The organism is Pseudomonas sp. MWU13-2100, assembly GCF_023242365.1.
GTDB lineage: Bacteria > Pseudomonadota > Gammaproteobacteria > Pseudomonadales > Pseudomonadaceae > Aquipseudomonas.
On the sequence record NZ_JALLIX010000003.1, the window covers coordinates 57543 to 113462 of the forward strand.

Below are 55920 nucleotides of genomic sequence, written 5' to 3' on the forward strand. Positions count from 1 at the left end.
AGAGCGCGCCCTGCTCGCCCTGCAAGGCCCGGCCGCGGTCAGCGTCCTGGCGCGCCTGGCCCCTGAAGTGACGAAAATGACCTTCATGCAGTTCGCCAGCGTGCGCCTGCTGGGGGTGGACTGCTATGTCAGTCGCTCCGGCTACACCGGCGAAGACGGTTTCGAGATTTCCGTACCGGCGACCAGCGCCGAAGCCCTGGCCCGCAGCCTGCTGGCCGAAACCGAGGTCGAGGCCATCGGCCTCGGTGCCCGTGACTCCCTGCGCCTGGAAGCCGGCCTGTGCCTGTACGGGCACGATATGAACGGCGACACCAGCCCGGTGGCCGCCAGCCTGCTCTGGGCGATCTCCAAGGTCCGCCGCGCCGACGGTGCACGGGCCGGTGGTTTCCCCGGCGCCGAGAAGATCTTTGCCCAACAGCAAGAGGGCGTGTCACGTAAACGTGTAGGCCTGTTACCGCAGGAACGCACACCCGTGCGCGAAGGCGCGGAAATCGTTGACCAGAACGGTCAGGTGATCGGCAACGTCTGCAGCGGCGGCTTCGGTCCGACCCTCGGCGCACCTCTGGCCATGGGCTATGTAGACAGCTCGCAGGCCGCTCTGGACAACGAAATCTGGGCCATCGTGCGGGGCAAGCGCGTACCGCTCAAGGTGAGCAAAATGCCATTTGTGCCACAGCGTTACTACAGGGGCTGATACAGGGTTATCAACAGGGGGGCGACACCCCTGTTGATACTTACAGTAACAACTAAGCTGATGTTGAAACAGTGCACTACCTTGTCACGCAACCGCCACAAAACAGTGCATATATGCCCCGATGAACTTACTTTATAACTGCCGAAAACAAGCCCTCCCATCCGGCTCGACGGCGTCGCTCCGCAGGGCCATGCAAACACCTGTAAACAGGCATAAACCTGGGGGTTTCGCAGGGCTTGTTTTTTCTCCCGGAGTTGGCGTAGAGTTTCTCTACTGTGTTTGCATGGGTCGCTTGGAATCGTGACCTGGGCAGTAGCCTGAAGTTTGCTACAACCCGTTCGACGTCTCTTACTTTCCTGCAACCCAGCCCAGTACTCTTTCATATGAAAGGGGCTGTCATTAATTTTAGCGTCAAGGAAATAAGAAAATGTCCCAACGTCAGAGCGGTACCGTCAAGTGGTTTAACGACGAGAAAGGTTTTGGTTTTATCACTCCCGAAAGCGGTCCGGATCTGTTCGTCCATTTCCGCGCTATTCAGGGCAACGGCTTCAAGAGCCTGAAAGAAGGCCAGAAAGTGACCTTCGTCGCCGTGCAAGGCCAGAAAGGCATGCAGGCTGATGAAGTGCAAGCGGAAGCCTGATTCCCCCCGGGAACACGTTTTCTTGCAATGAAAAGCCCCTGATATTGATATCAGGGGCTTTTTTATGGGCGCAATTTCGTAAACTGGCTTTTTTTCAGCCCCCACAAAGAGAGCCGCCATGTCGAAACACGCGCTGAGCCCCCAGGGTGATTTTCCCGCTGCCGGCCTGGGCCGTCGCCTGGCCGCGATGTTCTATGACTTCCTGCTGTGCACCGCATTACTGATCGTCACCGGGTTCGTCTACAAGCTGGTACAGATGTCGATCGTCGGCGAGCAGCAACTGCGCAAGCTCTCCGATGCCGGGGCACTGGACGGCGACCCGCTGCTGTCGACGATCCTGCTGTTCGTGCTATTCGGCTTTTTCGCCAAGTTCTGGACCTACAAGGGTCAGACCCTGGGCATGCAGGTCTGGGGGATTCGCGTACAGAACGCCGACGGTACGGCCATCAGTCTCTGGCAGGCGCTGCTACGGTTCATCGTGTCCATTGCCTCCTGGATCTTCGGCCTGGGTTTCCTCTGGTCGCTGGTCGACAAGCAGAAACGCAGCTGGCACGACATCTACTCCAACAGCCAATTGGTCCGCCTGCCCAAGCCCGCCAAGTAAGCCGGCACAAAAAAGCCCGCCTGTTTCGAGGCGGGCTGTTTCATACGGCGACTTCAGTCGGGCTTATTCAGCCAGTTTGAAGGTAATGAAGCTGGCACGTCCCTGACGCAGTACACGCATGGACACCGAACGATTCTTCGGCAGGGCCTTGGCGATCTCGGTGAACTGCGCCGCGCTGGTGATCGCCTGGTTGTTCAGGTGAGTGATCACATCGCCCGGTTGCAGGCCGATCAAGGCGGCAGGACCGTCCTGGACATCCTTGATGACCACGCCACCCTTGAGGTCGTTGTCTTTCTTTTGCTCATCGCTCAGCTCGACCACGGAAATCCCCAGGCGATTGCTGCTGCGCTCGGCACCATTGGTCTTGGCGAGATCCATTTCCTTGCCTTCGTCCGGAATCGCACCGACCGTCAGGTCCACGGTCTTGCGCTTGCCTTCACGAATCACTTCCAGAGAGGCCTTGTCACCGGCCTTCAACGCGCCGACCAAATGCGGCAGATCAGCCGACAGCTCGATCGGCTGGCCATTCAGGCTGAGGATCACGTCACCGACCTGCAAGCCACCCTTGGCCGCCGGACCACCATCCTGCACCTGGGCGACCAGCGCACCGGCCGGCTTGTCCAGGCCGAACGACTCGGCCAGGTCCTTGTTGACCTCCTGGATCACCACGCCCAACCAGCCACGGCTGACCTTGCCACCGGCTTTCAACTGGTCGGAGACATCCATGGCCACGTCGATCGGGATCGCGAAGGAAACCCCCATGAAGCCACCGGAGCGGGTATAGATCTGTGAGTTGATCCCGACCACTTCACCCTTGAGGTTGAACAGCGGGCCACCGGAGTTACCCGGGTTGATCGGCACGTCGGTCTGGATGAACGGTACATAGTTCTCGTTAGGCAGGCTGCGGCCCACGGCGCTGACGATGCCCTGGGTCACGGTATGGTCGAAGCCAAATGGCGAACCGATGGCCACGACCCACTGGCCGGCCTTCAGGTCCTTGGACTTGCCGAGCTTGAGGGTCGGCAGGTCCTTGCCGTCGATCTTCAACAGCGCCACGTCGGAACGTGGGTCAGTGCCCACCAGCTTGGCCTTGAGCTCGCTGCGATCGGCCAGGCGTACCACGATCTCGTCGGCATCGGCGACCACGTGGTTGTTGGTCAGGATGTAACCGTCCTTGGAGATGATGAAGCCCGACCCCAGGGACTGGGCTTCACGCTGGCGACCGCCGCCGCCGCCGCCTTTCGGACTGCGCGGCTGCGGGAAACCACGGAAGAATTGCTGGATTTCCGGCGGCAGGCCTTCGAGCCCCTGCATGTCGGAAACCTTGCGATCCGGCAGTTTCTGGGTGGTGCTGATATTGACCACCGCCGGCGAAGCCTGCTCCACCAGTTCGGTGAAGTCGGGCAAGTCAGCGGCCTGGGCGGTCACCGCCTGGCCGAGCACCAGGACGGTGGCGACAATGGACAGATAAGACTTCAAGCGTGGTATCGACATATGGCTCCCGTGAACAACGAGCATGGTTAAGCGATAGGCCCTTGCCAACCCCTGGCATGACACACCGGGACTTGCGGACCGGAAACAGCAAACAAGGCCAGAGCCAAGAGGCTCTGACCTATAGAAAAACTCGGGGAAATTTGCAAATGAATTTGATCACCAGACATTTCTGCACCGCCTCCACGGGCCTCATGATTCAGCCACTCACTGCTTGGCCTGAACACCGCCGGAACGCATGGACAAAGCAATCCGCTCCGCGGTACCGATGGGAATCTCGCCCACCACCGTGACCATGATATCGCCGCCCGGCGTGGTCAGGCGACGGGACACCGCAACTGTAGGCCCCAACTGCGCCCGGGCGTCCGTCACCGAGGCACCGTTGAGGGGCTCGAGGAATACCGAAAACCGCGACAGACCGTCGTCATACATCAGGCTGCTGACCTCGACCTTGGTCGCCGGGTCAACCCGAGCCGTGCTGCTGACCAGTTCGAAACCCGGTGGCAACCAGTCCGAATGCCATAGCTGGGGCGTCACCGCACCCTGCGCCTTGGGCTGGGCCTGGTTGGCCAACAGGACCACCGGCTTGCACTCGGCACTCGGCTGTACCTGGCGTTCCTCGGGGGGCTGGGCGGTATTCAGTTCAGTGAACTGGAAGCGCTCGAGCAACTGCCCCTTGTCATTGAGCAACAATGACTTCAAGGGCAAGCCGGTCTCACGGTCCAGATGCAGTTCAAAACCATAGCGATGCTGGTCACGCGGCGTCAGCGAGACCACCACGGCCGGACGACCGGCCACCCGCGACTTGCCGATGACGGCGATGTCGTACCAGGTCTTGAGGGTTTGCGGGTCCAGCGAACGAGTACGGGCATCCGGCATATCGCCGAGTCCCGCCACCAGCGCGCCACTGACGCACTGGGTGTGACCATCGACGCGAACAACCTCTTGTGCCGAGCCATCGAGCTGGACCAGACGCTCACGAACCTTGCCATCGCGCACCAGGTGCCAGATGCCATGGGTAGAAAAACTACCGTTGCGCTCGTAAACGAAAGTGCCCTGAAAGCTTTGCTGCTGCTCGGCTTGCCCAAGGCGGTTCAACCAATCCTGGGCCTCATCGGCCTGGGCTGGAAGAACCCACCAGCCGCTGAGCACCAGCGTTAGAAGAGGTAGCGCGCGCATGATCCTCCTTAACGGTTTTCCAGGCTGGCGGCACGGGCGTAAGGCAGAGCGCTTTCAGTGCCCTTGAGCGCGGCCTGTTGCGCATGCTGGCGCAGATAGCCAGGCAGACGTTGATCGTGCCAGCCGGACTGGCCTTGCTGCAGCACGCCGTTGGCCATCGGGCCAGTCGACGGGTCGCTGCTTTCAGTGTAGCCGGCGAGCACCGCGGGGCCTTTGGCCGTAGGGGCAACCAGGCCGGGCTGGTTCGACCGCTGGGCCAGTTGGGCGCCGACGATGTCATCCTGGTTATACAGGCGCACACCGGCCAGTACCGCCAAGGTCACCGAAGCCGCAACGGCCAGGCGACCCAGGGTACGCCAAGGACCGCGAGTGTTTTTCGCCGGGACTTCTTCATCGGCCAGGGCCGCGGAAACAGCCGAAGCCAGATCCAGGCGCGGGTCCAACAGCTCCTTGTGCATCACTGCCCGGGCGATTTGGTAACGAGACCAGGTGGCACGGGTCTCGGCATCGTCAAGGGCATTGAGCACCCGACGCAATTCCAGCTCGTCCGCTTCGTTATCCATCACCGCGGACAGCGATTCCTGCAGGGCTTCACGACTCATGGCGGTTCCTCTCTTGGCTGTCGCCGCTGTCTCAGGTTTCCTGCAACAACGGCTGCAGGGCTTTATCGATGGCCTCCCGAGCGCGGAAAATCCGGGAGCGCACGGTGCCCACCGGACACTGCATGACCGCTGCAATGTCCTCATAACTCAGACCGTCGAATTCACGTAAAGTTAAAGCCGTACGCAAATCTTCTGGCAATTGCTGGATGGTCCGATGGACGGTGCCTTCGATCTCATCCCGCAGCAATGCCCGCTCCGGCGACTCGAGATCCTTCAGGCCATGATCGCCGTCGTAGAACTCCGCGTCCTCTGAACTCACATCGCTATCTGGCGGCCTGCGACCGCGGGATACCAGATAGTTCTTCGCCGTGTTGATGGCGATGCGGTAAAGCCAGGTGTAAAAGGCACTGTCACCGCGAAAATTGCCCAACGCACGGTAGGCTTTGATAAAGGCCTCCTGTGCAACGTCCTGGGCTTCATGGGTGTCGTGCACGAACCGCACGATCAACCCGAGAATTTTGTGCTGATACTTCAGCACCAGCAGATCAAATGCCCGCTTGTCGCCACGTTGAACGCGCTCGACCAGCTGCTGATCCTCTTCCTGGGTTAGCATGAACACTCCTCATAGGACCTGAAGGAGGCGCGCATCGATAATTGACCAGGCTTGCAAACATAGACTCGGGCTTCTGGCAAAAGTTCTCCCCCTTCAAGCAAGTTTCCTGTGGCCCGCCGAACGGACACACACGAAAAACGCAGCACGGCCAACGCCGACTGCGTGAATAATCTGGTCGTCGAATCTGCTTGCGAAGGCCGTCTCAGGCACCTCGCATAAAGCCGACGCTGTCCCCTTCTTTCAGGCACCCCGCATGGGAGCCTGGAGCCCCGTAAAAGTTCCCGGAACCCCCAGCGGGTAATGGCATTGTGATAGTTATGCTGACCACGACTGCCTGAGCCCTGGTTATAGCTGAAAAATCATCGCCTTACCCTGCAAAAGCGCATGCACGGCGGCATGGACTGGCGCACACTCGGCACCCACAGCCCTTTCACAATGCCACAAAGGCCCGGCTATTGTGCCGCTCCCCCCAGCCATATACTAGTGGGCTGTCGGGCGGGGCCCGGCAACTGCCCCCGGGCGCTTTTTTCGGATGTTTCAGATGAGCCGACATTTTCAACACGATGTGCTGGTCATTGGCAGCGGTGCCGCCGGCCTGAGCCTGGCGCTCACCCTGCCCAGCCATCTGCGCATTGCCGTCCTGAGCAAGGGCAACCTGGCCAATGGTTCGACCTTCTGGGCCCAGGGCGGAGTCGCCGCGGTGCTCGACGACACCGACACCGTGCAGTCCCACGTCGAGGACACCCTCAACGCCGGCGGTGGCCTGTGCCACGAAGACGCCGTGCGTTTCACCGTCGAGCACAGCCGCGAGGCCATCCAGTGGCTGATCGACCAGGGTGTGCCGTTTACCCGTGATGAAGCCGCCAGCGCCGATGACGGTGGTTTCGAATTCCACCTCACCCGCGAGGGTGGCCACAGCCATCGGCGCATCATCCATGCCGCCGACGCCACCGGCGCGGCGATCTTCAAGACCCTGCTGGAGCAAGCCCGCCGGCGCCCCAATATCGAGTTGCTGGAACAACGGGTGGCCGTCGACCTGATCACCGAAAAACGCCTGGGCCTGGCCGGCGACCGTTGCCTGGGGGCCTATGTGCTCGACCGCGGCACTGGCGAGGTCGACACCTATGGCGCACGTTTCACCGCGCTCGCCTCGGGTGGCGCGGCCAAGGTCTACCTCTATACCAGCAACCCCGACGGCGCCTGCGGCGACGGCATCGCCATGGCCTGGCGCTCGGGCTGCCGGGTGGCGAACCTGGAGTTCAACCAGTTCCACCCCACCTGTCTGTATCACCCGCAGGCCAAGAGTTTTCTCATCACCGAGGCCCTGCGTGGCGAAGGTGCGCACCTGAAGCTGCCCAACGGCGAACGCTTCATGCCGCGCTTCGACCCACGGGCCGAGCTGGCACCACGGGACATTGTGGCCCGGGCCATCGACCATGAAATGAAGCGCCTGGGTATCGACTGCGTCTACCTGGACATCAGCCACAAGCCCGAAGCCTTTATCAAGACGCACTTCCCGACGGTGTACGAGCGCTGCCTGGAATTTTCCATCGACATTACCAAAGGTCCGATCCCGGTGGTCCCGGCCGCGCACTACACCTGCGGCGGGGTGCTGGTGGACCAGCAGGGCCGTACCGATGTGCCCGGTCTCTATGCCATCGGCGAGACCAGCTTCACCGGCCTGCACGGTGCCAACCGCATGGCCAGCAACTCGCTGCTCGAATGCTTCGTCTACGCCCGCTCGGCGGCGGCGGACATTCTCCGGCAACTGCCCCAGGTCGCCGTGCCGGCCGCCCTGCCGAGCTGGGATGCGAGCCAGGTGACCGACTCCGACGAGGACGTGATCATCGCGCACAACTGGGACGAGCTGCGGCGTTTCATGTGGGACTACGTCGGTATCGTGCGCACCAACAAACGCCTGCAGCGGGCGCAACATCGGGTGCGCCTGCTGCTGGACGAGATCGATGAGTTCTACAGCAACTACAAGGTCAGCCGCGACCTGATCGAGTTGCGCAACCTGGCCCAGGTCGCCGAACTGATGATTCGTTCGGCCATGGCGCGCAAGGAAAGCCGAGGCCTGCATTACACCCTCGATTACCCGGACCTGCTGCCCGAGGCGCTGGACACTATCCTGGTGCCGCCCACCTACGCCGACTGAACTTCAAGCGTACCCGCAGGCGCCGATGCACATCCGGCGCCTGCGCATCCCAGGGCACGCACAGCGCTCGGACCCGGCGCTCGCCCGGCAGGCGAAAACGCAGCAGCACCAGCCCCGGCAAGGCCAGGCTGTCGCGGCACAATTGCACCGGCTGCCAGCCTGTGGCCTGGCTCCACAGCTGCCAACCCTGCCCGTCACGGCGCAAGCCGGTAAAGGCCGACGGATGACTGAGCAGCAATTGCCGCGGCAACACCCAGGCACCATGCAGCAGGCACAGCAAAGCCCCGGACAGACTGGCCCAGAGCGAGATATCCAGCCAATAAAGCGAAACCAGCGCCAGGCCCAGGGCCCCGAGATACGCCGCCGGCAACAGCCGTGAGGCCTGCCAGCGACATTCGAACAGATTACTTGGGCTGGACACGATCCAGGATCATGCGAACCATTCGCTGCAGCTCCGGATCTTGCGACTCGGACCGCTCCATGAACCAGCCGAACATGTCCTGGTCTTCGCATTCGAGCAGGTTGCGATAGCAGTCACGGTCGGCCTGGCTCAGATGCGGGTACACCTCCCTGACGAACGGTACCAGTAACACGTCCAGCTCCAGCATGCCGCGACGGCTGTGCCAATAGAGGCGATTGAGTTCTACATCTTCGACCATGGAGCGCTCCTCAAATTTGAGCGCAAGTATACAGCCCTGCGCGCGCGCCGACAGTCGGCTTTGGTCGGGGACGCCGGCGGCGTTGTGAACTACCCATTTGCCAGGCGCCCCTCTATGATGTCTCCCATCCTTTTTCCGCTGCGATGACCCATGGCCGATTCCGCTTTTTTCTGCACGCTGACCCACGAAGGCGTTCTTGCCGTCCGCGGCTCCGACGCCGCCAAGTTTCTCCAGGGCCAACTGACCTGCAACCTCAACTACCTGAGTGACGCCCGGGCCAGTCTCGGTGCCCGCTGCACGCAGAAAGGCCGCATGCAGTCGAGCTTCCGCATCCTGCTCGAAGGCGACGGCGTGCTGCTGGCGATGGCCAGCGAACTGCTCGAAGCGCAACTGGCGGACCTGAAAAAATACGCCGTGTTCTCCAAATCCAAACTCACCGACGAAAGCGCCGGCTGGGTCCGCTTCGGACTCGGCGACGGCGACGCCGCCTTGTCAGGCCTGGGCCTTGAGCTGCCGGGCGAAACCGACGCCCTGGTCCACGCGGACGGCTTGATGGCGCTGCGGGTTTCCCCGGGGCGCAGCGAACTCTGGGTTCCGGCGGATCAGGCCGCCCGGGTGCGCGAACATCTGGCGGGCGTGTTGCGCGAAGCCGATCTGAACACCTGGCTGCTGGGCCAGGTACGCGCCGGTATCGGCCAGGTCATGCCGCAGACCCGCGAACTGTTTATTCCGCAAATGCTCAATTTGCAGGCGGTCGGTGGCGTAAGCTTCAAGAAAGGCTGCTATACAGGGCAGGAAATCGTCGCCCGCATGCAGTATCTGGGCAAGCTCAAGCGTCGCCTTTATCGTCTGGCACTGGTCGCCGAACAACTGCCGGAACCGGGTAGCGCGCTGTTCGCCCCCTCCCATGGCAGTGCCATCGGCGAAGTGGTGATCGCCGCCCGGGCGGAAAATAGCATTGAACTACTGGCCGTGCTGCAGGCCGAAGCTGCGGAAGCAGGTCATGTCCATCTGGGCGATTTGCAAGGTCCGGCCCTGACACTGCTGGACCTGCCCTATCAACTGGACCGCGATAGCGAAATCCAGCGTTAACCGCACCGCCCTAGAGAATTGAAATGAACAAGCTGGCGGAAAAGGTCCAACGGGATTTGGTCAAGGCCATCGACAACGATGACCTGGTTCTGCCAACGCTCCCGGAAGTGGCCCTGAAGATTCGCAAGGCGGCGGAAGATCCGGAGATCAGCGTCAGTACCTTGAGCAAAGTGATCGGTGGCGACACCGCGTTGTCGGCGCGCTTGATCAAGGTGGTCAACAGCCCCTTGCTGCGGGCCAGCCATGAAGTTACCGACTTGCACACCGCCATCACCCGGCTGGGCGTCAACTACAGCAGCAACCTGGCCATTGGCCTGGTCATGGAACAGATTTTCAATGCCCGCTCCGAAGTGGTGGAACAGAAGATGCGCGAGGTCTGGCGCAAGAGCCTGGAGATCGCCGGGGTCTGCTACGTGCTGTGCCGCAACTTCACCCCGCTCAAGCCGGACCAGGCGGCGCTGGGCGGGCTGGTGCACCAGATCGGTGTCCTGCCGATCCTGACCTATGCCGAAGACCACTACGAGTTGCTCGCCGATCCGCTGAGCCTGGATCATGTGATCGACAGCATTCACCCGTTGCTCGGCGACGAGTTGCTGAAGGTCTGGGAATTTCCGGAAATGCTCGCCAAGCTGCCCGGGCAATACCTGAACCTGGAGCGTGACAGCAAGGGCATCGATTACATCGGCCTGGTGCAGATTGCCAGTGTGTTTTGCCATCAAGGCACCGGGCATCCTTTCGGGCAAATAGCGCTGGGCGACTTGAAAGCCTTTATCAAGCTGGGGCTTGATGCGCAGAGCAGCACGCTCAGTGATCAGCTCAACGAGGCACGGGAGATGTTTCGCTAAAAAACTGTAGGAGCCAGCTTGCTGGCGATGGTCGTTAACGATACCGCGGGGCAGTCGATACCCTACGGCGCCTGGACTACCATCGCGAGCAATCGAGCGTCGACCGGCTGCTCCTACAGGTTCTTTAATGTTTTCAGGAGGCGGCGACAAAGCTCACTCGAACCTTCAAGCCGTGTGGCCGGGCATCATGTAAAGTGATCTGCGCCAGATGCGCCCGGCAGATCTCGCCGACAATCGCCAGTCCCAGCCCTGCGCCGACGCCCTGCTGGTGGCGCCGGTAAAACCGCTCGAACACCCGCTCACGCTCCTCCTGGGCAATCCCCGGTCCGTCGTCCTCCACTTCCAGCACCGCCGGCAAGCCGACCCGCAGAATCACATTGCCGCCCGACGGCGTATGAGCCAGGGCATTGTCCACCAGGTTACTCAAGAGTTCGTTGAGCAAGGTCGGCTCACCCCGTAGCCACACGGCTTCATCAGCCTCCAGCGCCAATGCCACGCCCCGCGCATGGGCCAGGGGCGCCATCGCCATGCCCAGCTCCCGAGCAAGCTGACTGAGGTCGAGCAATTGCGCGCCGCCCTCGGCAATCGCCCGTGCGCCATTTTCGATCCGCGCCAGCGACAGCAACTGGTTGGCCAGATGGGTCAGGCGGTCCGTGCCCTGGCTTGCGATCTCCAGGGTCTCGCGCCAGGTCGTCGGTTCCGTCGCTCGCAAGCCCAGCTCAAGACGCGCCTTGAGCGCGGCCAGCGGCGTGCGCAACTCATGGGCGGCGTCGGCGATAAACTGCCCCTGGCGCTCGAACTGTCGACGCAGGCGCTCGGTGAAATGATTGAGCGAGCGCACCAACGGCTGCAGCTCATGCTGCACCTCCACCAGCGGCAAGGGCCGCAGATCATCCGGCTGACGCTCCTCCACAGCCGCGCGCAAACGTTCCAGCGGACGCAACGCCGCGCTCACGGCAAACCCCACCAGCAATAGCGCCCCCAGCGCCAGCATCCCCACGCGCAACAGCGTGTCGGCCATCAGGCTGCGGGCCAGGTTCTCCCGGGCCTCAACGGTCTCGGCCACGCGAATTTCCGCCGTGCCGTTCATATTCGGTTCGCTGACCACCTTGAGCAGGCTCACCACCCGCACCTTCTGCCCCCGATATTGGCCATTGTAGAACCGCGCCAGCGCCGGATAGTCATCGGTGCGCGGCGTGCCGGGCGGTGGTGCTGGGAGGTTTTCGTAACCGGAAATCAACTGCCGGTGGATGTCGTCGACCTGATAGTAGATCCGCCCGGCGCTGTCATAGGCAAAAGTGTCCAGAGCGACATACGGTACATTGACGCTCAGGCTGCCGTCGCGTTGCGACAGGCCCGCGGCGATGGTTCGCGCCGAGGCCAGCAGGGTGCGGTCATAAGCCGTGTCCGCCGCCTCGCGACCATTGTAGTAGGCACTCCAACCGCTGGCGAGCATCAACACCACCAGCAACAGCGCCAGGTTGCGCAGCAGCCGCCAGCGCAGACTGCCGGCCTTATGCATCGCGATGCTCGAGCAGATAGCCGAGACCACGAAAGGTGACGATGGCCACCGCCTGGCCGACGAGCTTCTTGCGCAGACGATGTACGTAGATTTCGATGGCTTCGGTGCTGGCCTCCTCATCCATTCCGAAGACCTGCGCGGCCAACTGCTCCTTGCTCATCACCCGACCGGGTCGGGCAACCAGCGCTTCGAGCACCGCGTGTTCACGAGACGTTAGGGTCAACAGTTCGTCGCCGAGGGTAAAACGCCGGGTGTCCAGATCGTAGACCAACGCACCGCAACGCTGCTGACGCTCACCGCCCAGAACGCTGCGCCGTAACAACGCCTTGACCCGCGCCTCCAGTTCGCTGAGCTCGAACGGCTTGGCCAGGTAATCGTCCGCCCCCAGGTTCAGCCCATGGACGCGGTCCTTCACATCACTGCGCGCGGTCAGCATCAGTACCGGCAGGTTCTTGCCCCGTGCACGCGAACGGGCCAGCACCTCGAACCCGTCCAGGCGCGGCAGGCCCACGTCAAGAATCGCCACGGCGTATTCCTGACTGCTCAATGCCAGGTCAGCGGCCACCCCATCGTGCAGCACATCCACGGTCAACCCCGCGCTCTTGAGCGCCTGGGCCACACTTTCAGCCAGTTGGGGATGGTCTTCGACCAGAAGCACACGCATGGTTTTCCTACCTAGACAAGGGTGACGTCAAACGCCCTTCCGGGGCCCGAGTCTACCGGATAAACAAACCACCGCTAGCCATCACCGCCTCTGTTTGCAGGGCCTACCACAATGAAAGCATAGTGAAAGATTGAACCGTTATAATCCCTTAACGGGAAGTTACGAGCACTGCCGCTACCACCCCTGAAGCCGAAAACACTTCAACGTGGTGGCGCCCGCACAAGAACAATAACGGAGTACTCCACCATGCCGCCATTACGCACCTTCGCCCGCGCCGCCGGGTGTTTACTGTTTGCCGGACAGCTCTTCGCCGCCGAACCCGAACACCCCGAATGCATCGCCCCGGCCGCCCCCGGTGGTGGGTTCGACCTGAGCTGCAAGCTGGCGCAAAGCGCGCTCCTCAACGAACAAATCCTCAGCACGCCCATGCGCGTCACCTATATGCCCGGTGGCGTCGGAGCCGTGGCTTACAACGACGTGATCACCCAGCACCCGGCCGATGCCAACACCCTGGTGGCCTGGTCCAGCGGTTCGCTGCTGAACCTGGCGCAAGGCAAGTTCGGCCGTTTCGATGAAGGCGCCGTGCGCTGGCTGGCCACCGTTGGTACCAGCTACGGCGCCATCGCGGTGAAAAGCGACTCACCGTATAAAACCCTCGCCGACCTGGTCAAGGCACTGAAGGCCGACCCGCGCAAGGTGGTCATCGGTTTTAGCGGCACCGTTGGTGGCCAAGACTGGATGCAGGCCGCGCTGATCGCCAAGATTGCCGGGATCAACCCGCGCAACCTGCGTTACGTGGCCCTCGAAGGGGGTGGCGAAATCATCACGGCCTTGCTGGGCGGGCAAACCCAGGTCGGCAGTACCGACACTGCCGACTCCATGCCGTACATCCAGAGCGGCGACATGCGCCTGCTGGCGGTGTTCGCCGAACAACGCCTGGACAAGCCGGAAATGAAGAACATCCCCACCGCCAAGGAGCAAGGCTACGACATCGTCTGGCCGGTGGTGCGCGGTTTCTACCTGGGGCCCAAGGTCAGCGACGAAGACTACGCCTGGTGGAAAGCCGCCTTCGACAAACTCCTGGTTTCGAAAGAGTTCGCCAAGCTGCGCGATGAGCGCGCGCTGTTCCCCTTCGCCATGACCGGCCCCGAACTCGACACCTATGTGAAGAAACAGGTCGCCGACTACAAGGTGCTGGCCAAGGAATTCGGCCTGATTCAGTGATCGCCTCCGCCTAGCGTTCGCGCCCCCGGCCAGGGGGCGCGCCACAGGAGTTCGCCCCATGCTTTTACAACGACTGTTCGCCGTCGTGCTGCTGGCCTGCGTCGGCCTGGCCCTGATGGCCTGACCCTATCAGGCGGCCTTTTTCTACGAACCGGTCGGCCCGCGCGCTTACCCGCCGCTGATGCTCGGCCTGATGGGCCTGGGCTTCGACGTCACCCTGAGCCTCTACAATCTGGTGACCGCTCTGTGCGGACCCTGTGCGGCACCGTCGTCGGCCTGCTCCCAGGCCTGGGCCCGATCAATGGCGTGGCGCTGCTGATCCCGATTGCCTTCGCCCTCGGTCTGCCGCCGGAATCGGCGCTGATCCTGCCGGCGGCGCTGTACCTGGGCTGCGAGTACGGCGGGCGGATCAGCTCGATCCTGCTCAATATTCCCGGCGAGGCCTCCACCGTGATGACCACCCTCGACCACTAGCCCATGCTTGCCCGCGCTAAGCAGCCCTGAAACCTGTGACAGCGTTCTGCCTGGCACAATGAGATCGCTGACTATAGGGCCGCTTCGCAGCCCAGCGCGGGCAAGCCCGCTCGCCACAAATCTTGGCGTGACTTGAGATCTCTCTTAACTGACCCGCCCCCCCCTGCCGCCCAAGGCCGTCAGAGCGGCGGCAACGCCCACTGAATCGGCGCCAGGCCGTTCTGTTCGAGGAACTTGTTGGTTCGGCTGAAATGTCCGCAACCGATAAAGCCGCGATAGGCCGACAGCGGTGACGGATGCACCGACTTCAAGACCAGGTGCTTGGTCGCGTCGATCAGCTTCTGCTTGCCCTGGGCATGGGCGCCCCACAGCAGGAACACCAGTTTGTCCTGGCGCTCGCTGACCACCTCGATAATCCGATCGGTAAAGAACTGCCAGCCGCGATTGGCATGCGAAGCGGCAATGCCGCGCTCCACGGTCATGGTGGTGTTGAGCAGCAACACGCCCTGCTCGGCCCAGTTTTGCAGATAACCGTGCCCGGGGATGTCGATATTCAGGTCACGCTGCAACTCTTTATAGATATTGACCAGCGAGGGTGGCGCCGGGACGCCCGGCTGCACCGAAAAGCACAGTCCATGGGCCTGGCCCGGGCCGTGGTACGGGTCCTGGCCGATGATCACCACCTTCACCTGATCCAGCGGCGTGCTGTTCATCGCATTGAAGATCAGCGGTCCCGGCGGATAGATCTCCTTGCCGGCGGCACGCTCCTGGCGCAGAAATTCTCGCAACTCGCTCATGTAGGGCTTGTCGAACTCTTCACGGAGCGCCTGCTTCCAGCTGGGCTCAAGTTTGATGCGGTCGTCGTCGGTCATGATCGTATCCGGAAATAACAAATTGGGGCGGACACTAGGAAAGCCCATCACGCTTGTCAATTGATCCGAGACAGAACCGGCACTTTCCCACACAAGGATCATACTGTGCATTCAACGAGTAGCGAGGTCACGATGAACCTGCATTTCGAAGAACTCACCGGTATCAACGGCGCCCGCCTGGGAATCGCCACGCTGGATGCCGAACACACCCTCAATGCGCTGTCCCTGCCGATGATCCAGGTCCTGGACGAACGTCTGGAGACCTGGGCGCGGGATCCGAACATCGTCTGTGTGCTGTTGCGCGGCAACGGCGCCCGGGCTTTCTGCGCCGGTGGCGAGGTGCGTAGCCTGGCCCAGGCCTGCCAGGCCCACCCGGGGGCCGTGCCACCGCTGGCCAGCGTATTCTTCGCCTCGGAGTACCGCCTCGACTACCGCCTGCACACCTACCCCAAGCCGGTGCTGTGCTGGGCTCATGGTTACGTCCTCGGCGGCGGCATGGGCCTGCTGCAAGGCGCCGCCATTCGCATCGTCACCCCGAGCAGCCGCCTGGCGATGCCGGAAATCGGTATCGGCTTGTACCCGGATGTCGGTGCCAGCTGGTTCCTGTCAAGGCTGCCGGGCAAGCTGGGCTTGTTCCTCGGCCTCACCGGCGCGCAGATGAACGCTCGCGACGCCATCGACCTGGGGCTGGCCGACCGGCTGCTGGGCGACGATCAACAGGAAGAACTGATCGAAGGACTGTTGCGGCTCAATTGGCAGGAACAGACGGCAATGCAACTTAACAGCCTGCTCAAGGCGCTGGAACGTCAGGCCCGCGAGCAGCAAGCGCAACCGCAAGCGCAATGGCTGCCGCTACGCGAGCGCATCGATGAACTGCTGGATGTCAGCGACGTGCGCTGCGCCTGGAAAGCCATTGCGCAGTTGGCCGAAGACGCCGACAAACGCCTGGCCCGGGCGGCCAGGCAACTCAAGGAGGGCTGCCCGCTGACCGCGCATCTGGTCTGGGAACAGATCGCTCGGGCCCGGCATTTGTCGCTGGCGCAGGTGTTCCAGATGGAATACACCCTGAGCCTCAACTGCTGCCGCCACCCGGAGTTCAGCGAAGGCGTGCGGGCGCGGCTGATCGACAAGGACGGCGAACCGCGCTGGCATTGGCCGGATATCGCCGCGGTGCCGGAAGCGGTGGTCGAGGCACATTTCCAGAAGGCCTGGGAGGGACGCCACCCACTGGCGGACTTGTCAGACTACTGAGCGGCATCCCGGTTGGTCCCGGCTAGTTGTCCCGGCCATCATGACCACGGCCACCGCCACCACGGTGACCGTGGCCGCCATCGCCGTCGTCGCCGCGCCATTGATGCCGATCCCAGCCCCAACCCCGGTTCGGATAAGGGCGATAGGTCGGCGCCGGTGCGTAATAGCGTGGCGCCGGTACATAATAATCACGCCGGTAGTAGGAACCGCCACCGTAGTAATAGGCCGGTGCCGGTGCGGTGTAGACATCGGAGCGATAGTAGCTGGGCCCACCATCGTAGTAGGGCACGCACGCGGACAGCGCCAGGGACAGGCTTGCAGCGAGAAGGATTCGAGGGTGCATGGCGGCCTCCCGGACCGCTAAAGGGCGCCGGACAGCGACGCTGTCCGACGTAAGCGGGCCAATGCCTGCCTACACCAGATCAGACCGCGAAACCCTCGACGAGTGCCCCGGCGGCGAAAATTCCGCCACAACACCAGCCAGCACTTACACCACAAAATCTGTAGGTATTTAATTGGAGCCTGTGGCAGCGGAGCTTGCCCGCGAAGCCTGTGACGATCTTATAGATGCCATCGCCAGCAAGCCGGCTTCCACAATGTCCGTGTCAAACCGAGACGCCTCATGCAACCGAAGATCTATGTGGGAGCGGAGCTTGCCCGCGAAGCTTCTGGCGCCCTCACGGGCCTCTTCGCGGCGGTGCAGCGCCCCCGACAAGCTCCGCGCCTACACAAAACCGCTCCCGCTATGCTCCGGGTTTTGCGCTGATCTGCTCCTGCAGGTTCTGGATCTGGTTCTGCAAGGTGGTGATATTGCGCGTGACCTGCCCACGGAAGGCATCGAACTCCGCCGTGTTGGAGCCCGCCTGCCCACCCGCGGCCTGACGGTTGTCCTGCTCACTCTTGAGCACGATCAGTTCCTGTTCGATACGCTCGACCGCCGCACTGCCATTACCCTGCTTTTTCAAGGCGGCAATTTCGGCGGCATTGCTCTTCACCTGCGCGTCGAGCTTGCCGGCATCACCCTGGGCGCCCTTCAGGCTGGCGACTTCCGCCGCCAGGCTTTTGACCTGGGCCTGCAACTGGGTGTTGGCGCTCTGCTGGTCCGCCGTCAACGCGCTCATCTGTTGCAGGCGTTGCTCAAGACCGGTGGCCTGCCCGGCAACGCCCTGCTGCTGGCGGCCCTGCTCAAGCAACTTGCCTTCGAGCTGACGGATCTGCAACTTCAGCGCTTCGCTGTCGCTGTTGACACTCGACTCGCTGGCGACCACCTTGCCGGAAATCGCCTGCAAGCGCCCCGCCGCTTCCTCGCTGATACGCGCGAAGCTTTCCTGGGTCGCCACCAACTGCTGCTCCATCAGGGTGATCTGCTGGAAACTCCACCAGGCCAACCCGGCAAAGGCAATGAACAAGGCCCCAACCAGCGCCCAAAGCGGCCCGGTACTCGGCACCTTGACCTTGAGCCGTGGTGTGGCGGCAACCTGGGTACGGGTGCGTTCGCGTACGGGGGCGACACCGGCGTGATCATCATGGTCGTCCGCATCGGCACGCAGGCTGGGCACATCATCGAAATCGTCGTTGGCATCGTTACGCATGAAAGAACCTTTCTGAACCGCAGTGATAGCGAAATGCAGCGAGTATACCGCCCAAGCCCGCCGCTCTGATCGACCCTGAACCCGGAATTCGGTTCAGTCGTGGTAAGCGAATATTTAAACGGCTGCCGGCTCCTGGGCTTTCCACCAGGTACAGAACTCGTCGAGGGCCGCCCACAGGCTGACCTTGGGGTCGTAACCGAGATAGTGCCGTGCGCGGCTGATGTCCAGGGTGAAATCCTTGTTCATCACCTGCATGCCCAGGCGCGACAGGGTCGGCTCGGGACGTCCAGGCCAGAGGGCACAGGCACTTTCGTTCAAGGCGGCGACGCTGTAGGCCAGGCCGAAGGAGCGATAACGGGTCACCTGTGGCACCTGCATCTGGCGCATCACGTAGTTCACCACATCCCACAACGGAATGGGCGTGCCATTGCTGATATTGTAAGCCTTGCCCAGGGCCGAGTCGCCGACCTGCAAACTGCTCAGCAAGGCTTCGTTGAGGTTGTGCACGCTGGTGAAATCGACCTTGTTCAGGCCGTTGCCGACAATCGACAGCCGGCCTTTGCGCTGCATCTTCAGCAGGCGTGGGAAAATGCTCATGTCGCCGGCACCGGTGACGAAACGCGGGCGTAGCATCAGCACTTCGAGACCGAACTCCTGGGCACCAAAAACCTTCTGTTCAGCCAGGTACTTGGTCGCCGCGTAAGGGTGTTTGAAACGCTTGGGGACCTGCTCCTCGGTCAACCCCAGGTGCGAGCGACCGTCGAAATAGATCGAGGGCGACGACAAGTGCACCAGGCGCCGGACCTGCTGCTTGAGACAGGCCTCGACCACATTCTCGGTGACCAGCACATTGCCCTGGTGGAAGTCCTGGTAACGCCCCCACAGGCCCACCGCGCCGGCGCAATGCACCACGGCCTCGACATCACGGCACAGCTCGCGGACCAACTGCGGGTCCGTCAGGTCGCCCTGGATGAACTCGGCGCCACGCCGCACCAGATGCTCGACGCTCTCGGCCCGGCGGCCGTTGACCCGCACCTCATGGCCCTGCTCCAGGGCGCAACGCGCAAAGCGCCCGCCGATAAAGCCGCTCGCGCCGGTGACCAGAATTTTCATGTCGTGCTCCAAATGCCTTGATTCGTGTTGCCTGCTACTTAAACGCTGCCCGTCACGCCAGAGGCACCAACCATCGCGCCGCCGAGCGCGCCAGATGCTCGGTCAACTGCCCGAGCAATTGCCCACCGTTGCGCCAATGATGCCAGTACAACGGCACCTCGATGGTTTTATCCGCAATCAATTCCACCAGGCTGCCTTGGGCCAACTGCCCGCGCACCTGCAATTCCGGCACCAGCCCCCAGCCCAGGCCGGCTTCGGTCAGGCGGATAAAGCCTTCCGATGACGGGCACAGATGATGTTCGAAACCGCCCTCCACGCCCAGTGCCGCCAGGTAACGGTGTTGCAGGAAGTCATCCGGACCGAACACCAGCGCGGGCGTGCGGGCCAACGTCTGCGCATCGATGCCCCGGGGAAAGTGCCGGGCGACAAACGCCGGACTGGCCAACGCGCGATAACGCATCGCCCCCAGCAGCACGCTGCGCGCACCGGCCACCGGGCGCTCACTGGCGCAGACACACGCGGCGACCTCGCCGGCGCGCATGCGCTTGAGACCCACGGTCTGGTCCTCCACCACCAGGTCCAGCAGCAGGTGCTGGCGGGCACAGAAATCCCCCACCGCCTCACCCCACCAGGTCGCCAGGCTGTCGGCATTCAGGGCGATACGCAGGCGTTCCGGCAGGCCCTCCTCATCCAACGCCGGCACCTGGCTCTGCAGGTCGCGCTCGAGCAGGCGCACCTGCTGCACATGGTTGAGCAGGCGCCGGCCAATTTCGGTCGGGCTCGGTGGCGTGGTCCGCACCAACACCGGCTGGCCGACCCGGGCTTCGAGCAACTTGATCCGCTGGGAAATCGCCGACTGCGACAACCCCAGCACCTGGGCCGCCCGTTCGAAGCCGGCCTGCTCGACCACGGCCGCCAGGGCGGAGAGCAATTTATAGTCGAACATCAGTTTTCCTAATGGGCGATCATCATTATTGGTTTTTCTTATACAACATCGCCCCGCAGAATGCCCACATTCACTGCTTACCCAAGGACACCGACATGGCCGGCGAAACTTCCCTGAGCGTGCTGCTGCGCAGCATGAGCCCCGAACTCAACGAGGGCGACTACGTTTTCTGCACCCTGACCGACACCAGCCTGCTCAACGGCCACGAGCCGATCGGCAGCTTTCGCGAACCCGAGGGCCTGACTGTGATCCTGCGCCGCGAGGACGCCCAGGCCCTCGGACTGCCGTTCGACTACCTGGCGGCCTGGATCACCCTCAACGTGCATTCGGCGCTGGAAGCGGTCGGCCTCACGGCCGCCTTCGCCGGCGCCCTGGGCCAGGCCGGCATCAGTTGCAACGTGATCGCCGGCTATTACCACGATCACCTGTTCGTCGGGCGCGACGACGCCGAGCACGCCCTGCAGGTCTTGCGGCAACTGGCCGAGCACGGGGAGTAACGTCATGTGGCAAAGCTATCTGAATGGCATGCTGGTGGCCGCCGGCCTGATCATGGCGATCGGCACGCAGAACGCCTTTGTCCTGGCCCAGAGCCTGCGCCGCGAACACCACCTGCCAGTGGCGGCCTTGTGCGTGCTCTGCGATGCGATCCTGATGACCGCGGGGGTCTTCGGCCTGGCCACGGTCCTGGCGCACAACCCGACGCTGCTGGCGTTCGCCCGCTGGGGCGGCGCGGCCTTCCTGCTCTGGTACGGCGGCCTGGCGCTGCGTCGGGCCTTTTCCCGGCAGAGCCTGCAACAAGGCGCAGGCCAGACCGCGCGCTCACTGCGCGCCGTGCTGCTCAGCGCCCTGGCGGTGACCCTGCTCAACCCCCACGTGTACCTCGACACCGTGCTGCTGATCGGCTCCCTCGGCGCCCAGCAGACCGAGCCCGGCGCCTACGTGATGGGGGCCGCCAGCGCTTCGCTGCTGTGGTTCTTCAGCCTGGCCCTGGGCGCGGCGTGGCTGGCCCCGTGGCTGGCGCGCCCGGCCACCTGGCGCCTGCTCGACCTGCTGGTGGCCGTGATGATGTTCGGCGTCGCCGCCCAGTTGATCGGCGTCGGCTGACTTATTCCAAAAGGCTCTGGAACCTCTATCCCACACAGTTGTTGCGTGGTTAAGCCGCCACCCCGGTGCTATGATCCGAGTCTTGCGCCGCAAAGAGTACAAACTCCCCGGCGCACGCCTGTATGGCCGCCGTGATCGGCCTTGCGCTCACCGCAACTGACCTGATTAGGAGAATCACCATGGCTTTCGAATTGCCTCCGCTGCCTTATGCACATGATGCCCTGCAGCCGCACATCTCCAAGGAAACCCTGGAGTACCATCACGACAAGCACCACAACACCTATGTCGTGAACCTGAACAACCTGGTGCCAGGCACCGAGTTCGAAGGCAAGACCCTGGAAGAAATCGTCAAGTCTTCCTCCGGCGGCATCTTCAACAACGCCGCTCAGGTCTGGAACCACACCTTCTACTGGAACTGCCTGGCGCCAAACGCCGGCGGTCAACCGACCGGCAAGCTGGCTGAAGCCATCAACGCCGCGTTCGGTTCCTTCGACAAGTTCAAGGAAGAGTTCACCAAGACTTCCGTCGGCACCTTCGGTTCCGGTTGGGGCTGGCTGGTGAAAAAAGCTGACGGTTCCCTGGCCCTGGCCAGCACCATCGGCGCCGGCAACCCGCTGACCAGCGGCGACACCCCGCTGCTGACCTGCGACGTCTGGGAACATGCCTACTACATCGACTACCGCAACGTTCGTCCGAAGTATGTCGAGGCGTTCTGGAACCTGGTGAACTGGAAATTCGTCGCCGAGCAGTTCGAAGGCAAAGCCTTCACCGCTTGAGACTGAATCCGCTTCGCAAAAAAAACCCGGCCTCGCCGGGTTTTTTTATGCCTGCCGCAGCGACAGGAACTAACCTGAATAATCCGGGAAAATGACGCGCCTCCCTCAAGTAGACAGCTTGAGCGACCGACACAGTCTTCATGGCCTGAAAAGGTCCGGGAGCTACCTGATCGGCCAAGCAAGAGCACGGGTTCTCGCCGTTTGCATTGTCCCTTTGACTGACCGGGCCGGATTGCCAATACTCATGGCAACTTGATGCCATCCGCACGGAACAAGGAATAGCCCTTTGAAGCTGGAATTCAAGAACAGCTTGTCGGTGAAGTTGCTCCGGGTCGTACTGCTGTCGGCGCTGATCGTCGGCGTTGTATTGAGCTGCGCGCAGATCGTCTTTGATGCTTACAAGACTCGACAAGCCGTGGCCAGCGATGCCCAGCGCATTCTCGACATGTTCCGCGACCCCTCGACCCAGGCCGTCTACAGCCTCGACCGCGAGATGGGCATGCAAGTGATCGAGGGCCTGTTCCAGGACGACGCCGTACGCATGGCCTCCATCGGCCATCCCAACGAAGCCATGCTCGCGGAAAAATCCCGCGACCTGCAAAAAACCGCCAGCCGCTGGCTGACCGATCCGATCCTCGGCCAGCAAAGCACCTTCAGTACGCAACTGGTCGGTCGCGGCCCCTACAGCGAATATTACGGCGACCTGAGCATCACCCTCGATACGGCTACCTACGGCCAGGGTTTCCTGGTCAACTCGGTGATCATCTTCATCTCCGGTGTGCTGCGGGCGCTGTTCCTCGGCCTGGTGCTGTATCTGGTCTATCACTGGCTGCTGACCAAACCGCTGTCGCGGATCATCGAGCACCTGAGCACCGTCAACCCCGATCGCCCCAGCGAACACCAGTTGCCACAGCTCAAGGGTCATGAAAAAAACGAGCTGGGCATCTGGGTCAACACCGCCAACCAGTTGCTGGCCTCCATCGAGCGCAATACCCACCTGCGTCACGAAGCGGAAAACAGCCTGCTGCGCATGGCCCAGTACGACTTCCTCACCGGCCTGCCCAATCGCCAGCAGTTGCAGCAGCAGTTGGACAAGATCCTGGTGGACGCCGGGCGCCTGCAGCGCCGGGTCGCGGTACTTTGCGTAGGCCTGGACGATTTCAAGGGTATCAACGAGCAGTTCAGCTATCAGGTCGGCGACCAGCTGTTGCTGGCCCTGGCCGACCGCCTGCGCGCCCATAGCGGCCGCCTCGGCGCCTTGGCCCGACTGGGTGGCGACCAGTTCGCCCTGGTCCAGGCCGATATCGAACAACCCTATGAAGCGGCCGAGTTGGCCCAGAGCATCCTCGACGATCTGGAAGCGGCGTTTGCCCTCGACCATCAGGAAATCCGCCTGCGCGCCACCATCGGCATCACCTTGTTCCCGGAAGACGGCGACAGCACCGAAAAACTGTTGCAGAAAGCCGAACAGACCATGACCCTGGCCAAGTCCCGCTCGCGCAACCGCTACCAGTTCTATATCGCCAGCGTCGACAGCGAAATGCGCCGCCGTCGCGAGCTGGAAAAAGACCTGCGCGAAGCCCTCAGCCGCAACCAGTTCTACCTGGTCTACCAGCCGCAGATCAGCTACCGCGACCATCGAGTGGTGGGCGTCGAGGCGCTGATCCGCTGGCAGCACCCGGAACACGGCCTGGTGCCACCAGACCTGTTCATTCCCCTGGCCGAACAGAACGGCACCATCATCGCCATCGGCGAGTGGGTGCTGGACCAGGCTTGCCGCCAGTTGCGCGAATGGCATGACCAGGGTTTCAGCGACCTGCGCATGGCGGTCAACCTGTCCACCGTACAACTGCACCACGCCGAACTGCCGCGGGTAGTCAACAACCTCATGCAAATGTACCGCCTGCCGCCGCGCAGCCTGGAGCTGGAAGTCACCGAGACCGGTCTGATGGAAGACATCAGCACTGCTGCCCAGCACTTGTTGAGCCTGCGCCGCTCCGGCGCGCTGATCGCCATCGATGACTTCGGTACCGGCTACTCGTCGCTGAGTTATCTCAAGAGCCTGCCGCTGGACAAGATCAAGATCGACAAGAGCTTCGTCCAGGACCTGCTCGATGACGACGACGATGCGACCATCGTCCGGGCGATCATCCAGCTGGGCAAGAGCCTCGGCATGCAGGTGATCGCCGAGGGCGTGGAGACCGTGGAACAGGAGGCCTACATCATTTCCGAAGGTTGCCACGAGGGCCAGGGCTACCACTACAGCAAGCCGCTGCCGGCCCGTGAGTTGGCAGCGTATCTGAAGCAGGCACAGCGCAGCAATGCGGCAATCCTGTAAGGCCCGGGGCCAACAAGCTCGCCCCTACAAAACACGCCGGAATCAATCGACGTTTTAATACCAGATATTTCAATCACCAAGCCCTTTACACAGAATGCAAATCTTTCGCATTATGTGGCGGTTTTGCGGGGCCGCGTGCCTCCGTCCCCCCTCTCGAAGCAGGATGTTCGCCATGATTCGCATGCCCCTGGCCACCGCCAGCCTGTTGGCCATCGCCATCGCCCTCGTCGGTTGCGGCGACAAGGACAAGGAAAAATCCACGGCGGCCACCCAGGCCCCTGCCGCCGCCGCCCAGGCGTCCACCGATGATGCCGCCGCCAAGGTCGATGAAGCCGCCGCCAAGGCCGTGGTCGCCCACTACACCGAGATCGTCTTCGCCGTGTTCAGCGATGCCGAATCCACCGCGAAGAACCTGCAGGCCGCTGTCGACGCCTTCCTCGCCAAGCCGGACGAAACGACCCTCAAGGCCGCCCGCGCCGCCTGGATCGCCGCCCGCGTGCCGTACCTGCAAAGCGAAGTGTTCCGCTTCGGCAATACCATCATCGATGACTGGGAAGGCCAGGTGAACGCCTGGCCACTGGACGAAGGCCTGATCGACTACGTCGACGCCTCCTACGAACATGCCCTGGGCAACCCGGCCGCAACCGCCAACATCATCGCCAACCCGCAGATCCAGGTCGGCGAAGACAAGGTCGATGTCAGCGAGATCACCCCGGAAAAACTCGCCAGCCTCAACGAGCTGGGTGGCTCCGAAGCCAACGTCGCCACCGGTTACCACGCCATCGAATTCCTGCTCTGGGGCCAGGACCTGAACGGCACCGGCCCCGGCTCCGGCCGCCGTCCGGCCTCGGACTACCTGGAAGGTCCAGGCGCCACCGGCGGGCACAATGATCGTCGACGTGCCTACCTCAAGGCCGTGACCCAACTGCTGGTCAACGACCTCGACGAAATGGTCGGCAACTGGAAACCGGATGTGGCCGACAACTATCGCGCCAGCCTGGAAGCCGAACCGGCTGAAAGCGGCCTGCGCAAAATGCTCTTCGGCATGGGCAGCCTGTCCCTCGGTGAACTGGCGGGCGAGCGCATGAAGGTTTCCCTGGAAGCCAACTCGTCGGAAGACGAGCAAGACTGCTTCAGCGACAACACCCATAACTCGCACTTCTACGATGCCAAGGGCATCCGCAACGTCTACCTGGGCGAGTACACCCGTGTCGACGGCAGCAAACTGACCGGTCCGAGCCTGTCATCCCTGGTGGCCAAGGCCGACCCGGCCACCGATGAAGCACTCAAGAACGACCTGCAAGCCACCGAAGCGAAGATCCAGATCATGGTCGACCATGCCAACAAGGGTGAGCATTACGACCAGTTGATCGCAACCGGCAACGAGCCCGGTAACAAGATCGTGCGCGATGCCATCTCGGCACTGGTCAAGCAGACCGGCTCCATCGAGCAGGCGGCGGCCAAGCTGGGCATCAGCGACCTGAATCCGAATAACGCCGATCACGGTTTCTGATTGGTAACACGGTCTCTAGTCTGACCAAAACTTGTGGCGAGCGGGCTTGCCCGCGCTCGGCTGCGAAGCAGTCGTAAAACCGCTGAACTCGGTCTACCTGATAGATACGGTTCGCTGGTTTTAGGGGCGCTTCGCGCCCCAGCGCGGGCAAGCCCGCTCGCCACAAGACCGTACCATGCCGCAAATAAAGCAAATGCCAATCCCTCTTATTCAAATGTATCGGGACTGATAAACTTGCTCCCGGTCCTTCTAACACCCTGGACACCGATGCCCTCGCTGCCCCTTCGCCTGTCGACGCTGCTCCTGGCCATTGGCCTGGCCGCCTGCGACAACGCTCCGCGCTTTACCAAGCCTGAACCCGGCGAAGCTCGATCCGGCGGTAGCACCACGGTAGACAAACACGACCGTAACGCCTTCTCGCAACCCTTGGCCAACCTCTCGCTGGAGCGGCGGCTGGACTTCAGCGTCGGCAACAATTTTTTCCGCAGTCCCTGGGTCATCGCCCCGTCCACCACCGCCGCCCGCGACGGCCTCGGTCCGCTGTTCAATACCAACGCCTGCCAGAACTGCCATATCAAGGACGGGCGCGGCCATCCGCCGGCACCGGGCGCGGACAACACGGTGTCGATGCTGGTACGTCTGTCGATTCCCAACAACCCGATGTACGCCAACCTGATCGAACGCCAGGGTGTGGTGCCGGAACCGGTCTACGGCGGACAGTTGCAGGACATGGCCATCCCCGGCGTCGCTCCGGAAGGCAAGGTGCGGGTTGATTACGAAGCCGTGCCGGTGCGTTTCCAGGACGGCACGCAAGTCGAACTGCGCCGACCGACGCTGCGCATCACCCACCTGGGCTACGGTCCGATGCACCCAAAGACGCTGTTTTCCGCGCGCATCGCCCCGCCGATGATCGGCCTCGGCCTGCTCGAAGCGATTCCCGAGCAAGCCATCCTGGCCAACGCCCGGCAGCAGCAACGCCTGGGGGTCAACGGCCGCCCGAACCGGGTCTGGGACGATGCCCGGCGCAAGACCGTCCTCGGCCGCTTTGGCTGGAAGGCCGGGCAACCGAACATCAATCAACAGAACGTCCATGCGTTTTCCAGTGACACGGGCCTGACCACCAACCTGCGCCCCTTCGACGACTGCACCCCGACCCAGACCGACTGCCTGCAAGCCCCCCACGGCGGCGGTGCGGATGGCGAACCGGAAGTCAGCGACAACATCCTGCGCCTGGTGACTTTCTATACTCGCAACCTCGCAGTACCGTCCCGCCGTGACGTCGGCGCGGCGCAGGTGCTGGCCGGCAAGAGCCTGTTCTACCAGGTCGGTTGCCAGGCCTGTCATACCCCGCAGTTCACCACCTCGGCCACGGCCGCAGAACCCGAGCTGGCCAACCAGCTGATCCGCCCCTACAGCGACCTGCTGCTGCATGACATGGGCCCCGGCCTCGCCGACCAGCGCAGCGAGTTCCTGGCCGACGGCAATGACTGGCGCACCCCGCCGCTGTGGGGCATCGGCCTGACGCAAACCGTCAGCGGCCACACCCAGCTCCTGCATGACGGTCGCGCCCGCAACCTGCTCGAGGCTGTGCTCTGGCATGGCGGCGAGGCCCTGCCGGCGCAACAACAGGTGCTGTCGTTCAATGCCGAACAACGCGCCGCGTTGCTGGCCTTCCTGAACTCTTTGTAAAAGGAGACGGACATGTTCCGCCCCAAACTGTTGTTCACCAGCCTGGCCGCGCTGGCCCTCGGCGCCTGCTCGCCGCAGGACCCGCAGGCGCTGACCTCGGCGGCGATCGCCAAGCAGGTGATCCTGCCGACCTACAGCCGCTGGGTCGACGCCGACCGCCAACTGGCAATCAGCGCCCTGGCCTTCTGCGAGGGCAAGGAAAGCCTGGATACCGCCCGCGCCGACTTTCTCCACGCACAGAAAGCCTGGGCCGAATTGCAGCCGCTGCTGATCGGGCCACTGGCCGAAGGCAATCGTTCCTGGCAGGTACAGTTCTGGCCGGACAAGAAAAACCTGGTGGGGCGCCAGGTCGAGCAACTGCTCAGCGCCCAGCCGCAGATCGACGCCGATGCCCTGGCCAAGTCCAGCGTCGTGGTGCAGGGTCTCTCGGCCTACGAGTACATCCTCTACGACAGCAAGATCGACCTGGCCGACACGGCCCAGAAAGCCCGCTATTGCCCGCTGCTGAGCGCCATCGGCAAGCACCAGAAAATCCTCGCCGAAGAGATCCTCTCACGCTGGGAAACCAGCGACGGCATGCTCGCGCAGATGAGCAAGTTCCCCAACCCGCGCTACGCCGACTCCCACGAAGCCATCGCCGACCTGCTGCGGGTCCAGGTCACCGCCCTGGACACCCTGAAGAAAAAACTCGGCACGCCCATGGGCCGCCAGACCAAGGGCATCCCGCAGCCGTTCCAGGCCGATGCCTGGCGCAGCCAGTCGTCCCTGCCAGGCATGCGTGCCAGCCTGGCCGCCGCCCGCACTGTCTGGCTCGGCGTCGACAACAAGGGCCTGCGCAACCTGTTGCCGACGCAGCAGAAGCCGCTGGCAGACAAGATCGACGCCGCCTACGCCGCGTCCCTGAAACTGTTCGACAGCACCCAGCGCTCACTGACCGACCTGCTCGGCGACGATGGCGGACGTCAGCAGCTCGATGACCTCTACGACAGTCTCAACGTGGTCCACCGCCTGCACGAAGGTGAATTGGCCAAGGCGCTGGGCATCCAACTGGGCTTCAACGCCAACGACGGGGACTGATGATGTTGCGACGCCAGGCCCTGACCCTCGGCAGCCTGCTGCTCAGCGCGTTGACGCTGGGCGGCTGGAACCTGTTCCGGCACAAGGGCAACAGCCCGCTGCTGCTCTCCGCCCGTAACGACAGCGACGGCCGGCACTATGCCGTGGGCTATCGGCTGGACGGCACGCAGGTCTTCGCCACCGAGGTCGGCCAGCGTTGCCACGACATCGTCAACCACCCGAGCCAGCCCTTGGCATTGTTCGTCGCGCGGCGCCCCGGTACCGAAAGCTACCTGGTCGACCTGCGGGACGGCCGCCTGCTGCAGACCATCGCCTCGCAACCGCACCGGCATTTCTATGGACATGCAGTGATCCACAAGAGCGGCGACTGGCTGTACGCCACCGAGAACGACACCCGCGATCCGGGCCGTGGCCTGTTGGGTGTTTATCGTTTCGAAAGTGAGCGACTGGTCCATGCCGGCGAGATTTCGACCCATGGCATCGGCCCGCACCAGGTGGCGTGGATGCCCGACGGCGAGACCCTGATCATCGCCAACGGCGGCATTCGCACCGAAGCTGAAAGCCGGGTGGAGATGAACCTCGACGCGATGGAGCCAAGCCTGGTACTGATGCACCGCGACGGCACGCTGCTGAGCAAGGAAACCCTGGCCCAACCGATGAACAGCGTGCGCCACCTGGGCGTGGCCAGCGACGGCACCATCGTCGCGGGCCAGCAATTCATGGGCCCGTCCCACGAGTCGTCCGAGTTATTGGCGATCAAGCGTCCCGGCCAGCCCTTTGTCGCCTTCCCGGTGGCCGAGCAGCAGTTGCAGGCCATGGCGCACTACAGCGCCAGCGTCGCGGTGCACAGCGAGTTGCGCCTGGTGGCCCTGACCGCGCCACGGGGCAACCGTTTTTTCATCTGGGACCTGGACAGCGCCGCGCTACGCCTGGATGCGCCGCTGCCGGACTGCGCGGGTGTCGGCGCGGTGGCGGACGGCTTCGTCGTCACCTCGGGCCAGGGCCGTTGCCGCTTCTACGACTGCCGCCAGAAAACCTTGATCGCCCAGCCACTGGAACTGCCGGCGGGGTTGTGGGACAACCACCTGCACCTGGCCTGACGCCCTTGTAGCAACTGGCCCTGTAGCAACTGGCCCTGTGGGAGCTGCTCCTGTAGGAGCGGTGCTTGCCCGCGAAGGGGTCTATAAGAACGCTAAAAGCTTCGCGGGCAAGCACCGCTCCCACAGGCCCCACAGCTCATCAGGCGGCAGCATGCTCAACTGGCGGACAGCGCCCCAAGCACCCACTGGCTGGACACCACCGTCGCATACTCCCCGTGCAGATTGCCCAGGGACATGGCGTGGACCTCCTGGGCGCTGTGCGGCACGCCGAAGTAGTCAGCCTTGTCGAAGGTGTAGCACGCATCCTCCACCACCCAGGTCTCAAACCCGAGGTTGCCAGCCGTGCGCGCCGTCGACTCCACCGAGTTGTGAGTCGCCACCCCGACGATCACCAACTGCGCGATACCCGCCTGGCGCAGCCAGTCCGCCAACCCCGTCGCGCAAAACGCATCCGGCACCCGCTTCCGCACCAACCGCTCCCCCGTCCCTGGCGCGAAGCGCTGCTGGAACTCGACCCCGGACTGCCCGGGCCAGAACACCGATTCAGGCGAATGCGACAAGTGCTGGACATGGACCACCGGACGCGCATTCCGGCGCCAGTGCCGCAGCAGGTCGAGCATGCGTTCCTCCGCCTCGGGATTGTTGCGCGGCCCCAGGCGGGGATGCAGGATGCCCTGCTGCTGGTCGATCAGGATCAACGCCGCGTTTGCCTGAATGTGCATGTTTATTCCACTCCCTGTTGGTCCTGATGCCGTGCGCGCAAGACTTGGCGCAGGCGCAGATGTTGCTCTGCTGGCCAGATTGCACGCGATCACAAGCCCCCGGCAAATCCGATTTATCACTCAAAACCTGAAATAAGCCCGCCCGCCGTCTTGCGCGCCTTCCTCCTGCTCACTAACGTAGCGCCTTTACTGACGCTACCCCCCGCAGGAGCCTTGCCATGGCCTCGCCAGCCTTTTCCTTCTCTCTCAAGCAATGTGGCGTTGCCGCCGCCATGGCGGGCCTGCTCGGCCTGACTGGTTGCCAGACCTGGAACGCCCAGGACAGCCTGCCACCGACCTCCGGCGTGCAGCCGCTCAAGGGCCTGGCACAGAACGTCTCGGTGCGCCGCAACAGCCTTGGCATGCCGCTGATCGAAAGCAACACCTTTCACGATGCGCTGTTCACCCTAGGCTACGTCCACGCCAGCGACCGCATCACCCAGATGGTCACCCTGCGCCTGCTGGCCCAGGGTCGGCTCGCCGAAATAAACGGCGCCGACGCTCTCGACAGCGACCGTTTCATGCGTGCCGTCAACCTGAAGAAAAGCGCCGGCGAGTTGTACAACGCCTCGTCGCCGCGGCTCAAGCGCTTCTTCGAAGTCTACGCGCGCGGCGTCAATGCCTACCTGTTCCGCTACCGCGACAAGTTGCCGCCGGACCTGGCCGGCAGCGGCTACCGCCCGGAATACTGGAAGCCGGAAGATTCGGCGCTGATCTTCTGCCTGCTCAACTTCAACCTGTCGGCCAACCTGCAGCAAGAGATTTCCAGCCTGGTCCTGGCGCAGAAAGTCGGCGTCGACAAGCTCGCCTGGCTGACCCCGGCCGCCCAGGACGAACCGCTGCCGCTGGCCGAAGCCGAAAAACTCAAGGGCATCGCCCTGAGCCAGGTCTCGGGCCTGGGCGCGCTGAACAAGGCCGCCGAGCAAGTGGCCGCGCTGAATATCCTCGGCTCCGGGACCTCGACCAACTGGGCCATCGGCCCGCAGCGCAGCCGCAGCGGCAAGAGCCTGCTGGCCGCCGACCTGCAGCAACCGACCAGCGCCCCCGCCGCCTGGAACTACGTGCAGATCCACGCGCCGAAGTACCAGGCCGCCGGCACCTCGATCGCCGGCCTGCCGATGCTGCTGTCCGGTTTCAACGGCAAGGTGGCCTGGAGCATGGCCGCCGTGCCGGGGGACAACCAAGACCTGTTCCTGGAAAAACTCAAGCGCCAGGGCAATACGCTCTATTACGAAGCCGACGGCAAATGGCTACCGGCGATCGTGCGCAACGAAACCTACTTCATCAAGGGCCAGCGCTCGATCCGCGAGACGGTGTTCGAAACCCGCCACGGCCCGCTGCTCAACAGTGCACTGGATAACACCGCCTTGACCGGCGGCTACGGCCTGGCCCTGCAAACCTCATCGTTCAAGGACGACAAGAGCCTGGATGCGTTCTTCGACCTGTCCCGCGCCCAGAGCGCCGAGAAAGCCTCCGATGCCAGCCGGGAAATCCGCGCCATCGCGCTGAACATGGTCTTCGCCGACGCCAGCCATATCGGCTGGCAGGTCACCGGACGCTTCCCCAACCGTCGCGAAGGCGAAGGCCTGTTGCCATCGCCGGGCTGGGACAGCCGCTTCGACTGGGACGGCTACGCCGATGCCATGCTCCACCCTTATGACCAGGACCCGGGCCAAGGCTGGCTGGGCACCGCCAACCAGCGCACGGCGGCGCACGGCTACGGCATGCAACTGTCCAACGCCTGGTACTACCCGGAGCGCGGCGAACGCCTGGCGGAACTGGCCGCCGCCGGCAAGCAGGACAGCCGCAGCATGATCGCCATGCAGTACGACCAGAGCACCACGTTCGCCAACAAACTGAAGAAGATGTTCGAGGCACCGGGCATGGCCGGCCCGCTCAAGCAGGCCATCGACGCCTTGCCGGAAGCCGAACGGAGCAAGGCCCACGAGGCCCTGAGCCGCTTGCTGGCCTTCGACGGCAGGCTCAGCCCGACCTCGGCCGATGCCGCGCTGTACGAGCTGTTCCTGCGGGAAAGCATGAAGCAGATCTTCCTCGACAAGCTCGGTCCGGAAAACGGTCCGGTCTGGCAGGCCTTTGTCGCCAACGGCAAGTTGTCCTACTCGGCCCAGGCCGATCACCTGCTGGGCCGCGAGGACAGCCCGTTCTGGGATGACAGTCGCACGCCGCAGAAAGAAGACAAGCCGGCGATCCTGGCCCGCAGCCTGGCGGCGGCGATCAGCGCCGGTGACAGCCTGCTGGGCAGCGATCACAAGGCCTGGCAATGGGGCACGCTGCACCGTTATAGCTGGAAGAACGCGGCCGGCCAGGTTATCCGCGGACCGATCCAGGCCGGCGGCGACCACACCACGCTGAATACCTCGGCCTACGCCTGGGGCGGCGCCAACTTCGACGTCACCCAGGCGCCGGGGGTGCGCATGATCGTCGACTTCGGCCAGATCGAACCGATGAGCGGCCAACAGAGCCCCGGACAGTCCGGCAACCCGGCCAGCCCGAGCTACGCCAGCGGTATCGATGGCTGGTTGAAGGCCCAGTACGTCAGCTTCCCGATGCAACAACAGAACTTCGACAAGGCCTACGGCACCACGCGCCTGACCCTGACACCCGGCAAGTAACGCTCCCTTGTAGCCGGCTTGCTGGCGATAGCGGCCCGACAGTCAACCTCCCTGTCGCCTGATACCTCGCTATCTCCAGCAAGCCGGCTCCTACACGCCGTACGGATAATCGTCCGAATCACCACCACTATGAACCGAACAGCGCCAGTCACGGCGCTACGCGCCATGCCTGGCGCACCAATAAAAAAAAGGCCCATCACCAGGATGGGCCGTTCTTTAACCGAGTGTCACATCAATTCGGCAGGTAATCAGGTGATTAGAGGAAGTTGATTGGGTAGTCGGTGATCAGGCGGAAGTCGTTGACGTTGCCTTCACTCTCGGCAGCATTGGCACGGTGCCAAGCCTGGCGTGCACGGATGGACAGGTTTTTCAGAGGACCAGACTGTACAACGTACTTGGCTTCCAAGTTGGTTTCGAAGTGATGACCGTTTGAACCATAGCCGTTTTGGGCCGCATACACAGCGTTCATATGGGTACCGTCGATACCTTCGCCATGGGCATAACGAACCATGAAGCTCAGGCCTGGGATGCCGTACTCGGCCATTTTGATGTCATAACGAGCCTGCAGGGACCTTTCACCCGGGGCGTTGAAGTCGGAGTACTCAATCGAGTTGCTCAGGAAGATCGACTCGGTAGTGCGGTTTTTGTCACCCGCACCGATGTAGTCGAATGGTTCGTTGCCGTTAATCTTCTGGAACGCCAGAGTAACGGTGTGTGCCTTCAGGAACGAATAGGCTGTAGCCAGCGAGTAGGCGGTGTTGGAGATCTTGCCCGCTTTCGCCGCGCCGGTGTCGGTGGTGCGATAGAGGTTGAAGTCGAAGTTCAGAGACTGATCGGTCGCCAACGGAAGGGTGTAGTTCGCGTTGGTGTAGTACTGATTCCACGTGTCTTGGGCCTTGGCACCGTAGAGGGATACGCTCAGGTTCTCATTGAGGCCGTACTTGCCGCCCACGTAATCAATGCTTCTGATCGGAGTAACGCCGTATTGGCTAAAGAGGTTGCCTTGCAGTGTGGTGTTGTCCTCGCTGCTGCTGGCGTAGAAGTGACCGGCGTCCAGATCGAGGTCTTTGATTTCGCTGCTTTGCAGTTGGAAGCCACGGGCAGTCTGTTGGAACTGACGGGGTGTGCCGAGGGCGAATACTGGCGCCGTGCTTGGGGTGAAGTCGCCGAACTTCAGCTCGGTTTTGGAGATGCGAACTGCAATGTCGGCACCGGCTTTGCCGTAGCTGTTGTCGTTTCCAGTATTGGTGCTATTGCGGGGTAGATTGAGCGAGCCACCCTCATCGTCACGACCATAGAGTTTGTAAGCCGCATCACCAAAGCCATCAACCTTGAGACCCACAGTACCTTCAGTGTAGCCGGAGCTGAATTTGCCCCGGATGCCTTGGGTCCAGTCGATGGAGTCTTTATTGCGTTTTGTCGTTTTCTGATCCTGCCGGGTCCGGTTGAAGTAGAAGTTCTCCAGAACCACGCCAGCCTTGGCTCCTTCAACAAAGCCCGGGGCATCAGCCTGAGAGGTTACAAAGGGCTCAGCCATTGCCAATTGGGAACCTACTGCAGAAACAGCCAGGGCGATCATGCTCCACTTCATTACGCGCATCGTCATTTGCTCCGTTTATTATTAGGAAGAATACTGCCGTCCCACTTGTATTTTTGTCTGGGCGGCTCTTTCTTTTTTTGAGCGTCAGCTTTTGTTTTTTTGCGTCGGCGCGAATTTATATCAGGTCGGTATTTGCCGGGCAAACTTCGCTTTCGGTGCATTGCTGAGTTTTATGGTAATTGAGATCTGTTTGCAAATTTCTTGCTGACTCTAAACTACCGTCGGTCCGTTTTACAATGGCGCGAACATATAATTTGGGGAAAGCTTATTCAAGGCGCTTTATTGAAAGGTGTCAGAAAGGTTGGTGATTTAAGGTAGCCGGCGCAAGACCAGAGTTTTCGATTTCTGCAGAGGTTAATGTTAAAGGACTTTATTGAAAGGTTCCAGAAAGGTTGGTGGTATACAGTAATGGATGCGATGTAAAAATCTGCGGTTTCTGCAGGACTCAATATTGTTAAGGGCTTTATTGAAAGCTGTCAGAAAGGTTGGCGGTATATAATCATGGGTGCATGACCAAAATCGGCGGCTTCTGCAGAGGTCAATACATTTGGCTGCGTGAAGATCTGACAAAATAATGAAAACAATAAAGGCAGTGGAGATAAATATGAAAGCGAGTCCGTCCGAGCAGCCGCTGATGGGTAAGGATGATGTATCCACTAAATTCTGGCCGTACGGCTGGTGGAAAATCATGGAGATTCGCATCGGTATCATACCGTTGCCGGTGTACCTGCTGCTTCTGGTGCTGCTCGGTGGATTCGCCCTCACCGACAAGGTGCCGACTGACATTTCCGTGTCGATCGCCATTCTGGCGATAGGCGGCTATAGCTGCGCCGAGCTCGGCAAGCGCCTGCCCTTTTTCCGCAATATCGGCGCCGCCGCGATTTTCGCCACGTTCATTCCCTCGTTTCTGGCTTTCCAGCATCTGGTGCCGGATCTGGTTCTCAAGAATGTGGCGGAATTTACCAAATCGTCCAATTTCCTTTATCTGTTCATTGCGTCGATCATTGTCGGCAGTATTTTCAGCATGGACAGAACGGTGCTCATCAAGGGCTTCCTGAAGATATTCGTGCCGCTCGCTGCCGGTACCGTGGCGGCTTCCATTGTCGGCACCCTGGTCGGCACCTTGTTGGGCTTGGGCGCCTTCCACACCTTCTTCTATCTGGTCGTACCGATCATGGCGGGCGGCGTTGGCGAAGGCGCGATCCCGTTGTCGATCGGTTATGCCGCTATCCAGCATGTGCCCCAGGGCGAAGTTTTCGCGCAAGTTCTGCCGCCAGTGATGCTAGGTAGCCTGACGGCCATTCTGCTGTCCGGGCTGTTGAATGCCTATGGCAAGAAAAATCCGCATCTGACCGGCGAAGGCCGTCTGCAGCCGGGCGAGCACGACGACATGGAGCCGAGCGAAGAAGCCCTGCCGGGCCATATGGATATCTCCCATATCGCCGCGGCCGGCATCACCGCCATCACGTTGTACATCGTCGGTTTGATGGCCTTCAAATTGTTCGGTTTTCCGGCGCCGGTCGCCATGCTGTTTGTCGCGGTAGTGTTTAAGCTGTCGCGCGCGGTGTCGCCGCAATTGCAGCAAGGTTCGTTCGTCGTCTACAAGTTCTTTTCGACGGCAGTGACTTATCCGTTGCTATTCGCGATCGGCGCTGTCATGACACCGTGGGACAAGCTGGTCGCTGCTTTCAATTTGCCTAACCTGATCACGATCGTGGCAACGGTGGTGACCTTGATGGCGACGGGTTTTGTGGTCGGGCGCTGGATGAAAATGTATCCGATCGAGACCGCGATCGTGAACGCTTGCCATAGCGGCCAGGGCGGCACCGGAGACGTGGCGATCTTGACCGCCGCCAACCGCATGCAGATGATGCCGTTTGCGCAAATCGCCACGCGCATCGGCGGCGGTATCATGGTGACATTGGCGCTGATCGCCATCTCTCAGTTGGCATAAGAAAACCCGGGGCCGGGCTTACTCGGCCTGTTTGACGGAGTGCAAGCGACGAAGTGCAGGACTGCGCTTCATCGCCGCTCTACCAGCGCCTTGCTCTTTTTCCATGGTTTTGTAATCGCCATCGCAAGTTTTTCGATCTGTTTACGACAGAGAAAAGCCCCCTCCAGGCCTGGAGTATTATCCAGTTTCAACAACACTCATGGATATTGCTCAATCCGTACAGCATGAGTGTCGTGTATATGCAGGGGCGTAGCCCCTATAGGGGGGCATGATCATCCAGCATCATTCCCTGGATGAGGTTTTTCAGGCATGAGACTTTAAATAGCTGCGCAGGTTTTTTTATGGTTGATTGCCCAGAGCCCGGGTATTGAATAAACGGGCGCGGAGTATATTTCTCTGAAGACTTCAGCGGGGCGTGTTTGGGCGAAATAAAGCGTGAGTACTTATGAAAAGGCCATGTCGGATTAATGATTCCGTCAGGCTCGCCGTTGATTGAACGGAACATGTTTTGAACGAGGGCGGTTCGAGCATTGTAACGCTGCCAGAATAGCGCGACCGCAAGTAATAATATTTCCTAAAAGCGCGCAATCTGCACATGTAAGTATATCTAATATTGACACCATGTATTCATTTGACCGAAATTAACCAGGCGGTCGAAAGTGTTAGACGTCTCGGTTGGCCAGGGGCGACTTACTGGAAACAAATAAAAAAAACATCCGAAGAACTCTGGAGAAAATACGATATGCAGCGGAAATTGTTGGGTTGTGCAACTGCAATATGGGCCTTGAGCTTAATTGCCACTTCAGTGAGTGCTGCTGATCTGAAACAGACCGGAAAATTGGAAGTTCCAGGCGAACCGCTCAACGGCTTCGACATCACCTACGTCGATCAGGCAACCAACCTTTACTATTTGGCCGATAGATCCAACAAGTCTGTCGACGTGTTCGATGTCACCAGCGGCAAAATGGTCGATCGGCTGCCCGGCGGATTCGTAGGGCAATTGAAGAGCAGTTCTGTATCGGGTCCGAACGGTGTCGTCGTCGCTGGCGGCGATTTGTGGGCTGGCGACGGCGACAGTACTGTGAAGGTCATCGACCTCAAGACGAAAAAAGTCACTGATACCCTTTCGACCGGCGGAAAGGCCCGGGTTGACGAGATGGCATACGATCCGGACGCCCACGTTGTGATTGTCGGCAACAATGCTGACGAGCCGCCGTTCCTGACGCTGTTCTCGACTGAGGCCGGGCATAAAGTCGTGTCCAAGATTGTTTTTGAGGATGCCACGGACGGAGTCGAGCAGCCTATCTACGATGCTGTGACGAAGAAGTTCTATGTTTCGGTTCCCGAGTTGAAGAAGGATAAGGCCAAGGGCGCAGTCGCCGTCATCGACCCGAGCAGCGGCAAGCTCGAGAAACTGATGCCTGTGGATGACTGCCATCCCAATGGGCTGGTGAAAGGACCTGGCGCAAATCTGCTATTGGGTTGCGACGCGGGGAGCAAGGACGGCGGCCTGAAGCCGGTGCTCGTGGTCATGAAAACCGACGGTTCGCTGGTCAAGGTCATTCCTGGTCTCGGTGCAGCCGACATGGTCGCCTACAATCCCAAAGTCAATCAATATTACAGCGCTTCGCGCAACATGCCAGGTGCCCCGGAACTCGGCGTCATCGACGCGAAATCCAACACCCTCGTCCAGCGCATAAAACTGCCTGGCGGCACCCCGCATTCGGTCGCTGTCAGCGAGAAGAATAACCACGTCTTCGTGCCGCTCGGCGCGAAGGGCGGTGGTTGTGATGGTTGCGTTGCCGTCTTCGAACCAGGTAACTGATTTTTCATCCTGATCGTCCAGCCTTGCGCGTCGCCAATACAGGCGGCGCGCAAGGCTGTCGGTCGTCTTGTCTCCAGAAAAAGCGCTTGATCGGTATCGTCTCGAATGCTGATGCGCAATAGCTTTTACCTGTCCTCCCATTGCCATCCTGGTCATGTACCTGACCTGTATGAATTCCAGCAGGGAATGCAACGAGATGACCTCACCCGCGCCGGGTCTGTTTACGTTTTCCGGTGTGTTCGAGTCGGCGAAGAACATCTGTTTCATCAGGGTTTAAATGTCCGGTTCGTCTGAGGTGAGTACGTTTTTTCAGAGTTTCCCTAATAAATCTACAGCGCCCGCCGATAGTCCGCCCAAGCCTGTTGTCGATGGAAGACGTGGGGCGGCACTGTCAGTATCGCCTGTTGTTATCTGGTGCATCTCCGGTATGGAAGCAGGTATCCTCACGTCTATAAGAGAGCAGTCCATGTCCCTACGAAATATGAAAATCGCTCCTCGCGCCTTTCTCGGTTTCGCATTCATTGCACTACTGGTCATTGTGCTAGGGGTCTTTTCCCAAACTCGTATGACGGTGATTCGTCAAGCGTCCGTTGATATGTATACCCATCAACTGCCCAGCGTGAAATATCTGGACAATGTGGGCGAATACATTCTGCGTATGCGTATTGTGTTCTATCGGATTCTGATCAACCGTGAGCCCGAGTCCTTGCAGAGCGAGTATCCGCGCATCGTTGGTCTGATCGACAAAGTTCGCAAGGACGAGAAAGCCTACGCAGAGTTAATGGCTGATGGGGATGCGCGGGCCAAGTACAAGGCGTTCGCCGCGACGCTCGATACTTATATAGGAGGCCTGAACCAGGCGTTGGAGCTATCGCGCCAGAACAAGGTCGAGGAGTTGGGTAACCTAATGAAAAACCAGCTCAAGGCCAATTCGGATGTGATGGAGGAGCAGCTCAAGCTGTTGGTGGAAATCAACATGAAGGGGGCCACGGACGCATCGAACCAAGCTGGCGAGCAATATAGCAACGCCAGCCTCGGCATTCTTCTGGTCTCGGTTCTGGCGGCGGCGATGACCGTGCTCTTGGCCTGGTTGTTGACCCGCAGCATCGTCGTACCGCTGAACAAGGCTGTCGAAGCGGCTGAAACCATTGCCGGCGGTAACTTGACCAAGGCCATTGCCGTTGAAGGCAAGGATGAGCCGGCCCGTTTGCTCGGCGCGTTGTTGGCAATGCAAGGCAATCTGCGCAAGACCATCGAACAGATCTCCGGTTCGGCCACCCAGTTGGCGTCGGCGGCCGAAGAGCTCAGCGCGGTGACCGAGGAGTCGTCCCACGGGCTGCAGCAGCAGAACAACGAGATCGAGCAGGCAGCCACGGCGGTCAACGAAATGACCAGCGCAGTCGAAGAAGTGGCGCGCAACGCGGTGTCGACCTCCGAAGCTTCGCAGCAGTCCAATCAAGCGGCCCGTGATGGACGCGACCGTGTCGTCCAGACGGTGGAGGCGATCCTGGTCATGACCCAGGATGTGCAAAGCACCTCGGTGCTGATCGAAGGGTTGGCGACCCAGGGCCGCGACATTGGCCAGGTGCTGGACGTGATCCGCGCGATTGCCGAACAGACCAACCTGCTGGCCCTCAACGCCGCCATCGAGGCGGCACGGGCGGGCGAGGCCGGGCGCGGTTTTGCCGTGGTGGCCGATGAAGTGCGGGCGCTGGCCCATCGCACCCAGCAGTCGACCAAGGAAATCGAGCAGATGGTCGCCGGCATTCAGAATGGCACCGGCCAGGCCGTGCAATCGATGCAGCAGAGCAACCAGCGGACCCAGAGCACCCTGGAAATGGCCCGTGCCGCCGGTGTGGCCCTGGAGCAGATCACCCACTCGATCAACCTGATCAACGAGCGCAACCTGGTGATCGCCAGCGCCTCGGAAGAGCAGGCCCAGGTCTCCCGTGAAGTGGACCGCAACCTGGTGAACATCCGCGACCTGGCGTCCCAGTCGGTCGCTGGTGCCAACCAGACCAGCGTCGCCAGTCAGGAACTGTCGCGCCTGGCGGTGGATTTGAATTCGATGGTCGCCAGATTCGTGATCTGATTGTCGATCGGGTGGGTCGGTGTTGTAGGCACAAGCATTTGAATACCTCTCCTACAGTTGATGGCGTCGAAGACAATGGCAGTCCAGGCCCGGGCCCCAGGCCACAATGACAGGTGTTACCCCCATCAGTCGGCAACCGCCCCCTTTTCTCACCCACCCAAGCACCAATATAGGGCATTTATTTTTTTATGCCCAATTTCGGGCATTATTAGCTGGCTCGTAGCCATATTCCTGCTTTTTAAAACGCTTGTTCGTGACTCTGGTTCGGAAATTGCTACTTTTATCAGGTCATACGCGTTCCAGTAACAGTACTCAGTGCGCCACAAGCGCTCATATTGGTTTTTAGGGAATAAATAATGAAAAAAGCATTGCTGACCCTTTCTGCACTGGCTCTCTGCATGGCCGCCGGTTCCGCTATGGCCAAGGAATACAAGGAACTGCGCTTCGGCGTCGATCCTTCCTACGCGCCATTCGAATCCAAGGCCGCGGACGGCAGCCTGGTCGGCTTCGACATCGACCTGGGCAACGCCATCTGTGCCGAGCTGAAGGTCAAGTGCAAATGGGTCGAAAGTGACTTCGATGGCATGATCCCGGGCCTCAACGCCAACAAATTCGACGGTGTGATTTCGTCGATGACCGTGACCGAAGCCCGCCAGAAGGCCATCGATTTCTCCAGCGAGCTGTTCTCCGGCCCGACTTCCCTGGTGTTCAAAAAAGGTGCGAACTTCTCCACGCCTGAGTCCCTCAAGGGCAAAACCGTGGGCTACGAGCAAGGCACCATCCAGGAGGCCTACGCCAAGGCAGTACTGGACAAGGCCGGTGTGACCACCAAGGCCTACGCCAACCAGGACCAGGTTTACGCTGACCTGACCTCCGGCCGTCTCGACGCTTCGGTGCAGGATATGCTGCAAGCCGAACTGGGCTTCCTGAAGTCGCCAGCGGGCGCCGGCTACGAAGTCAGCAAGCCGATCGACGATCCGCTGCTGCCAGCTAAAACCGCGGTCGGTATCAAAAAAGGTAACAAAGAGCTGAAGGCTCTGTTGGATAAAGGTATCGAAGCGTTACACAAAGATGGCAAGTACGCGGAAATCCAGAAAAAGAACTTTGGTGACCTGAACCTGTACAGCGGGAAGTGATCCCTTGGCGCCCCTCGCCCGAGGGGCGCCTTTTCGACTGCCAAAGGTCTGATTTTTCATGTTCGACAACCTCCTGCAAACTCTGGGGCTTTCGGCCTTCAGCCTGAAGGGCTTTGGCCCGATCCTGCTGGAAGGCACCTGGATGACCGTCCAGCTCTCCATCCTCTCGCTGCTGGTCAGCGTATTACTGGGCCTGCTCGGCGCCAGTGCCAAATTATCCAGCATCAGCCTGTTGCGCATTCCGGCCCAGCTCTACACCACGCTGATTCGCGGGGTTCCCGACCTGGTGCTGATGCTGCTGATTTTCTACAGCCTGCAAACCTGGCTCTCGACCCTGACCGACGCCATGGACTGGGACTACATCGAGATTGACCCGTTTGCCGCCGGGGTCATCACCCTGGGCTTTATCTACGGTGCCTATTTCACCGAAACCTTTCGTGGCGCGATTCTCGCCGTGCCGCGCGGGCAGCTCGAAGCCGCCACCGCCTATGGCCTGACCCGGGCCCAGCGGTTCCGCTTCGTGACCTTTCCGCAAATGATGCGCTTCGCCCTGCCGGGGATCGGCAATAACTGGATGGTGATCCTCAAGGCCACCGCGCTGGTCTCGATCATCGGCCTGGCCGACCTGGTCAAGGCTGCCCAGGACGCGGGCAAGAGCACTTATCAACTGTTCTACTTCCTGGTACTCGCCGCCTTGATCTACCTGCTCATTACCAGTGCTTCGAACTACGTCCTGCGCTGGCTGGAACGCCGCTATGCCGCGGGCGCCCGGGAGGCCGTGCGATGATCGAACTCCTGCAGCAATACTGGCGGCCGTTCCTCTACAGCGACGGCCAGCACATCACTGGCCTGGCCATGACCCTGTGGCTGCTCAGCGCCTCGATCTTCTTCGGTTTCCTGGTGTCGATCCCGTTGTCCATCGCCCGGGTCTCGCCCAAGCGCCGCATCCGCTGGCCGGTGGAGTTCTACACCTACCTGTTCCGCGGCACGCCGCTGTATATCCAATTGCTGATCTGCTACACCGGGATCTACAGCCTGGAAGCGGTCCGCGAGCAGCCGCTGCTGAACTCGTTCTTCCGCGATGCGATGAACTGCACCATCCTGGCCTTCGCCCTGAACACCTGCGCCTATACCACGGAGATCTTCGCCGGGGCGATCCGCAGCATGAACCACGGTGAAGTCGAGGCGGCCAAGGCCTACGGTCTGAGCGGCTGGAAACTCTACGCCTATGTGATCATGCCCTCGGCCCTGCGTCGCTCGTTGCCCTACTACAGCAACGAAGTGATCCTGATGCTGCACTCCACCACCGTGGCGTTCACGGCGACCATCCCGGACATCCTGAAAATCGCCCGGGACGCCAACTCGGCGACCTACATGACCTTCCAGTCGTTCGGAATCGCCGCGCTGATCTACCTGACGATCACCTTTACCCTGGTCGGTCTGTTCCGTCTGGCCGAGCGCCGCTGGCTGGCCTTCCTCGGCCCGGCCCACTAGGATTGCAGAACATGCGTCATCTGACTCACGAGCTGCTGGCTCCCCTGCCGGGCACCGCCCGGCAGATCCACAGCTTTCATTTCGGTCCGCAGCAGGCCGCAAGCAAAATCTACATCCAGTCGTCCCTGCACGCCGACGAACTGCCCGGCATGCTGGTTGCCTGGCACCTCAAGCAGCGCCTGGCCGAGCTGGAACAGGCCGGTGCACTGCGCAGCGAAATCGTGCTGGTGCCGGTGGCCAACCCGATCGGCCTGGAACAGGTGCTGATGGACGTGCCGCTGGGTCGCTATGAGCTGGAGAGCGGGCAGAACTTCAATCGCTGGTTCGTCGATCTCAGTGACGAGATCGGCAACCAGATCGAAGAACAGCTCAACAACGATCCGGTGCACAACCTGCAACTGATCCGCAGCCACCTCAAGGCCGCCCTGGCGGCGGAGGTGCCCGCGACCCAGCTGCAATCCCAGCGCCTGGCTTTGCAACAACTGGCCTGCGACGCGGACATGGTCCTGGACCTGCATTGCGACTTCGAAGCCGTGGCCCATCTGTACACCACACCCGAAGCCTGGCCGCAGGTTGAACCGCTGGCCCGTCATATCGGCTCGCAAGCCAGCCTGCTGGCGACCGACTCCGGCGGCCAGTCGTTCGACGAATGCTTCACCCTGCTCTGGTGGGACCTGCGACAGCGCTTTGGCGAACGTTTCGCGATTCCCCAGGGCAGCTTCTCGGTGACCGTGGAACTGCGCGGCCAGGGTGATGTGAATCACCCCCAGGCACGTCTCGACTGCCAGGCGATCCTCGACTACCTGACCCGCTTCGGCGCCATCGCCGGCGAGCCCGCGCCCTTGCCAGAGCTGGCGTACCCGGCAACGCCGCTGGCCGGCGTCGAGCCGGTGAGCACGCCAGTGGGCGGGCTGCTGGTGTTCTGCGCGATGCCGGGGCAATACCTCGAAGCCGGGCAGTTGATCGCCGAGATCATCGACCCGCTCAGCGACAGCGTCACCCCTGTTCATTGCAGCGCGGCGGGCCTGCTCTACGCCCGCTCGCTACGCCGCATGGCCACGGCCGGCATGGTGATTGCCCATGTCGCCGGCCGCGAAGCCTATCGCAGCGGCTATCTACTTTCTCCTTGAGGTGCCCATGTACAAACTGACCATTGAAGGCCTGCACAAGAGCTATGGCGAACACCAGGTGCTCAAGGGCGTCTCGCTCAAGGCCAAGACCGGCGACGTGATCAGCCTGATCGGCGCCAGCGGCTCGGGCAAGAGTACCTTCCTGCGCTGCATCAACTTCCTCGAAACACCCAATGACGGCGCCATGACCCTCGACGGCCAGGCGATCCGCATGGTCAGCGACAAGCACGGTATGCGCGTCGCCGACGACGCCGAATTACAGCGCCTGCGCACCCGCCTGGCCATGGTGTTCCAGCACTTCAACCTGTGGAGCCACATGAGCGTGCTGGAAAACATCACCATGGCTCCGCGGCGGGTGCTGGGGGTGAGCAAGAAAGACGCCGAGGAGCGCGCCCACCGCTACCTGGAAAAAGTCGGCCTGCCGGCCCGGGTGGCCAGCCAGTATCCGGCGTTTCTATCCGGAGGCCAGCAACAGCGTGTGGCGATTGCCCGGGCGCTGGCGATGGAGCCGGAAGTGATGCTGTTCGACGAACCGACCTCGGCGCTGGACCCGGAATTGGTGGGTGAAGTGCTCAAGGTGATCCAGGGGCTGGCCGAGGAGGGTCGGACCATGATCATGGTGACCCATGAGATGAGCTTCGCCCGCAAGGTCTCCAGCCAGGTGCTGTTCCTGCACCAGGGTCTGGTGGAAGAGCAAGGCGCGCCGGACGATGTGCTGGGCAATCCGCAGAGCGAGCGGTTGCGGCAGTTCCTCAGCGGCAACCTGAAGTAATCAAAACGGCTCTCGTGAAGGCTGCTTTTGTGGGAGCGGAGCTTGCCCGCGAAGCTTTTGGCGTCCTCACGGGCCTCCTCGCGGGCAAGCTCCGCTCCCACAAGGGCAATCGGCCCCCACACAAGCCCTTCATCAAGATCGCGGCTCTTCAGCCGTGCGCCGCCGGCCATGGATAGGCCAGCCACGTCTCCAGGCGCTTGGCGAAACGGCCGCTTTCCATGTCCTGGTGCAACCACTGGTCGACATACTGCTTGAGCACGATGTCCCGCGGCAGCAACACGGCCTTCTCGGAGAAGTCGAACGGCTGATCCGGGTGCACCGCGCATAGCTGCGGATGCAACTTCTGCTGTACCCGGGTTTCCACGGCATCGGTCATCATCAGGTCGGCCTTGCCGTCGACGATCTGCTGGAAAATCGTCACATTGTCCGGATGCACCAGGATCTGCGCCTGCTTGAGGTTGGCCCGGGCAAACTTCTCATTGGTCCCGCCGGGATTGACGATCGCCCGGACATTCGGCCGGTCGATCTGGGCCAGGGTCTGGAATTCCTGCTGCCGGGAGCAGAGGGTGATCGGCGTCTTGCCGTCACGCTGGTAAGGCTGCGAGAAAAACGCCTGCTTCTGGCGCTCCATGTTCACCGAGATCCCGCTGATCGCCAGGTCGAACTTGTCGGCCTGCAGATCGCCCATCAGCGTCGGCCAGGTGGTCGGCACCAGTTCCAGCTTGACCCCCAGGGACGCCGCCAGCCCCTCGGCCAGTTCGATATCGAGGCCGATGAAGCCATCCGCGCTCTTGTAGCTGAACGGTTTGTAGTCACCGGTGCTGCCGACGCGCAGCACGCCTTGCTGGACAATGCGGTCGAGGTGGCTGTGGATGGCTTCCTGCTGGGACATCGCGCTCCCGCTCGGCGGCTGCGGCGCGGCAACAGCCGTGCCGGCCAGTAACAGCCCGGCGAACAGGCAGCGGGAAAAATACTCGGGAATGGCAAATGTCATGAGTGGCCTTTTTTCTGGGTCTTGGCCACTGGATTTGTATCGTATATGCGATCGAGAGTCGACTGCGTCCTGCAGGCGCATGGCTTGCCAGCGAAGCTTTTTGGCAGCCTCAAGGGCCAATGCCAGCCCGTTACTACTGAAACGCCCGGTAACTGTGCAAGCGGTGCTTGTCGGATCGCCGCAGCACCGCGAAGCTTTTAGCGGATTCAAGGGCCCCTTCGCGAGCAAGCTCTGCTCCCACAGGTAACGTGTTCGGCCTTAACTGATCGGCATTAGCCTCAAGGCCGCCTTCGCCGCGGTCCGGCAAGCCATGCTCCTTTTCAGGTGTCGACACGGCACGCGATCAGCTCAGGCAATAGGAGACGGCGTCTCATCGGGAATTTCCGGCTCGCCATGCTCGGGCGGCGGGGAGGGCTTGGAAGGCTCGAAGGGTTGCGGCGTATCGGGATCAGGCTGCCCCGGGATACCCGGAATGCCGCTGGCCAGGCTCTGGGGATGCGCCAGCAACGACCAGGCCAACAAACCCACTTGATTGGGTTCCAGTTTCGCCAGTTGGGCACTGATACTTGGATCGATCTTCATGCGGGACTCCTGGGCGTTGAAGCCGGTTCGTCTTGCACAAACCGGAACGGTGCACTCAATAGAGTCCCCGTACGCCCAGGAATTCCCTGCTTCGACGCGCCCTTCGTCAGGTACGCGGCAGGGTCACGCCACGCTGGCCCTGATATTTGCCGCCACGGTCCTTATAGGACACTTCGCACTCTTCATCGGATTCCAGGAACAACATCTGCGCCACGCCTTCGTTGGCGTAGATCTTCGCCGGCAGCGTGGTAGTGTTGGAAAACTCCAGAGTCACGTGGCCTTCCCATTCCGGTTCCAACGGCGTGACGTTGACGATGATCCCGCAACGGGCATAGGTGCTCTTGCCCAGACAGATGGTCAGCACATTGCGTGGAATACGGAAATATTCGACGGTGCGGGCCAGGGCGAAGGAGTTGGGCGGGATGATGCAGACGTCGCTTTTCACATCGACGAAGCTGCCCGCGTCGAAGTTTTTCGGATCGACGGTCGCCGAGTTGATGTTGGTGAACACCTTGAATTCATCGGCGCAGCGCACATCGTAGCCATAGCTTGAGACACCGAAGGAAATCACCCGGTTGTCGGCTTCGCCACGCACCTGGCGCTCGACGAAGGGCTCGATCATGCCGTGCTCTTGCGCCATGCGGCGAATCCACTTGTCCGATTTGATGCTCATGGCGGGTGTCCTGATATAACGAGGTGGAAAAATTCTGTCCGGCATCTTACCGGGGCGCGCCGCCGGGTTAAAGCGTCGACGCCGTTTCTCGCGATGACGCTGTCCCCGGGCCCGACAAATCGGTCATTTGCGCGACGCTGTCCCCCTGTCTGACCGCCATCAGTCACGAAATAGGCGAAACCTTGGTGAAGACCATTGGCACGTCTCGGAAAGTGGGGTATGGTGGCGCCACTGTGCTGCTTGTGTCACTGAGAATCTCTACACGATGTTGAATTTCGATCCAACCATCTCCAAGAATTTTTCCTGCTCTTTGCACTCAGTCTCGGCCAGGGCTTTTCCTGAGTCGCAGTTAACTTTGTCCAAGGAGACATCAAATGTCTAATCGCCAAACCGGTACCGTTAAGTGGTTCAACGATGAAAAAGGCTTCGGCTTCATCACCCCACAATCCGGTGACGACCTGTTCGTACACTTCAAAGCAATCCAATCCGACGGCTTCAAAAGCCTGAAAGAAGGCCAACAGGTTTCTTTCATCGCTACCCGCGGTCAGAAAGGCATGCAAGCTGAAGAAGTTCAAGTTATCTAACTTGTACTGATCCAGTAAAAAAGCCCCGCCCTCAAAAGCGGGGCTTTTTTGTGCCCGGGTGTTTTGCATTGAAGTCGAGCATACCTCTGTGGCGAGCGGGCTTGCCCGCTCGCCACACGGGCCCGCGCCTTATCAATCGTCGCTGATGGTGATATTCGGCATCGCCTGGCTGACCGCTTCCTGCAACACGATCCGCGCGCCCACGTGCCGCGCCAATTCCTGGTAGACCATGGCGATCTGACTGTCCGGCTCGGCGATCACCGTCGGCTTGCCGCCGTCGGCCTGCTCGCGAATGACCATCGACAGCGGCAACGAGGCCAGCAGCTCGACGCCATACTGGCTCGCCAACTTCTCACCGCCGCCTTCACCGAACAGATGTTCGGCATGACCGCAGTTCGAGCAGATATGCACCGCCATGTTTTCCACGACACCCAGCACCGGAATATTCACCTTACGGAACATTTCCACGCCCTTGCGCGCGTCCAGCAAGGCCAGGTCCTGTGGAGTGGTGACAATCACCGCACCGGCCACCGGAACCTTCTGTGCCAGGGTCAGTTGGATATCGCCAGTGCCCGGCGGCATATCGATCACCAGGTAGTCCAGATTGCCCCAGTCGGTCTGGGTCACCAACTGCAGCAGGGCCCCGGAAACCATCGGGCCGCGCCAGACCATCGGCGTGTTGTCGTCGGTGAGGAAAGCCATGGACATCACTTCCACGCCATGGGACTCGATGGGTACGAACCATTTCTGATCCTTGATCTTCGGCCGCGTGCCTTCGGCAACGCCGAACATGATGCCCTGGCTCGGCCCGTAGATATCCGCGTCGAGAATCCCGACCCGAGCCCCTTCGCGGGCCAGCGCCAGCGCCAGGTTGGCCGCCGTGGTCGACTTGCCCACTCCGCCCTTGCCCGATGCCACCGCCACTACGTTCTTGACGTTGGCCAGGCCCGGAATCTGCGCCTGGGCCTTGTGCGCGGCAATCACGCAGTCGATCTCGACCTTGGCCGAGGCCACGCCATCCAGGCCCTCGACGGCCATCTGCAGCATCTGCGCCCAGCCGCTCTTGAACAGGCCGGCGGCATAACCCAGTTCCAGTTGGATCGCCACCCGATCCCCCTGGATATCGATGGCCCGCACACAGCCGGCGCTGACGGGGTCCTGGTTCAGATAAGGGTCGGTGTACTGGCGAAGGACGGCCTCCACCGCTGCGCGATTGACTGCGCTCATGGGCAACTCCCGAAAAAGACTGAGTAAAACAGACAGCTATCCTAACTGTTCTGGAGCGCAGAGACATGCCAGACAATCATTTGTGGCGAGCGGGCTTGCCCGCGCTGGGGTGCGAAGCGCCCCTGAAACCAGCATCCGCAGTGTCTCAGGCAGGCCGAGTGCACAGGTTTTACGACGGCTGCGCAGTCGAACGCGGGCAAGCCCGCTCGCCACAAAACCGCACCAGGTTTCAAATCCCCCGGGCGGAACAATCTCCGGGCAAGGCTGCAAGGGGTGAATTATGTGCGCCGGGGCTTTATAGTGGCCGATCTCCGTTTCACTTCAAGTAGCCGAGCCCCATGTCCGAGCCACGCCAGATCCTCGTCACCAGCGCCCTGCCCTATGCCAATGGTTCCATTCACCTTGGCCACATGGTCGAGTATGTCCAGACGGACATGTGGGTGCGATTCCAGAAGCACCGCGGCAATCAATGCATCTACGTCTGCGCTGACGACGCCCACGGCTCGGCCATCATGTTGCGCGCCGAGAAGGAAGGCATCACTCCGGAACAACTGATCGCCAACGTCCAGCTCGAACACAGCGGCGACTTCGCCGACTTCCTGGTGGAGTTCGACAACTTCCACTCGACCCACGCCGAAGAAAACCGCGAGCTGTCGAGTCAGATCTACCTGCGCCTGCGCGACGCCGGGCATATCGCCACGCGTTCGATCACCCAGTATTTCGACCCGGAAAAGCAGATGTTCCTGGCCGACCGTTTCATCAAGGGCACCTGCCCGAAATGCGGCACCGAAGACCAGTACGGCGACAACTGCGAGAAATGCGGCGCCACCTACGCACCGACCGACCTGAAAAACCCGAAATCGGCGATTTCCGGGGCGACGCCGGTGCTCAAGGATTCCCAGCACTTCTTCTTCAAGCTCCCGGACTTCCAGGCCATGCTGCAAACCTGGACCCGCAGCGGCACCCTGCAGGACGCCGTGGCGAACAAGATCGCCGAATGGCTGGATGCCGGTCTGCAACAGTGGGACATCTCCCGCGATGCACCGTATTTCGGCTTCGAGATCCCGGATGAGCCGGGCAAGTATTTCTACGTCTGGCTGGACGCGCCGATCGGTTACATGGCCAGCTTCAAGAACCTCTGCGCACGGCGCCCGGACCTGGACTTCGATGCGTTCTGGGGCAAGGACTCGACAGCCGAGCTGTACCACTTCATCGGCAAGGACATCGTCAACTTCCACGCCCTGTTCTGGCCGGCGATGCTCGAAGGCTCGGGCTACCGCAAGCCGACCGGGATCAACGTGCACGGCTACCTGACCGTCAACGGCCAGAAAATGTCCAAGTCCCGCGGCACCTTCATCAAGGCTCGGACCTACCTGGACCACCTGTCCCCGGAATACCTGCGCTACTACTACGCGGCCAAGCTGGGCAAAGGCGTCGACGACCTCGACCTGAACCTGGAAGACTTCGTGCAGAAGGTCAACTCGGACCTGGTGGGCAAGGTGGTCAACATCGCCAGCCGTTGCGCCGGCTTTATCCACAAGGGCAATGCCGGCGTGCTGGTGGCCGGCAACGCCGCGCCGGAGCTGACCGACGCGTTCCTGGCCGCCACCCCGAGCATCGCCGAGGCCTACGAGGCACGGGATTTCGCCCGGGCCATGCGCGAAATCATGGGCTTGGCCGACCGCGCCAACGCCTGGATCGCCGACAAGGCGCCCTGGTCCCTGGCCAAGCAGGAAGGCAAGCAGGATGAAGTCCAGGCCGTCTGCGCCGTGGGCATCAACCTGTTCCGCCAGTTGATCATCTTCCTCAAGCCGGTACTGCCGCTGCTGGCCGCCGACGCCGAAGCGTTCCTGAATGTCGCGCCGCTGACCTGGAACGATCACGCCACCTTGCTCGCCAACCATCAGTTGAACGCGTTCAAGCCATTGATGACCCGTATCGACCCGGTAAAAGTGCAAGCCATGAGCGATGCCTCGAAAGAAGACCTCACCGCCAGCCAGACCGATACCGGTAGCGCCGCCCCACAAGGCAACGGCGAACTGGCCAAAGACCCGCTGTCGGCGGAAATCGACTTCGACGCCTTCGCCGCCGTCGACCTGCGCGTCGCGCTGATTCTCAAGGCCGAAGCCGTCGAGGGTGCGGACAAGCTGCTGCGCCTGACCCTGGATATTGGCGATGAGCAACGCAACGTGTTCTCCGGGATCAAGAGCGCCTACCCGAACCCGGCCGAACTGGAAGGTCGCCTGACCATGATGATCGCCAACCTCAAGCCACGGAAAATGCGCTTTGGCATCTCCGAAGGCATGGTGATGGCGGCCGGCCCCGGCGGTGAGGAAATCTACCTGCTGAGCCCGGACACCGGCGCCAAGCCAGGCCAGCGGATCAAGTAACCGCCCGCCCCTGCTCGCGGGTCATGCGCAATCATGACCCGCGATGTCGCAAGATTGGTCAAACCATGAGCCTGATTCAACGTATCGATGCCCTGCTGCCGCAGACCCAATGCGGTAAATGCGGGCACCCGGGTTGCAAGCCCTACGCCGAAGGCATCGCCCAGGGCGAAGCGATCAACAAGTGCCCGCCGGGCGGCGGCGAAACCATTGCCGCCCTGGCCGAACTGCTGCACGTACCAGTTCTGCTGCTGGACCCTGAACGCGGCAGCGCCCCAGCCCAGGTTGCGTTTATCCGCGAGGCCGAGTGCATCGGCTGCACCAAGTGCATCCAGGCCTGCCCGGTGGATGCCATTGTCGGCGCGGCCAAGTGGATGCACAGCGTGATCGTCGACGAGTGCACCGGCTGCGACCTGTGCGTGGCGCCCTGCCCGGTGGATTGCATTGAGATGCATCCGCTGCCCGTCGCCCAGATCGTGCCCGTGGTCGGTGGCTTGGCCAACAGCACCGAAGAGCGACAGGCACGCACGGAGAAACGCAATCGAGCCCGTCGGCGCTTCGAAAACCGTAACGCCCGGCTACAGGCCGAAGAACAGCGCAAGCAGGCCGAACGCTTGGCCCGCACGCAGCGTGCGGTGCAACCCGAGCCCGTTGCGAGCAACCCGCTGCAGGACGCCATTGCGCGAATCAAGGCGCAGAAAGCCGAGGCCGCCGACGCGGCGCTGAAAAAAGCCAAGATCAATCTGGCCATGAGCCGGGCGCAGTTGAACAAATCGCTGAAAGCCTTCGGCCATCCGCCGATCGCCGAACAGGCCGCACAACTGGTGCTGTTGCAACAGCAATTCGAGGCCGCGGAACAGGCCCTGCGCAGCGCCGAGGCAGCCCATGCTGCGCCTTGAAAGCACCAACGGCCCGCGCCTGGCCAGCCTGACGCCGGGGGCCTTTATCTTCCCGGGCCTGCCGCTGGCCGCCAGACCGGCCTGGAAGCCAGGCAGATCGATCAAACAGAATTCACGCTTGAGTACACAATGGAACCTGTAGGAGCATGGCTTGCCAGCGCAGCTTTGGGTGGCCTTGAGGACACATGCGCTGCGCTCCGAAGTCTTGGCAAGCCATGTTCCTACGGGTGCTGTGCACAACCTTAAAGGAATCCACCGCCCCATGAACGCCGCCAAACGCCTGGAGATCTTTCGCAGATTCCACGAAGACAATCCCGATCCCAAGACCGAACTGGCCTACTCGAGCCCCTTTGAACTGTTGATCGCGGTGATTCTCTCCGCCCAGGCCACCGACGTCAGCGTGAACAAGGCAACCGCCAAGCTCTATCCCGTGGCCAACACCCCGCAAGCCATCCACGCCCTTGGGGTCGAAGGATTGTCGGCATATATCAAGACCATCGGCCTGTTCAACAGCAAGGCCAAGAACGTGATCGAAACCTGCCGCTTGCTGATGGAAAACCACGGCGGCGAGGTACCGCAAACCCGCGAAGCCCTGGAGGCGCTCCCCGGCGTCGGCCGCAAGACCGCCAACGTGGTGCTCAACACCGCGTTCCGGCAGCTGACCATGGCCGTCGACACGCATATTTTCCGGGTCAGCAACCGCACCGGCCTGGCGCCGGGCAAAGATGTGGTAGAGGTCGAGAAGCAATTGATGAAGTTCGTGCCCAAACCCTACCTGCTCGACGCCCACCACTGGTTGATCCTCCATGGGCGCTATGTCTGCCAGGCGCGCAAACCCCGTTGTGGCAGTTGCCGGATCGAAGACCTGTGTGATTACAAGGACAAGACCTCGGACGATTGAGGCACTATTGCTTTTATCAATGAAGCGATTGAAAAAATCTTTTTTACCGGGCCGGCATTTATCGATATAAGGGGCGCCAACGGCAGTCTTAGCCCGGAGTTATGTTATGAGCACCGACAAAGAGCAATTGGACGTAGAAGACGACTTCATCGCTGCCGAAACCGAGGACAGCGAACCCGTGGTGGAGGTCGCCAAAACCAACCTCAGCAAGCGCCGCACCATCGATAACCTGCTGGAAGAGCGTCGCCTGCAAAAGCAATTGGCAGATTATGATTTTGATTTGTAATTAACGCGCGCCCACTCAAAAGCCTCCTTTGCGGAGGCTTTTCGGTTTGTAGAGGTGTCGTTGTTCACACGCAGCATCATCGATGCCATACCGGCGGCCCTCTCCTGCCGGCTAAATACCAGGGTTTTCCTCGTCGTCCCTGCTCCCTTCCCCCTTCGCCTTCAAGCGTCCTTTGCCAAATGCCTGTGGTTAAACCAGGCCATTGCGCTGTGCCAGTTCGATCAGATCCACCAGCGAGCGGGCATTGAGCTTGAGCAATAAGCGCGTTTTGTAGGTGCTGACGGTCTTGTTGCTCAAGAACATGCCATCGGCAATTTCCTTGTTGCTCTTGCCTCTGGCCAATTGCTGCAACACCATCATTTCACGACCGGAAAGCCGATTGACCATATCGGCCTCGCTGGCATTCCCCAGGCTGGAACGCACCGTGTGCAATGCCTGGTTGGGGAAATAGCTGTAGCCGGACAGCACCGCCTTGATGGCGCTGAGCATTTCGGTCAGATCCTGCTGCTTGCACACATACCCCGCGGCACCGGCCTGCATGCAACGCATGGAAAAATGCCCGGGAGCCTGCGAGGTCAACACCAGAACTTTGAAAGAAAGTCCCATAGACGTTAAACGGGCAATGACTTCCAGCCCGTCCAGTTTGGGGATCCCGATATCGAGTATAACAATGTCCGGCGCATGTTCCCGCGCCAACTGTAAAGCATCTACACCGTTATCCGTCTCCGCAATGACTTCGTAGCCATGACGTTCCATCAGCATACGTACAGCAAGACGAATGACGGGATGATCATCCACGATCAGCACTTTATTCATGGGCAAGTCCAATTTTCGCTGTTCGAATTTTCAGAGTCAGCACAATAGCCTAGTCATACCCTCCTGGGCATAGCGCCTCCACCGGGCAGTACCAGCCAAAGACATTCCCTACAAACAACAGAGATTTGCCCTACAAAAAAAGCACCCTCAAAAAAAGTGCAACGCCTCGCAGAGCTGCCGGTCGTCCGGAAGCCATACAATCCACGATAACGCCCCACTCCTGGAGAGTTTCATTATGGCCTCCAGCAAAACGACTTCACCTCGTTTCGCTTTGCCGGACTCAAACATTAGAACGCCAGGTGATGGCGTGTCTAATGGATTTCTGCAACAAGAAATAATGAGGCCCTACGCGGCAAACCCGGTCCCCGGCCTTTCTCCCGCGAAGCCGCGCGGCCTGGCGGGCCTGGCGGCGGCCGCACGGCAGAGCATTCGGGGGGACGGCTATAGAGTCGCCCGGTATACACATAAGTAAGGACGGCATTATCAAAAAGATGTTTACTCTAATGTCCGGTCGCCGGAAACGTTTGACAACTTTCACGACCACCCTGCCCATCCCTATACAGCACGCCCTGAGCCACCCAACTTATATAAACCCCGAGCGCCGACGCCAACAGCCCCCAAACCTCACACTTTAAAAACGCCAATTCACAATCGATAAAAATAATAGGAAATGGACTACGCCCTACCAAGAACGCTTACCTTCAATTCTACAAGCGCAGCCCGAAAACAACCCTGTCTGACTTGATCCTTTCTTTGCGGGCGGCAAACTCGATACTTGTTGACTCACTTCAAGACCTTCGAACACCACCCAATCGCTTATTCAACTCCTAACATCGAATGACATTAGCAAAGGTCTATCCCACGACTCGGACGAGCAGGCCATATATAATGAACGACCACACATTCAAAAAGCATCTCACTCCACACAGACACCTGGATCTTGACCTGGATCTGGCCATTGACGATTTCCTCAAACGCGGCGGCACCATCGATCATGTGCAAGGCCCGGTCTGCGAGCACGCCCCTCCGGACACTGGCAATCACTCCCCGGCGTCGGAGGAAGAGGAACAGGAAAGAGCACGTAAAGCCGAACTGCTGCGCGAGCTGATTACCAAAGGGGCGGGTATCTGCGCCCTGCAGTACTCGCTCAAGATGAACAAGAGCGAGATAAAGCGCATGGCGCGGGAAAACGGCTTGAAGATCAGCCAAAGCCGCTCCCTGCACCTCACTCGGAAATACCGGGCATCGCACTCTGCAACCGCGGAGTTCACCCAGGATGCCATTGCCGGACATGCCATGCACTATTGCGCGCTCGGTTACACCGCCATCGAAATCGCACAAA

The 55920-nt window shown here is 61.2% G+C and carries 51 protein-coding genes and 3 pseudogenes (2 of these 54 running past the window's edge); 34 read left to right on the top strand and 20 right to left on the bottom strand.

Annotation, left to right across the window (positions count from 1 at the left end):
* The 3 genes from gcvT to M5B99_RS03255 all read left to right on the top strand — a co-directional run.
* Positions 1 to 694: the 3' portion of a glycine cleavage system aminomethyltransferase GcvT gene (gcvT, locus tag M5B99_RS03245; protein WP_248802626.1), read on the top strand. The gene continues 431 nt to the left of window position 1, outside the view; only the last 694 of its 1125 coding nucleotides appear in the window; the start codon falls outside the window, past its left edge; it ends in the stop codon at positions 692 to 694.
* Positions 695 to 1121: 427 nt separating this feature from the next.
* Positions 1122 to 1334, top strand: a complete 213-nt coding sequence (locus tag M5B99_RS03250) for a cold-shock protein (RefSeq protein ID WP_003175786.1) — start codon at positions 1122 to 1124, stop codon at positions 1332 to 1334.
* A gap of 118 nt (positions 1335 to 1452) precedes the next feature.
* Positions 1453 to 1938: an RDD family protein gene (locus tag M5B99_RS03255; protein WP_248802627.1), complete on the top strand. Its 486-nt coding sequence runs from the start codon at positions 1453 to 1455 to the stop codon at positions 1936 to 1938.
* A 63-nt stretch (positions 1939 to 2001) separates the two neighbouring features.
* Here the strand turns inward: M5B99_RS03255 and M5B99_RS03260 are convergent, their stop codons facing one another.
* The 4 genes from M5B99_RS03260 to rpoE all read right to left on the bottom strand — a co-directional run bounded on the left by M5B99_RS03260 (position 2002) and on the right by rpoE (position 5823).
* Positions 2002 to 3432, bottom strand: coding sequence for a DegQ family serine endoprotease (locus M5B99_RS03260; RefSeq protein ID WP_248802628.1), 1431 nt, complete (start codon positions 3430 to 3432; stop codon positions 2002 to 2004).
* Positions 3433 to 3636: 204 nt separating this feature from the next.
* Positions 3637 to 4608: a MucB/RseB C-terminal domain-containing protein gene (locus tag M5B99_RS03265; protein WP_248802629.1), complete on the bottom strand. Its 972-nt coding sequence runs from the start codon at positions 4606 to 4608 to the stop codon at positions 3637 to 3639.
* 8 nt (positions 4609 to 4616) lie between these two features.
* The gene (locus tag M5B99_RS03270; RefSeq protein WP_248802630.1) at positions 4617 to 5210 is read right to left on the bottom strand and encodes a sigma-E factor negative regulatory protein; all 594 of its coding nucleotides are present in this window, start codon (positions 5208 to 5210) and stop codon (positions 4617 to 4619) included.
* A gap of 31 nt (positions 5211 to 5241) precedes the next feature.
* A complete protein-coding gene (rpoE, locus tag M5B99_RS03275; RefSeq protein WP_017127586.1) occupies positions 5242 to 5823 on the bottom strand; it encodes an RNA polymerase sigma factor RpoE in 582 nt (193 codons plus the stop codon).
* Positions 5824 to 6364: 541 nt separating this feature from the next.
* Here rpoE and nadB point away from each other — a divergent pair.
* Positions 6365 to 7981, top strand: a complete 1617-nt coding sequence (gene nadB, locus M5B99_RS03280) for an L-aspartate oxidase (protein WP_248802631.1) — start codon at positions 6365 to 6367, stop codon at positions 7979 to 7981.
* Here nadB and M5B99_RS03285 read toward each other — a convergent pair.
* Together M5B99_RS03285 and M5B99_RS03290 are read right to left on the bottom strand one after the other, a co-directional pair.
* On the bottom strand, positions 7950 to 8402 hold the full coding sequence (locus tag M5B99_RS03285; RefSeq protein ID WP_248802632.1) for a protein YgfX: 453 nt from the start codon (positions 8400 to 8402) through the stop codon (positions 7950 to 7952). The genes nadB and M5B99_RS03285 overlap by 32 nt on opposite strands.
* Entirely contained in the window at positions 8386 to 8640 is a 255-nt protein-coding gene (locus tag M5B99_RS03290; protein WP_248802633.1) for a succinate dehydrogenase assembly factor 2, read from the bottom strand. Before M5B99_RS03290 ends, M5B99_RS03285 begins: the two co-directional genes overlap by 17 nt.
* Before the next feature lie 150 nt (positions 8641 to 8790).
* Here M5B99_RS03290 and M5B99_RS03295 point away from each other — a divergent pair, with 150 nt between their 5' ends.
* Both M5B99_RS03295 and M5B99_RS03300 read left to right on the top strand, forming a co-directional pair.
* Positions 8791 to 9732, top strand: a complete 942-nt coding sequence (locus tag M5B99_RS03295; protein WP_248802634.1) for a YgfZ/GcvT domain-containing protein — start codon at positions 8791 to 8793, stop codon at positions 9730 to 9732.
* 23 nt (positions 9733 to 9755) lie between these two features.
* On the top strand, positions 9756 to 10577 hold the full coding sequence (locus M5B99_RS03300; RefSeq protein ID WP_248802635.1) for an HDOD domain-containing protein: 822 nt from the start codon (positions 9756 to 9758) through the stop codon (positions 10575 to 10577).
* A gap of 133 nt (positions 10578 to 10710) precedes the next feature.
* Here the strand turns inward: M5B99_RS03300 and M5B99_RS03305 are convergent, their stop codons facing one another.
* Together M5B99_RS03305 and M5B99_RS03310 are read right to left on the bottom strand one after the other, a co-directional pair.
* Positions 10711 to 12099, bottom strand: coding sequence for a sensor histidine kinase (locus M5B99_RS03305; protein WP_248802636.1), 1389 nt, complete (start codon positions 12097 to 12099; stop codon positions 10711 to 10713).
* On the bottom strand, positions 12092 to 12763 hold the full coding sequence (locus M5B99_RS03310) for a response regulator (RefSeq protein WP_248802637.1): 672 nt from the start codon (positions 12761 to 12763) through the stop codon (positions 12092 to 12094). The genes M5B99_RS03305 and M5B99_RS03310 overlap by 8 nt, the downstream gene beginning before the upstream one ends.
* 246 nt (positions 12764 to 13009) lie before the next feature.
* Between M5B99_RS03310 and M5B99_RS03315 the strand changes: the two genes are divergently transcribed.
* From M5B99_RS03315 to M5B99_RS03325, 3 genes and pseudogenes are all read left to right on the top strand, one after another.
* Positions 13010 to 13987 (top strand): Bug family tripartite tricarboxylate transporter substrate binding protein, encoded by a 978-nt coding sequence (locus M5B99_RS03315; protein ID WP_248802638.1) that lies wholly within the window; start codon positions 13010 to 13012, stop codon positions 13985 to 13987.
* A gap of 58 nt (positions 13988 to 14045) precedes the next feature.
* Positions 14046 to 14192, top strand: a pseudogene (locus M5B99_RS03320) (tripartite tricarboxylate transporter TctB family protein); the annotation flags it as partial.
* A pseudogene (locus M5B99_RS03325) lies at positions 14169 to 14455 on the top strand (tripartite tricarboxylate transporter permease); the annotation flags it as partial. The pseudogenes M5B99_RS03320 and M5B99_RS03325, both read left to right, overlap by 24 nt.
* Positions 14456 to 14640: 185 nt before the next feature.
* Here M5B99_RS03325 and ung read toward each other — a convergent pair.
* Positions 14641 to 15333: a uracil-DNA glycosylase gene (gene ung / locus M5B99_RS03330; RefSeq protein ID WP_248802639.1), complete on the bottom strand. Its 693-nt coding sequence runs from the start codon at positions 15331 to 15333 to the stop codon at positions 14641 to 14643.
* A gap of 132 nt (positions 15334 to 15465) precedes the next feature.
* Here ung and M5B99_RS03335 point away from each other — a divergent pair, with 132 nt between their 5' ends.
* Positions 15466 to 16584, top strand: a complete 1119-nt coding sequence (locus M5B99_RS03335; protein ID WP_248802640.1) for an enoyl-CoA hydratase/isomerase family protein — start codon at positions 15466 to 15468, stop codon at positions 16582 to 16584.
* 22 nt (positions 16585 to 16606) lie between these two features.
* Here the strand turns inward: M5B99_RS03335 and M5B99_RS03340 are convergent, their stop codons facing one another.
* The 4 genes from M5B99_RS03340 to M5B99_RS03355 form a co-directional block, all read right to left on the bottom strand.
* The gene (locus M5B99_RS03340) at positions 16607 to 16927 is read right to left on the bottom strand and encodes a hypothetical protein (protein ID WP_248802641.1); all 321 of its coding nucleotides are present in this window, start codon (positions 16925 to 16927) and stop codon (positions 16607 to 16609) included.
* 400 nt (positions 16928 to 17327) lie between these two features.
* Positions 17328 to 18176, bottom strand: coding sequence for an ATPase (locus M5B99_RS03345; RefSeq protein ID WP_248802642.1), 849 nt, complete (start codon positions 18174 to 18176; stop codon positions 17328 to 17330).
* A 114-nt stretch (positions 18177 to 18290) separates the two neighbouring features.
* The gene (locus M5B99_RS03350) at positions 18291 to 19289 is read right to left on the bottom strand and encodes an NAD-dependent epimerase/dehydratase family protein (RefSeq protein ID WP_248802643.1); all 999 of its coding nucleotides are present in this window, start codon (positions 19287 to 19289) and stop codon (positions 18291 to 18293) included.
* Between the two features lie 52 nt (positions 19290 to 19341).
* Entirely contained in the window at positions 19342 to 20235 is an 894-nt protein-coding gene (locus M5B99_RS03355) for a LysR family transcriptional regulator ArgP (RefSeq protein ID WP_248802644.1), read from the bottom strand.
* A 95-nt stretch (positions 20236 to 20330) separates the two neighbouring features.
* Between M5B99_RS03355 and M5B99_RS03360 the strand changes: the two genes are divergently transcribed.
* The 8 genes from M5B99_RS03360 to M5B99_RS03395 all read left to right on the top strand — a co-directional run bounded on the left by M5B99_RS03360 (position 20331) and on the right by M5B99_RS03395 (position 29832).
* Positions 20331 to 20732: an ACT domain-containing protein gene (locus tag M5B99_RS03360; protein WP_248802645.1), complete on the top strand. Its 402-nt coding sequence runs from the start codon at positions 20331 to 20333 to the stop codon at positions 20730 to 20732.
* Positions 20733 to 20736: 4 nt separating this feature from the next.
* Complete coding sequence (locus M5B99_RS03365) at positions 20737 to 21339, top strand: LysE/ArgO family amino acid transporter (RefSeq protein ID WP_248802646.1); 603 nt, start codon at positions 20737 to 20739, stop codon at positions 21337 to 21339.
* A 179-nt stretch (positions 21340 to 21518) separates the two neighbouring features.
* On the top strand, positions 21519 to 22115 hold the full coding sequence (gene sodB, locus M5B99_RS03370) for a superoxide dismutase [Fe] (protein ID WP_103498275.1): 597 nt from the start codon (positions 21519 to 21521) through the stop codon (positions 22113 to 22115).
* Between the two features lie 286 nt (positions 22116 to 22401).
* Positions 22402 to 24453, top strand: a complete 2052-nt coding sequence (locus tag M5B99_RS03375; RefSeq protein WP_248802647.1) for a putative bifunctional diguanylate cyclase/phosphodiesterase — start codon at positions 22402 to 22404, stop codon at positions 24451 to 24453.
* 172 nt (positions 24454 to 24625) lie between these two features.
* Positions 24626 to 25966, top strand: coding sequence for an imelysin family protein (locus M5B99_RS03380; RefSeq protein WP_248802648.1), 1341 nt, complete (start codon positions 24626 to 24628; stop codon positions 25964 to 25966).
* Between the two features lie 267 nt (positions 25967 to 26233).
* Positions 26234 to 27655 (top strand): di-heme oxidoredictase family protein, encoded by a 1422-nt coding sequence (locus M5B99_RS03385; protein WP_248802649.1) that lies wholly within the window; start codon positions 26234 to 26236, stop codon positions 27653 to 27655.
* Between the two features lie 12 nt (positions 27656 to 27667).
* Positions 27668 to 28732, top strand: coding sequence for an imelysin family protein (locus M5B99_RS03390; RefSeq protein ID WP_248802650.1), 1065 nt, complete (start codon positions 27668 to 27670; stop codon positions 28730 to 28732).
* Between the two features lie 2 nt (positions 28733 to 28734).
* Positions 28735 to 29832: a DUF1513 domain-containing protein gene (locus tag M5B99_RS03395; RefSeq protein ID WP_248802780.1), complete on the top strand. Its 1098-nt coding sequence runs from the start codon at positions 28735 to 28737 to the stop codon at positions 29830 to 29832.
* Between the two features lie 155 nt (positions 29833 to 29987).
* Here M5B99_RS03395 and M5B99_RS03400 read toward each other — a convergent pair whose 3' ends face one another.
* Complete coding sequence (locus M5B99_RS03400; RefSeq protein WP_248802651.1) at positions 29988 to 30554, bottom strand: cysteine hydrolase family protein; 567 nt, start codon at positions 30552 to 30554, stop codon at positions 29988 to 29990.
* A 218-nt stretch (positions 30555 to 30772) separates the two neighbouring features.
* Here M5B99_RS03400 and M5B99_RS03405 point away from each other — a divergent pair, with 218 nt between their 5' ends.
* On the top strand, positions 30773 to 33226 hold the full coding sequence (locus tag M5B99_RS03405) for a penicillin acylase family protein (RefSeq protein WP_248802652.1): 2454 nt from the start codon (positions 30773 to 30775) through the stop codon (positions 33224 to 33226).
* A gap of 256 nt (positions 33227 to 33482) precedes the next feature.
* Here the strand turns inward: M5B99_RS03405 and M5B99_RS03410 are convergent, their stop codons facing one another.
* The gene (locus M5B99_RS03410; protein ID WP_248802653.1) at positions 33483 to 34826 is read right to left on the bottom strand and encodes an OprD family porin; all 1344 of its coding nucleotides are present in this window, start codon (positions 34824 to 34826) and stop codon (positions 33483 to 33485) included.
* A 604-nt stretch (positions 34827 to 35430) separates the two neighbouring features.
* On the opposite strand from M5B99_RS03410, the gene M5B99_RS03415 reads away from it, so the two are divergent.
* From M5B99_RS03415 to M5B99_RS03450, 8 genes are all read left to right on the top strand, one after another.
* Positions 35431 to 36780 carry a 2-hydroxycarboxylate transporter family protein gene (locus tag M5B99_RS03415; protein WP_248802654.1) on the top strand — a complete coding sequence of 450 codons (1350 nt, stop codon included), beginning with the start codon at positions 35431 to 35433 and terminating at the stop codon, positions 36778 to 36780.
* Positions 36781 to 37411: 631 nt separating this feature from the next.
* Positions 37412 to 38605, top strand: a complete 1194-nt coding sequence (locus M5B99_RS03420; RefSeq protein WP_248802655.1) for a YncE family protein — start codon at positions 37412 to 37414, stop codon at positions 38603 to 38605.
* A gap of 466 nt (positions 38606 to 39071) precedes the next feature.
* A complete protein-coding gene (locus M5B99_RS03425; protein WP_248802656.1) occupies positions 39072 to 40697 on the top strand; it encodes a methyl-accepting chemotaxis protein in 1626 nt (541 codons plus the stop codon).
* Positions 40698 to 41053: 356 nt separating this feature from the next.
* Complete coding sequence (locus M5B99_RS03430) at positions 41054 to 41833, top strand: transporter substrate-binding domain-containing protein (RefSeq protein ID WP_248802657.1); 780 nt, start codon at positions 41054 to 41056, stop codon at positions 41831 to 41833.
* Positions 41834 to 41891: 58 nt separating this feature from the next.
* Positions 41892 to 42620 (top strand): ABC transporter permease, encoded by a 729-nt coding sequence (locus M5B99_RS03435; protein WP_248802658.1) that lies wholly within the window; start codon positions 41892 to 41894, stop codon positions 42618 to 42620.
* Positions 42617 to 43327 (top strand): ABC transporter permease, encoded by a 711-nt coding sequence (locus M5B99_RS03440; protein ID WP_248802659.1) that lies wholly within the window; start codon positions 42617 to 42619, stop codon positions 43325 to 43327. Before M5B99_RS03435 ends, M5B99_RS03440 begins: the two co-directional genes overlap by 4 nt.
* 11 nt (positions 43328 to 43338) lie before the next feature.
* Positions 43339 to 44457: a succinylglutamate desuccinylase/aspartoacylase family protein gene (locus M5B99_RS03445; protein ID WP_248802660.1), complete on the top strand. Its 1119-nt coding sequence runs from the start codon at positions 43339 to 43341 to the stop codon at positions 44455 to 44457.
* Between the two features lie 7 nt (positions 44458 to 44464).
* The gene (locus M5B99_RS03450; protein ID WP_248802661.1) at positions 44465 to 45229 is read left to right on the top strand and encodes an ABC transporter ATP-binding protein; all 765 of its coding nucleotides are present in this window, start codon (positions 44465 to 44467) and stop codon (positions 45227 to 45229) included.
* Between the two features lie 148 nt (positions 45230 to 45377).
* Here M5B99_RS03450 and M5B99_RS03455 read toward each other — a convergent pair whose 3' ends face one another.
* The 3 genes from M5B99_RS03455 to dcd form a co-directional block, all read right to left on the bottom strand.
* Positions 45378 to 46121: a transporter substrate-binding domain-containing protein gene (locus M5B99_RS03455; RefSeq protein ID WP_248802781.1), complete on the bottom strand. Its 744-nt coding sequence runs from the start codon at positions 46119 to 46121 to the stop codon at positions 45378 to 45380.
* A 450-nt stretch (positions 46122 to 46571) separates the two neighbouring features.
* Complete coding sequence (locus M5B99_RS03460) at positions 46572 to 46805, bottom strand: hypothetical protein (RefSeq protein ID WP_248802662.1); 234 nt, start codon at positions 46803 to 46805, stop codon at positions 46572 to 46574.
* A 106-nt stretch (positions 46806 to 46911) separates the two neighbouring features.
* On the bottom strand, positions 46912 to 47478 hold the full coding sequence (dcd, locus tag M5B99_RS03465; protein WP_100944471.1) for a dCTP deaminase: 567 nt from the start codon (positions 47476 to 47478) through the stop codon (positions 46912 to 46914).
* Positions 47479 to 47852: 374 nt separating this feature from the next.
* Here dcd and M5B99_RS03470 point away from each other — a divergent pair, with 374 nt between their 5' ends.
* Positions 47853 to 48062 carry a cold-shock protein gene (locus M5B99_RS03470; RefSeq protein WP_002554837.1) on the top strand — a complete coding sequence of 70 codons (210 nt, stop codon included), beginning with the start codon at positions 47853 to 47855 and terminating at the stop codon, positions 48060 to 48062.
* A gap of 132 nt (positions 48063 to 48194) precedes the next feature.
* Here the strand turns inward: M5B99_RS03470 and apbC are convergent, their stop codons facing one another.
* Positions 48195 to 49289 carry an iron-sulfur cluster carrier protein ApbC gene (gene apbC / locus M5B99_RS03475; protein ID WP_248802663.1) on the bottom strand — a complete coding sequence of 365 codons (1095 nt, stop codon included), beginning with the start codon at positions 49287 to 49289 and terminating at the stop codon, positions 48195 to 48197.
* Positions 49290 to 49627: 338 nt separating this feature from the next.
* Here apbC and metG point away from each other — a divergent pair, with 338 nt between their 5' ends.
* The 5 genes and pseudogenes from metG (at position 49628) to M5B99_RS03500 (ending at position 53762) form a co-directional block, all read left to right on the top strand.
* The gene (metG, locus tag M5B99_RS03480) at positions 49628 to 51679 is read left to right on the top strand and encodes a methionine--tRNA ligase (RefSeq protein WP_248802664.1); all 2052 of its coding nucleotides are present in this window, start codon (positions 49628 to 49630) and stop codon (positions 51677 to 51679) included.
* A gap of 65 nt (positions 51680 to 51744) precedes the next feature.
* Positions 51745 to 52560, top strand: a pseudogene (gene rsxB / locus M5B99_RS03485) (electron transport complex subunit RsxB); the annotation flags it as partial.
* Between the two features lies 1 nt (position 52561).
* Positions 52562 to 52717, top strand: coding sequence for a hypothetical protein (locus M5B99_RS03490; protein ID WP_248802665.1), 156 nt, complete (start codon positions 52562 to 52564; stop codon positions 52715 to 52717).
* 120 nt (positions 52718 to 52837) lie between these two features.
* On the top strand, positions 52838 to 53476 hold the full coding sequence (gene nth, locus M5B99_RS03495) for an endonuclease III (protein ID WP_248802666.1): 639 nt from the start codon (positions 52838 to 52840) through the stop codon (positions 53474 to 53476).
* A 106-nt stretch (positions 53477 to 53582) separates the two neighbouring features.
* Positions 53583 to 53762, top strand: a complete 180-nt coding sequence (locus M5B99_RS03500; RefSeq protein WP_040070339.1) for a PA3496 family putative envelope integrity protein — start codon at positions 53583 to 53585, stop codon at positions 53760 to 53762.
* A 189-nt stretch (positions 53763 to 53951) separates the two neighbouring features.
* Here M5B99_RS03500 and M5B99_RS03505 read toward each other — a convergent pair whose 3' ends face one another.
* Positions 53952 to 54578 (bottom strand): response regulator transcription factor, encoded by a 627-nt coding sequence (locus M5B99_RS03505; RefSeq protein WP_040070340.1) that lies wholly within the window; start codon positions 54576 to 54578, stop codon positions 53952 to 53954.
* A gap of 888 nt (positions 54579 to 55466) precedes the next feature.
* Here M5B99_RS03505 and M5B99_RS03510 point away from each other — a divergent pair.
* Positions 55467 to 55920, top strand: the 5' portion of a protein-coding gene (locus M5B99_RS03510) for a hypothetical protein (protein ID WP_248802667.1). The gene runs 89 nt beyond the window's last position; 454 of the gene's 543 nt are visible here — the first part of the coding sequence; the start codon lies at positions 55467 to 55469; its stop codon lies off the right edge, out of view.

What these genes read in the sequence shown, in the direction of transcription:
- M5B99_RS03250 (WP_003175786.1), top strand. Translation starts at nt 1,122, where the DNA reads ATGTCCCAACGTCAGAGCGGTACCGTCAAGTGGTTTAACGACGAGAAA.
- M5B99_RS03255 (WP_248802627.1), top strand. Translation starts at nt 1,453, where the DNA reads ATGTCGAAACACGCGCTGAGCCCCCAGGGTGATTTTCCCGCTGCCGGC.
- M5B99_RS03260 (WP_248802628.1), bottom strand. Translation starts at nt 3,432, where the DNA reads ATGTCGATACCACGCTTGAAGTCTTATCTGTCCATTGTCGCCACCGTC.
- M5B99_RS03265 (WP_248802629.1), bottom strand. Translation starts at nt 4,608, where the DNA reads ATGCGCGCGCTACCTCTTCTAACGCTGGTGCTCAGCGGCTGGTGGGTT.
- M5B99_RS03270 (WP_248802630.1), bottom strand. Translation starts at nt 5,210, where the DNA reads ATGAGTCGTGAAGCCCTGCAGGAATCGCTGTCCGCGGTGATGGATAAC.
- rpoE (WP_017127586.1), bottom strand. Translation starts at nt 5,823, where the DNA reads ATGCTAACCCAGGAAGAGGATCAGCAGCTGGTCGAGCGCGTTCAACGT.
- nadB (WP_248802631.1), top strand. Translation starts at nt 6,365, where the DNA reads ATGAGCCGACATTTTCAACACGATGTGCTGGTCATTGGCAGCGGTGCC.
- M5B99_RS03290 (WP_248802633.1), bottom strand. Translation starts at nt 8,640, where the DNA reads ATGGTCGAAGATGTAGAACTCAATCGCCTCTATTGGCACAGCCGTCGC.
- M5B99_RS03295 (WP_248802634.1), top strand. Translation starts at nt 8,791, where the DNA reads ATGGCCGATTCCGCTTTTTTCTGCACGCTGACCCACGAAGGCGTTCTT.
- M5B99_RS03300 (WP_248802635.1), top strand. Translation starts at nt 9,756, where the DNA reads ATGAACAAGCTGGCGGAAAAGGTCCAACGGGATTTGGTCAAGGCCATC.
- M5B99_RS03305 (WP_248802636.1), bottom strand. Translation starts at nt 12,099, where the DNA reads ATGCATAAGGCCGGCAGTCTGCGCTGGCGGCTGCTGCGCAACCTGGCG.
- M5B99_RS03310 (WP_248802637.1), bottom strand. Translation starts at nt 12,763, where the DNA reads ATGCGTGTGCTTCTGGTCGAAGACCATCCCCAACTGGCTGAAAGTGTG.
- M5B99_RS03315 (WP_248802638.1), top strand. Translation starts at nt 13,010, where the DNA reads ATGCCGCCATTACGCACCTTCGCCCGCGCCGCCGGGTGTTTACTGTTT.
- ung (WP_248802639.1), bottom strand. Translation starts at nt 15,333, where the DNA reads ATGACCGACGACGACCGCATCAAACTTGAGCCCAGCTGGAAGCAGGCG.
- M5B99_RS03335 (WP_248802640.1), top strand. Translation starts at nt 15,466, where the DNA reads ATGAACCTGCATTTCGAAGAACTCACCGGTATCAACGGCGCCCGCCTG.
- M5B99_RS03340 (WP_248802641.1), bottom strand. Translation starts at nt 16,927, where the DNA reads ATGCACCCTCGAATCCTTCTCGCTGCAAGCCTGTCCCTGGCGCTGTCC.
- M5B99_RS03345 (WP_248802642.1), bottom strand. Translation starts at nt 18,176, where the DNA reads ATGCGTAACGATGCCAACGACGATTTCGATGATGTGCCCAGCCTGCGT.
- M5B99_RS03350 (WP_248802643.1), bottom strand. Translation starts at nt 19,289, where the DNA reads ATGAAAATTCTGGTCACCGGCGCGAGCGGCTTTATCGGCGGGCGCTTT.
- M5B99_RS03355 (WP_248802644.1), bottom strand. Translation starts at nt 20,235, where the DNA reads ATGTTCGACTATAAATTGCTCTCCGCCCTGGCGGCCGTGGTCGAGCAG.
- M5B99_RS03360 (WP_248802645.1), top strand. Translation starts at nt 20,331, where the DNA reads ATGGCCGGCGAAACTTCCCTGAGCGTGCTGCTGCGCAGCATGAGCCCC.
- M5B99_RS03365 (WP_248802646.1), top strand. Translation starts at nt 20,737, where the DNA reads ATGTGGCAAAGCTATCTGAATGGCATGCTGGTGGCCGCCGGCCTGATC.
- sodB (WP_103498275.1), top strand. Translation starts at nt 21,519, where the DNA reads ATGGCTTTCGAATTGCCTCCGCTGCCTTATGCACATGATGCCCTGCAG.
- M5B99_RS03380 (WP_248802648.1), top strand. Translation starts at nt 24,626, where the DNA reads ATGATTCGCATGCCCCTGGCCACCGCCAGCCTGTTGGCCATCGCCATC.
- M5B99_RS03385 (WP_248802649.1), top strand. Translation starts at nt 26,234, where the DNA reads ATGCCCTCGCTGCCCCTTCGCCTGTCGACGCTGCTCCTGGCCATTGGC.
- M5B99_RS03390 (WP_248802650.1), top strand. Translation starts at nt 27,668, where the DNA reads ATGTTCCGCCCCAAACTGTTGTTCACCAGCCTGGCCGCGCTGGCCCTC.
- M5B99_RS03395 (WP_248802780.1), top strand. Translation starts at nt 28,735, where the DNA reads ATGTTGCGACGCCAGGCCCTGACCCTCGGCAGCCTGCTGCTCAGCGCG.
- M5B99_RS03400 (WP_248802651.1), bottom strand. Translation starts at nt 30,554, where the DNA reads ATGCACATTCAGGCAAACGCGGCGTTGATCCTGATCGACCAGCAGCAG.
- M5B99_RS03405 (WP_248802652.1), top strand. Translation starts at nt 30,773, where the DNA reads ATGGCCTCGCCAGCCTTTTCCTTCTCTCTCAAGCAATGTGGCGTTGCC.
- M5B99_RS03410 (WP_248802653.1), bottom strand. Translation starts at nt 34,826, where the DNA reads ATGCGCGTAATGAAGTGGAGCATGATCGCCCTGGCTGTTTCTGCAGTA.
- M5B99_RS03415 (WP_248802654.1), top strand. Translation starts at nt 35,431, where the DNA reads ATGAAAGCGAGTCCGTCCGAGCAGCCGCTGATGGGTAAGGATGATGTA.
- M5B99_RS03425 (WP_248802656.1), top strand. Translation starts at nt 39,072, where the DNA reads ATGTCCCTACGAAATATGAAAATCGCTCCTCGCGCCTTTCTCGGTTTC.
- M5B99_RS03430 (WP_248802657.1), top strand. Translation starts at nt 41,054, where the DNA reads ATGAAAAAAGCATTGCTGACCCTTTCTGCACTGGCTCTCTGCATGGCC.
- M5B99_RS03435 (WP_248802658.1), top strand. Translation starts at nt 41,892, where the DNA reads ATGTTCGACAACCTCCTGCAAACTCTGGGGCTTTCGGCCTTCAGCCTG.
- M5B99_RS03440 (WP_248802659.1), top strand. Translation starts at nt 42,617, where the DNA reads ATGATCGAACTCCTGCAGCAATACTGGCGGCCGTTCCTCTACAGCGAC.
- M5B99_RS03445 (WP_248802660.1), top strand. Translation starts at nt 43,339, where the DNA reads ATGCGTCATCTGACTCACGAGCTGCTGGCTCCCCTGCCGGGCACCGCC.
- M5B99_RS03450 (WP_248802661.1), top strand. Translation starts at nt 44,465, where the DNA reads ATGTACAAACTGACCATTGAAGGCCTGCACAAGAGCTATGGCGAACAC.
- M5B99_RS03455 (WP_248802781.1), bottom strand. Translation starts at nt 46,121, where the DNA reads ATGTCCCAGCAGGAAGCCATCCACAGCCACCTCGACCGCATTGTCCAG.
- M5B99_RS03460 (WP_248802662.1), bottom strand. Translation starts at nt 46,805, where the DNA reads ATGAAGATCGATCCAAGTATCAGTGCCCAACTGGCGAAACTGGAACCC.
- dcd (WP_100944471.1), bottom strand. Translation starts at nt 47,478, where the DNA reads ATGAGCATCAAATCGGACAAGTGGATTCGCCGCATGGCGCAAGAGCAC.
- M5B99_RS03470 (WP_002554837.1), top strand. Translation starts at nt 47,853, where the DNA reads ATGTCTAATCGCCAAACCGGTACCGTTAAGTGGTTCAACGATGAAAAA.
- apbC (WP_248802663.1), bottom strand. Translation starts at nt 49,289, where the DNA reads ATGAGCGCAGTCAATCGCGCAGCGGTGGAGGCCGTCCTTCGCCAGTAC.
- metG (WP_248802664.1), top strand. Translation starts at nt 49,628, where the DNA reads ATGTCCGAGCCACGCCAGATCCTCGTCACCAGCGCCCTGCCCTATGCC.
- M5B99_RS03490 (WP_248802665.1), top strand. Translation starts at nt 52,562, where the DNA reads ATGCTGCGCCTTGAAAGCACCAACGGCCCGCGCCTGGCCAGCCTGACG.
- nth (WP_248802666.1), top strand. Translation starts at nt 52,838, where the DNA reads ATGAACGCCGCCAAACGCCTGGAGATCTTTCGCAGATTCCACGAAGAC.
- M5B99_RS03500 (WP_040070339.1), top strand. Translation starts at nt 53,583, where the DNA reads ATGAGCACCGACAAAGAGCAATTGGACGTAGAAGACGACTTCATCGCT.
- M5B99_RS03505 (WP_040070340.1), bottom strand. Translation starts at nt 54,578, where the DNA reads ATGAATAAAGTGCTGATCGTGGATGATCATCCCGTCATTCGTCTTGCT.